Source organism: Methanoregula sp., assembly GCA_026625165.1.
Taxonomy (GTDB): Archaea; Halobacteriota; Methanomicrobia; order Methanomicrobiales; family Methanospirillaceae; genus MVRE01.
The window spans coordinates 1,093,909-1,151,579 of sequence record CP112999.1; the positions used below are offsets into that span (position 1 = coordinate 1,093,909).

General features: G+C 49.3%; 57 protein-coding genes and 1 tRNA gene (2 of these 58 only partly in view). 34 read left to right on the forward strand and 24 right to left on the reverse strand.

Annotation, left to right across the window (positions count from 1 at the left end; translation table 11 throughout):
• From hemB to OS112_05820, 15 genes are all read left to right on the forward strand, one after another.
• Positions 1-445, forward strand: partial view of a porphobilinogen synthase gene (gene hemB, locus OS112_05750; protein WAC06144.1) — the 3' end only. Its footprint begins 539 nt before the window's first position; 445 of the gene's 984 nt are visible here — the last part of the coding sequence; its start codon lies off the left edge, out of view; the stop codon is at positions 443-445.
• Positions 432-1,673, forward strand: a complete 1,242-nt coding sequence (locus OS112_05755) for a glutamate-1-semialdehyde 2,1-aminomutase (protein WAC03981.1) — start codon at positions 432-434, stop codon at positions 1,671-1,673. The genes hemB and OS112_05755 overlap by 14 nt, the downstream gene beginning before the upstream one ends.
• A complete protein-coding gene (gene hemC / locus OS112_05760) occupies positions 1,664-2,548 on the forward strand; it encodes a hydroxymethylbilane synthase (GenBank protein ID WAC03982.1) in 885 nt (294 codons plus the stop codon). The genes OS112_05755 and hemC overlap by 10 nt, the downstream gene beginning before the upstream one ends.
• The gene (gene cobA / locus OS112_05765; protein ID WAC03983.1) at positions 2,545-3,306 is read left to right on the forward strand and encodes a uroporphyrinogen-III C-methyltransferase; all 762 of its coding nucleotides are present in this window, start codon (positions 2,545-2,547) and stop codon (positions 3,304-3,306) included. The genes hemC and cobA overlap by 4 nt, the downstream gene beginning before the upstream one ends.
• 6 nt (positions 3,307-3,312) lie before the next feature.
• The gene (locus OS112_05770) at positions 3,313-3,768 is read left to right on the forward strand and encodes a phosphate-starvation-inducible PsiE family protein (protein ID WAC03984.1); all 456 of its coding nucleotides are present in this window, start codon (positions 3,313-3,315) and stop codon (positions 3,766-3,768) included.
• A gap of 133 nt (positions 3,769-3,901) precedes the next feature.
• Positions 3,902-4,444, forward strand: a complete 543-nt coding sequence (locus tag OS112_05775) for a methyltransferase domain-containing protein (GenBank protein WAC03985.1) — start codon at positions 3,902-3,904, stop codon at positions 4,442-4,444.
• Complete coding sequence (locus OS112_05780; GenBank protein WAC03986.1) at positions 4,438-5,043, forward strand: cobalt-factor II C(20)-methyltransferase; 606 nt, start codon at positions 4,438-4,440, stop codon at positions 5,041-5,043. Before OS112_05775 ends, OS112_05780 begins: the two co-directional genes overlap by 7 nt.
• A 1-nt stretch (position 5,044) precedes the next feature.
• Positions 5,045-5,773 (forward strand): precorrin-4 C(11)-methyltransferase, encoded by a 729-nt coding sequence (gene cobM / locus OS112_05785; protein WAC03987.1) that lies wholly within the window; start codon positions 5,045-5,047, stop codon positions 5,771-5,773.
• Positions 5,770-6,642, forward strand: a complete 873-nt coding sequence (gene cbiG / locus OS112_05790; GenBank protein ID WAC03988.1) for a cobalt-precorrin 5A hydrolase — start codon at positions 5,770-5,772, stop codon at positions 6,640-6,642. Before cobM ends, cbiG begins: the two co-directional genes overlap by 4 nt.
• The gene (gene cobJ, locus OS112_05795) at positions 6,626-7,408 is read left to right on the forward strand and encodes a precorrin-3B C(17)-methyltransferase (GenBank protein WAC03989.1); all 783 of its coding nucleotides are present in this window, start codon (positions 6,626-6,628) and stop codon (positions 7,406-7,408) included. The genes cbiG and cobJ overlap by 17 nt, the downstream gene beginning before the upstream one ends.
• Positions 7,356-8,042: a precorrin-8X methylmutase gene (locus tag OS112_05800; protein ID WAC03990.1), complete on the forward strand. Its 687-nt coding sequence runs from the start codon at positions 7,356-7,358 to the stop codon at positions 8,040-8,042. The genes cobJ and OS112_05800 overlap by 53 nt, the downstream gene beginning before the upstream one ends.
• Positions 8,017-9,021 (forward strand): cobalt-precorrin-5B (C(1))-methyltransferase, encoded by a 1,005-nt coding sequence (locus OS112_05805; GenBank protein ID WAC03991.1) that lies wholly within the window; start codon positions 8,017-8,019, stop codon positions 9,019-9,021. Before OS112_05800 ends, OS112_05805 begins: the two co-directional genes overlap by 26 nt.
• Complete coding sequence (locus OS112_05810; protein WAC03992.1) at positions 9,018-9,599, forward strand: cobalt-precorrin-7 (C(5))-methyltransferase; 582 nt, start codon at positions 9,018-9,020, stop codon at positions 9,597-9,599. Before OS112_05805 ends, OS112_05810 begins: the two co-directional genes overlap by 4 nt.
• A gap of 78 nt (positions 9,600-9,677) precedes the next feature.
• Positions 9,678-9,854, forward strand: coding sequence for a hypothetical protein (locus OS112_05815; GenBank protein ID WAC03993.1), 177 nt, complete (start codon positions 9,678-9,680; stop codon positions 9,852-9,854).
• Positions 9,855-10,114: 260 nt separating this feature from the next.
• Positions 10,115-11,041 carry an ion transporter gene (locus tag OS112_05820; protein WAC03994.1) on the forward strand — a complete coding sequence of 309 codons (927 nt, stop codon included), beginning with the start codon at positions 10,115-10,117 and terminating at the stop codon, positions 11,039-11,041.
• A gap of 136 nt (positions 11,042-11,177) precedes the next feature.
• Here OS112_05820 and OS112_05825 read toward each other — a convergent pair whose 3' ends face one another.
• Positions 11,178-11,705: a hypothetical protein gene (locus OS112_05825; GenBank protein ID WAC03995.1), complete on the reverse strand. Its 528-nt coding sequence runs from the start codon at positions 11,703-11,705 to the stop codon at positions 11,178-11,180.
• A 147-nt stretch (positions 11,706-11,852) separates the two neighbouring features.
• Here OS112_05825 and OS112_05830 point away from each other — a divergent pair, with 147 nt between their 5' ends.
• The 3 genes from OS112_05830 (at position 11,853) to OS112_05840 (ending at position 15,636) form a co-directional block, all read left to right on the forward strand.
• A complete protein-coding gene (locus OS112_05830) occupies positions 11,853-12,020 on the forward strand; it encodes a hypothetical protein (GenBank protein ID WAC03996.1) in 168 nt (55 codons plus the stop codon).
• 399 nt (positions 12,021-12,419) lie between these two features.
• Positions 12,420-14,483: a formate dehydrogenase subunit alpha gene (gene fdhF, locus OS112_05835; protein WAC03997.1), complete on the forward strand. Its 2,064-nt coding sequence runs from the start codon at positions 12,420-12,422 to the stop codon at positions 14,481-14,483.
• Between the two features lies 1 nt (position 14,484).
• Positions 14,485-15,636 carry a Coenzyme F420 hydrogenase/dehydrogenase, beta subunit C-terminal domain gene (locus OS112_05840; protein ID WAC03998.1) on the forward strand — a complete coding sequence of 384 codons (1,152 nt, stop codon included), beginning with the start codon at positions 14,485-14,487 and terminating at the stop codon, positions 15,634-15,636.
• A 400-nt stretch (positions 15,637-16,036) separates the two neighbouring features.
• Here the strand turns inward: OS112_05840 and OS112_05845 are convergent, their stop codons facing one another.
• The 7 genes from OS112_05845 to OS112_05875 all read right to left on the reverse strand — a co-directional run bounded on the left by OS112_05845 (position 16,037) and on the right by OS112_05875 (position 25,497).
• Entirely contained in the window at positions 16,037-16,294 is a 258-nt protein-coding gene (locus OS112_05845) for a hypothetical protein (GenBank protein ID WAC03999.1), read from the reverse strand.
• Between the two features lie 272 nt (positions 16,295-16,566).
• Positions 16,567-18,372, reverse strand: coding sequence for a DNA mismatch repair endonuclease MutL (mutL, locus tag OS112_05850; protein WAC04000.1), 1,806 nt, complete (start codon positions 18,370-18,372; stop codon positions 16,567-16,569).
• Positions 18,372-21,044 (reverse strand): DNA mismatch repair protein MutS, encoded by a 2,673-nt coding sequence (mutS, locus tag OS112_05855; protein ID WAC04001.1) that lies wholly within the window; start codon positions 21,042-21,044, stop codon positions 18,372-18,374. The genes mutL and mutS overlap by 1 nt, the downstream gene beginning before the upstream one ends.
• Before the next feature lie 201 nt (positions 21,045-21,245).
• Positions 21,246-21,974: a M50 family metallopeptidase gene (locus OS112_05860; GenBank protein ID WAC04002.1), complete on the reverse strand. Its 729-nt coding sequence runs from the start codon at positions 21,972-21,974 to the stop codon at positions 21,246-21,248.
• Between the two features lie 219 nt (positions 21,975-22,193).
• Positions 22,194-22,670 (reverse strand): pyridoxamine 5'-phosphate oxidase family protein, encoded by a 477-nt coding sequence (locus OS112_05865; GenBank protein WAC04003.1) that lies wholly within the window; start codon positions 22,668-22,670, stop codon positions 22,194-22,196.
• Between the two features lie 72 nt (positions 22,671-22,742).
• On the reverse strand, positions 22,743-24,116 hold the full coding sequence (locus OS112_05870) for an MBL fold metallo-hydrolase (GenBank protein ID WAC04004.1): 1,374 nt from the start codon (positions 24,114-24,116) through the stop codon (positions 22,743-22,745).
• A gap of 61 nt (positions 24,117-24,177) precedes the next feature.
• Complete coding sequence (locus tag OS112_05875) at positions 24,178-25,497, reverse strand: 2'-5' RNA ligase family protein (protein ID WAC04005.1); 1,320 nt, start codon at positions 25,495-25,497, stop codon at positions 24,178-24,180.
• Positions 25,498-25,824: 327 nt separating this feature from the next.
• On the opposite strand from OS112_05875, the gene OS112_05880 reads away from it, so the two are divergent.
• Positions 25,825-26,367 carry an arginine decarboxylase, pyruvoyl-dependent gene (locus OS112_05880; protein WAC06145.1) on the forward strand — a complete coding sequence of 181 codons (543 nt, stop codon included), beginning with the start codon at positions 25,825-25,827 and terminating at the stop codon, positions 26,365-26,367.
• Positions 26,368-26,410: 43 nt separating this feature from the next.
• On the opposite strand, the gene OS112_05885 is transcribed toward OS112_05880, so the two are convergent.
• The 7 genes from OS112_05885 to OS112_05915 all read right to left on the reverse strand — a co-directional run bounded on the left by OS112_05885 (position 26,411) and on the right by OS112_05915 (position 35,006).
• Positions 26,411-27,169: an AAA family ATPase gene (locus tag OS112_05885; GenBank protein WAC06146.1), complete on the reverse strand. Its 759-nt coding sequence runs from the start codon at positions 27,167-27,169 to the stop codon at positions 26,411-26,413.
• A gap of 4 nt (positions 27,170-27,173) precedes the next feature.
• Positions 27,174-28,208 (reverse strand): hypothetical protein, encoded by a 1,035-nt coding sequence (locus OS112_05890; protein ID WAC04006.1) that lies wholly within the window; start codon positions 28,206-28,208, stop codon positions 27,174-27,176.
• Between the two features lie 3 nt (positions 28,209-28,211).
• Complete coding sequence (locus OS112_05895) at positions 28,212-30,113, reverse strand: ASKHA domain-containing protein (protein ID WAC04007.1); 1,902 nt, start codon at positions 30,111-30,113, stop codon at positions 28,212-28,214.
• 3 nt (positions 30,114-30,116) lie between these two features.
• On the reverse strand, positions 30,117-31,448 hold the full coding sequence (acsC, locus tag OS112_05900) for an acetyl-CoA decarbonylase/synthase complex subunit gamma (protein WAC04008.1): 1,332 nt from the start codon (positions 31,446-31,448) through the stop codon (positions 30,117-30,119).
• A gap of 1 nt (position 31,449) precedes the next feature.
• Positions 31,450-32,406 (reverse strand): acetyl-CoA decarbonylase/synthase complex subunit delta, encoded by a 957-nt coding sequence (locus tag OS112_05905; GenBank protein WAC04009.1) that lies wholly within the window; start codon positions 32,404-32,406, stop codon positions 31,450-31,452.
• A 9-nt stretch (positions 32,407-32,415) separates the two neighbouring features.
• Positions 32,416-34,446, reverse strand: coding sequence for an acetyl-CoA decarbonylase/synthase complex subunit alpha/beta (gene acsB / locus OS112_05910; GenBank protein WAC04010.1), 2,031 nt, complete (start codon positions 34,444-34,446; stop codon positions 32,416-32,418).
• Positions 34,447-34,571: 125 nt separating this feature from the next.
• Positions 34,572-35,006: a hypothetical protein gene (locus tag OS112_05915; GenBank protein WAC04011.1), complete on the reverse strand. Its 435-nt coding sequence runs from the start codon at positions 35,004-35,006 to the stop codon at positions 34,572-34,574.
• Between the two features lie 28 nt (positions 35,007-35,034).
• On the opposite strand from OS112_05915, the gene OS112_05920 reads away from it, so the two are divergent.
• Entirely contained in the window at positions 35,035-35,508 is a 474-nt protein-coding gene (locus OS112_05920) for a hypothetical protein (GenBank protein WAC04012.1), read from the forward strand.
• Between the two features lie 133 nt (positions 35,509-35,641).
• On the forward strand, positions 35,642-37,132 hold the full coding sequence (locus OS112_05925) for an MBL fold metallo-hydrolase (GenBank protein ID WAC04013.1): 1,491 nt from the start codon (positions 35,642-35,644) through the stop codon (positions 37,130-37,132).
• Positions 37,133-37,319: 187 nt separating this feature from the next.
• Here the strand turns inward: OS112_05925 and OS112_05930 are convergent, their stop codons facing one another.
• Entirely contained in the window at positions 37,320-38,201 is an 882-nt protein-coding gene (locus OS112_05930) for a DNA adenine methylase (protein ID WAC04014.1), read from the reverse strand.
• Positions 38,202-38,293: 92 nt separating this feature from the next.
• On the opposite strand from OS112_05930, the gene hxlB reads away from it, so the two are divergent.
• Genes hxlB through OS112_05945 form a run of 3 tightly spaced genes read left to right on the forward strand, consistent with a single transcriptional unit; the run spans position 38,294 to position 41,055 of the window.
• Entirely contained in the window at positions 38,294-38,893 is a 600-nt protein-coding gene (hxlB, locus tag OS112_05935) for a 6-phospho-3-hexuloisomerase (protein WAC04015.1), read from the forward strand.
• A gap of 13 nt (positions 38,894-38,906) precedes the next feature.
• A complete protein-coding gene (locus OS112_05940) occupies positions 38,907-40,013 on the forward strand; it encodes a pyridoxal phosphate-dependent aminotransferase (GenBank protein ID WAC04016.1) in 1,107 nt (368 codons plus the stop codon).
• Between the two features lies 1 nt (position 40,014).
• Positions 40,015-41,055 carry a M42 family metallopeptidase gene (locus tag OS112_05945; protein WAC04017.1) on the forward strand — a complete coding sequence of 347 codons (1,041 nt, stop codon included), beginning with the start codon at positions 40,015-40,017 and terminating at the stop codon, positions 41,053-41,055.
• Positions 41,056-41,080: 25 nt separating this feature from the next.
• On the opposite strand, the gene OS112_05950 is transcribed toward OS112_05945, so the two are convergent.
• Positions 41,081-41,152, reverse strand: a tRNA-Arg gene (locus tag OS112_05950).
• Positions 41,153-41,785: 633 nt separating this feature from the next.
• On the opposite strand from OS112_05950, the gene OS112_05955 reads away from it, so the two are divergent.
• The 4 genes from OS112_05955 (at position 41,786) to OS112_05970 (ending at position 45,118) form a co-directional block, all read left to right on the forward strand.
• Complete coding sequence (locus tag OS112_05955; protein WAC04018.1) at positions 41,786-42,121, forward strand: hypothetical protein; 336 nt, start codon at positions 41,786-41,788, stop codon at positions 42,119-42,121.
• A gap of 77 nt (positions 42,122-42,198) precedes the next feature.
• The gene (locus OS112_05960) at positions 42,199-43,611 is read left to right on the forward strand and encodes a phosphoadenosine phosphosulfate reductase family protein (protein ID WAC04019.1); all 1,413 of its coding nucleotides are present in this window, start codon (positions 42,199-42,201) and stop codon (positions 43,609-43,611) included.
• Positions 43,589-44,194, forward strand: a complete 606-nt coding sequence (gene hisH, locus OS112_05965; GenBank protein ID WAC04020.1) for an imidazole glycerol phosphate synthase subunit HisH — start codon at positions 43,589-43,591, stop codon at positions 44,192-44,194. Before OS112_05960 ends, hisH begins: the two co-directional genes overlap by 23 nt.
• 78 nt (positions 44,195-44,272) lie before the next feature.
• The gene (locus tag OS112_05970; GenBank protein ID WAC04021.1) at positions 44,273-45,118 is read left to right on the forward strand and encodes a hypothetical protein; all 846 of its coding nucleotides are present in this window, start codon (positions 44,273-44,275) and stop codon (positions 45,116-45,118) included.
• 21 nt (positions 45,119-45,139) lie between these two features.
• On the opposite strand, the gene OS112_05975 is transcribed toward OS112_05970, so the two are convergent.
• A complete protein-coding gene (locus OS112_05975) occupies positions 45,140-45,739 on the reverse strand; it encodes a helix-turn-helix domain-containing protein (protein ID WAC04022.1) in 600 nt (199 codons plus the stop codon).
• Entirely contained in the window at positions 45,732-48,473 is a 2,742-nt protein-coding gene (alaS, locus tag OS112_05980) for an alanine--tRNA ligase (GenBank protein WAC04023.1), read from the reverse strand. Before alaS ends, OS112_05975 begins: the two co-directional genes overlap by 8 nt.
• Before the next feature lie 64 nt (positions 48,474-48,537).
• Between alaS and OS112_05985 the strand changes: the two genes are divergently transcribed.
• A complete protein-coding gene (locus OS112_05985) occupies positions 48,538-49,797 on the forward strand; it encodes a tyrosine-type recombinase/integrase (GenBank protein ID WAC04024.1) in 1,260 nt (419 codons plus the stop codon).
• Here OS112_05985 and OS112_05990 read toward each other — a convergent pair.
• Positions 49,763-50,416: a hypothetical protein gene (locus OS112_05990; GenBank protein WAC04025.1), complete on the reverse strand. Its 654-nt coding sequence runs from the start codon at positions 50,414-50,416 to the stop codon at positions 49,763-49,765. The genes OS112_05985 and OS112_05990 overlap by 35 nt on opposite strands.
• 416 nt (positions 50,417-50,832) lie before the next feature.
• Between OS112_05990 and OS112_05995 the strand changes: the two genes are divergently transcribed.
• Complete coding sequence (locus tag OS112_05995; GenBank protein ID WAC04026.1) at positions 50,833-52,131, forward strand: hypothetical protein; 1,299 nt, start codon at positions 50,833-50,835, stop codon at positions 52,129-52,131.
• Here the strand turns inward: OS112_05995 and OS112_06000 are convergent.
• The gene (locus OS112_06000; GenBank protein ID WAC04027.1) at positions 52,107-52,229 is read right to left on the reverse strand and encodes a hypothetical protein; all 123 of its coding nucleotides are present in this window, start codon (positions 52,227-52,229) and stop codon (positions 52,107-52,109) included. The genes OS112_05995 and OS112_06000 overlap by 25 nt on opposite strands.
• Before the next feature lie 41 nt (positions 52,230-52,270).
• On the opposite strand from OS112_06000, the gene OS112_06005 reads away from it, so the two are divergent.
• Positions 52,271-53,422: a hypothetical protein gene (locus tag OS112_06005; protein WAC04028.1), complete on the forward strand. Its 1,152-nt coding sequence runs from the start codon at positions 52,271-52,273 to the stop codon at positions 53,420-53,422.
• Positions 53,423-53,771: 349 nt separating this feature from the next.
• Here OS112_06005 and OS112_06010 read toward each other — a convergent pair whose 3' ends face one another.
• Positions 53,772-54,095, reverse strand: coding sequence for an SWIM zinc finger family protein (locus OS112_06010; GenBank protein ID WAC04029.1), 324 nt, complete (start codon positions 54,093-54,095; stop codon positions 53,772-53,774).
• Entirely contained in the window at positions 54,092-54,802 is a 711-nt protein-coding gene (locus OS112_06015; GenBank protein ID WAC06147.1) for a Nif3-like dinuclear metal center hexameric protein, read from the reverse strand. The genes OS112_06010 and OS112_06015 overlap by 4 nt, the downstream gene beginning before the upstream one ends.
• Positions 54,803-54,902: 100 nt before the next feature.
• Between OS112_06015 and OS112_06020 the strand changes: the two genes are divergently transcribed.
• The 3 genes from OS112_06020 to OS112_06030 are packed head-to-tail and all read left to right on the forward strand — an operon-like array spanning position 54,903 to position 57,504.
• The gene (locus OS112_06020) at positions 54,903-56,411 is read left to right on the forward strand and encodes a homocysteine biosynthesis protein (GenBank protein WAC04030.1); all 1,509 of its coding nucleotides are present in this window, start codon (positions 54,903-54,905) and stop codon (positions 56,409-56,411) included.
• Positions 56,408-56,794: a 4Fe-4S binding protein gene (locus tag OS112_06025; GenBank protein WAC04031.1), complete on the forward strand. Its 387-nt coding sequence runs from the start codon at positions 56,408-56,410 to the stop codon at positions 56,792-56,794. The genes OS112_06020 and OS112_06025 overlap by 4 nt, the downstream gene beginning before the upstream one ends.
• Positions 56,791-57,504: a UPF0280 family protein gene (locus OS112_06030; GenBank protein ID WAC04032.1), complete on the forward strand. Its 714-nt coding sequence runs from the start codon at positions 56,791-56,793 to the stop codon at positions 57,502-57,504. Before OS112_06025 ends, OS112_06030 begins: the two co-directional genes overlap by 4 nt.
• Here OS112_06030 and OS112_06035 read toward each other — a convergent pair.
• Positions 57,499-57,671, reverse strand: partial view of a hypothetical protein gene (locus OS112_06035; GenBank protein WAC04033.1) — the 3' portion only. Its footprint extends 241 nt past the window's final position; 173 of the gene's 414 nt are visible here — the last part of the coding sequence; its start codon lies off the right edge, out of view — the gene reads right to left on this strand; its stop codon occupies positions 57,499-57,501. The two genes, OS112_06030 and OS112_06035, sit on opposite strands and share 6 nt — an antisense overlap.

A 57,671-nucleotide genomic window follows, 5' to 3' on the forward strand; every position in this document is an offset into this window, starting at 1 on the left:
GCTCGACGATGACGGGCTTGACGAGGTGCTGATCATGTCTTACTCGACCAAATTTGCATCTGCTTTCTACGGGCCGTTCCGCGAGGCTGCGGATTCGGGTTACTCTTTTGGAGACCGATCGACCTACCAGATTCATCCGGCAAATGCACGCGAGGCGTTCCTCGAATCCCAGCTTGATGTTAAAGAGGGTGCAGATATCCTTATGGTCAAACCTGCAGGGTTTTACCTTGATATCGTTGCCGAAATCGCAACACTCGGGCTTCCTGTTGCCGCATACCAGGTCAGCGGTGAATACGCGATGATCAAAGCGGCAGCCGGGCGGGGCTGGATAAATGAAAAAGAGGCGGTGATGGAAAGCCTCACATGTATCAGGCGTGCCGGGGCTGACTTGATCATCTCCTATTTTGCTCCGGATGTTGCGGGGTGGATGGATGAAAAGCAGTGACCTGTTTGCCCTGGCACAGGCAATAATTCCCGGGGGGGTTTCCAGTCCGGTCCGTGCCATCAAACCATACCCTTTCTATACTGCCCGGGCACAGGGTCCAAACCTTGTTACTGTAGACGGGCAGCAGCTGACAGACTGCTGTTGTGCCTACGGCCCGCTCATTCTCGGTCATGCTCACCCGGCGATCAAAAGGGCGATTGCGGAACAACTGGAAGGTGGCTGGCTCTATGGTACGCCGGTTTCCTCTGAACCGGAGTTTGCCCGCCTTATTACGGGCGACCACCCCGGCATGGACATGGTCCGCTTTGTATCGAGCGGTTCGGAAGCCACCATGGCGGCAATCCGTCTTGCGCGGGGTTTTACAAAGAAAAAGGACATCGTGAAAGTTGAGGGAGGGTTCCATGGCGCACATGACGGGGTGCTCGTAAAAGCCGGATCCGGTGCAACAACGCTCGGCATCCCGGATTCTGCCGGGGTTCTCGCGGATGTAGTCGCCCACACACGACAGGTCCCGTACAATAACCATGAAGCGCTGGAATCGCTGCTTGCAAAAAATGATGATATTGCAGCGATGATTGTCGAGCCGGTGCTGGGAAACATCGGCCTTATCCCTCCCGACAATAATTATCTGCAGGAAATCCGGTCGATCACCCGTGCACATGATGTCCTTTTGATTTTTGATGAAGTGATCACCGGATACAGGCTCGGTATAGGCGGAGCTCAGGTGAAGTACGGGGTCAGACCGGATCTGACTACGCTGGGCAAGATTATTGGCGGCGGGCTTCCAATCGGCGCTTTTTTGGGGAGAAAGGAGATCATGGAACTGACAGCCCCCTCAGGCCCGGTCTACCAGGCAGGTACGTTTTCGGGAAACCCGCTCTCGCTTGCGGCAGGTATTGCCACTGTCCGATGGTTGCATGCCCACAGGAATGCATACGACGAACTCGACAAAAAAACGCGTGCCATTGAGGATGGGTGCTCCGGTAAGACCAACGGCTCGTTCATCCATCTTGGATCAATGTTTACGTATTTTTTCCGGCCGAAACCACCATGCAATTATAAGGAAGTAAAGGAATGCGATACCGCTGCGTTCCAGCAGTTCTGGAACCGGATGCTTGCCTCGGGCATTTTCCTGCCGCCTTCCCAGTTTGAAACCAATTTTTTATCGGTTGTTCATTCCGATGCAGACATTGAAAAGATCATCATGGCGTACCGATCATGTCTTTAAAAATCGGCACACGGGGCAGCAAGCTCGCGCTCGCACAGGCCGATACGGTCTGCAGGAAGCTTACTGCGATGGGGATCGGGGTAGAGCAGGTCGTCATCACCACTCAGGGCGACACAAACCATGGTGTACCGCTGCACGAGATTGGCGGACAGGGTGTATTTGTCCGGGCGCTTGATGATGCAATCCTTGATGGTGAGATTGACTGTGCAGTGCACAGCATGAAGGACATCCCTGCAATCCGTCCATCCGGTCTCGTCACCGCTGCCATCTTAAAACGGGATTCTCCTGCAGATTATATCACATACACCTCTGCACTACCGGTTGTGAGAGTGATTGGCACTTCAAGTACCCGGAGGCGGGCCCAGCTCCTCCGTCATGACCCTGGCATCACTATCAAAGACCTGCGGGGCAATATCGATACCCGGCTCCGAAAACTCAATGCCGGGGAGTACGATGCGATCATACTTGCAGAGGCCGGCCTGGTACGGCTTGGGATCCGGGTACCCGGTGAGCGCCTGCCAATAGAGAAGTTTGTCCCGTCCCCCAACCAGGGCACCATCGCAGTGGTAAGCCGGGCAGACCCTTCGCTTGTTAAGACACTTGCTGCGCTTGACCACCCGCAGTCCCGTACTGATGTAATGATCGAGCGCGCAGTCATGGAGCAGCTTGGTGGCGGATGTTTTACCCCGCTGGGAATTTACAGCTGCGCCGGCCACCTGATTGCTGAAGTGCTTTCCCTTGACGGCAGCCGTACAGAACGGATCGAAACGGATGTTTTGAGCATTCAAAAAGCGTGTGACCAGGGCCGGATACTAAAAAGGCGTGCACAGGATCTCATTGATGATGCGTACGCGAAGCTGAGGATTGTACCATGACCGGCAAAGTCTATCTTGTAGGTTCAGGACCCGGTGCCATAGGGCTCCTTGCACAACGGGCCCGGAACGTGATCGATGGTGCCGATGTAGTGCTCTATGACCAGCTGCCCGGAGAGGAGATCCTCGCCACCCTGCCGGAACATGCAGAGAAGATTGATTGCGGGAAATATGGTGGGAAGCACACGCTCGAACAGGATGAGATCGAGGCGCTGATGATCGACCGCGCACAACGGGGCAAGGTCGTTATCCGGCTTAAAGGAGGCGATCCTTTTATGTTTGGGAGGGGAGGAGAAGAACTGGAAACATTACGGGCTGCCGGCATCGAAGTTGAAATGGTACCGGGAATTTCCAGTGCCCTTGCAGTTCCCGCATCTGTGGGCATCCCGCTCACCCACCGGAGCTATGCATCTCAGGTGACTATCCTTACCGGGCACGAAGACCCGACCAAACCAGAACCGGCGCTTGACTGGAAACTCCTTGCGCAGAGCCGTGGTACAATCGTGATCCTGATGGGGGTTGCAAATCTTAAAAAAATTGCATTCGCCCTGGTGAAGAATGGCAGGAGCAAAAAAACCCCGGTTGCCATTATCGAGCGTGGCCTGCGCACGGATCACCGGGTGACAACCGGCACGCTCGATACAATCGCAACAAAAGCCAAAAAAACCGGAGTCAGACCACCTGCCGTTATTGTGATCGGTGATGTGGTAAAGTTATATGATCCAAACGCGCCGGATTTAATACCGGTTGGTGAGGAATGATAAACAATGCTGGAACTTGTCGATAAATTTGAACGAATCGTTTATGCAGTCCTGATGCTCCTGCTCATGGTCGTGCTCCTGTTCGCCATCGGGGAATTGTGTTATCTTCTTATTTCAAGCCTGACAAACCCTCCTCCCATGCTGCTCGAAAACCACGAGCTAACGAATGTTCTTGGGGTATTCCTGCTGATACTGATTGGAATTGAACTGCTCGATACCATCAAGGCGTATTTTTTGGAGAATGCAATCCATTTCGAGATCGTCATCCTGCTGGCAATTGTCGCCATTGCCCGTAAGGTGATCCTGCTCGACCCCGCTTCAGCACCGAACCCGGAATTTATTGGCATGGAACTCATTGGAATCGGAGTTGTGGTACTCGGCCTTGCCGGAGCATATTTCCTCATTAAGAAAGCCGGGGGAATTGTGGTTGGCGGGCATGTGGAAGGGAAGCCCCCCGTCTGATTTTTTCCCTTTTTTATCCCGGATTGTGTGATCAAAGCCGGTAATCGATACTCCGGTCATACACGAGCGGTAATGAATCCAATTCTCTTCTAAAACAAGTCTTAATACGTTAACACAACTAAAGTTTGGAAAGATGAGCATATCGAAGCTACCGGGCGGTCCGACACAGGATGAAGTGATGGCTGTAACGCTTCTTAAGCTCGGTCTGCGTGATAGGGATCTGATGCTGGATATCGGTTGCGGTACCGGGAAGGTTTCGATCGCCGCTGCAAAAAGGAGCATTCATGTCGTCGCTGTTGACCGGAGGGCTGAAGCGATCCGGTTCGCCCGAAAAGAAGCGATGAAAGAAGGCATGGAAACGATTGAATTTACCTGCATCGGGGCATATGATTTTCTTGCAAACGACAACCGCATATTCGACTGTGCATTTATCGGAGGCTCTCACGGCATTGGTGAATTTTTACCGGTGCTCGCAAAACGGGTCCGTCGCAGTATCGTCATAAACGCGGTAATGGTCTCAACACTGGAGACGGCGGTACGTGCAATGCAGGATCTTGGGATATTTTCCGAAGTCATCCATGTCCAGATCGCACGCTCGCACAATATCGCAGGGAGCATCATGTTCAAACCCATCGATCCGATCTATGTGATTGTCGGAAAAGGTGCGGCATGCTGATCGGACTGGGACTTGGCCCGGGAAACCCGGAACTCCTTACATTGCGGGCAGTCCGCCTCATAAAAGAAGCGGATGCAGTTTTTGTACCCGGCCGGATTGCATATGACCTTATCAGACCTTACCGTGAACCGGTTATGCTCGATTTTCCGATGACTGATGACGAAACCCGTATCACGGTAAGCATTTGTGAAAATGCCGCATTGATTGCTCAGGCGGCAAAGACGGGTTGCGCAGTGTTTGGCATCCTTGGAGACCCCAACTTTTTCTCAACCTTCACCCGGCTCTGTGACGTTATGAAAGAAAAATATCCCGAGGTGGAATGCCGTACTGAACCGGGTATTTCTGCAATCACCGCATTTGCGGCAGCAGCAAATCTTTCCCTCTCCCAGGGGTTCATTGTCTCCGATGGCGGTATTCCTGACACTCGTATTCTTTTAAAAGTACGACGCCCAAAGAAACGTGCTGCAGAACTGCAAAAAGAAGGCTATCGCACATTCGTGCTGGTCGAACGGATGTTTTTCCCTGATATGAAGGTTTACCGTGACGGGGATTTGCCGGAGAGAAGCGACTATCTCAGTGTCATGTATGCGAGGCGGTAAGATGGCGCATCAAAAAGAGCCGGTCGTTTATTTTGTTGGTGCCGGGCCCGGAGATCCCGAATTAATCACAGTCAAAGGTAAGAATCTTCTTGAGCGGGCTGACGTACTGATCTATGCCGGGTCACTGGTGAATCCTAAACTCGTAGATCAGTCAGATGCACCCGTCCGTATTGACAGCTGGGGAATGAAGCTCGAAGAGATCGTCATGGTAATGGAACAGCACGCAAAATCCGGCAAGACCGTTGTCCGGCTCCATTCGGGTGATCCCTCTCTCTTTGGCGCAATTATCGAGCAGATGGCAGAACTGAAACACAGGGGTGTCACCGCAAAGATTGTCCCTGGTGTTTCCTCGCTGTTTGCTGCAGCCGCGGCGCTCCAGATCGAACTGGTGCTCAATGGAATCACTGATGCACTGGTAATTACCCGCCCTGCCGGAAAGACCCTTGAACAAGACCACATTTCGGAGCTTTCGGGATCCGGTGCAACGATGGCAGTATTTCTGGGCACCGATCGTTTTGAGGAAGTCACCAAAAAGTTCACCTGTCCGCCCGATACCCCGGCCGCAGTGGTCTATCATGCATCATGGGATGACCAGAAACTTATCCGGGGAACTGTTGGTGACATCGCACAAAAAGCAAAAGATGCCGGTATCACAAAGACTGCATTGTTGATTATCGGACATGTTGTCGACCCGCAGAATCAGTTCAGGAGGTCGCATCTTTATTCATGACCGGGACTGTTGTCATCGCGTTTCCACGGTCATTTCCGCAGGCACGGCGGATTGCAGAACATCTCAATGCAACTTTGCTTCCGTACGATGCCGAGGTCTTTGCACGGACTTTTGAATCGGCGCAGCGGATCGTCGCGTTGATGGCCGCAGGTATTGTGGTTCGTTCAATCGCTCCTTTACTGGAAGATAAGTGGGTGGATCCCGCAGTAGTTGTGGTGAGCCCGGACCTTTCCTACTCTATCCCCCTTATTGGCGGGCACCATGGGGCCAACGAGCTTGCAAAGGAGCTTGCTGTTCTGGGCATCAGACCGGTCATCACAACAGCTACTGAAAGCACAGGCAGGGAATCGGTTGAGATGATGGCAAAAAGATCTGGTTGCGATATTGTTAACCGTGATTCCACCCGCACGGTCAATGCTGCAATTATTGATGAAAACGTGCCCGTACTTGCTGTCAGGGGGCCGGCAGTAGTGATTGCCGGCACACGCGTTTCAGTTCTTTTCAACAAAGGAACATATACCGTTGGTATAGGGTGCCGGAAGGGAATAAAAAAAGAAGAAGTGCTTGCCGCGATCCGGCAGGCACTGGATACATGCAGGATTTCTCCTCATGAGGTATTTGCATACGCAACAACAGCAAAGAAATATTCTGAAACCGGGCTTACCGAAGCGATCGCATCAATTCCAGCCGGATTGATATTTCTTGATGATGAAATCATTAACGCGCAACCCCTGCGATCGCCATCAAGGGCAGGGAGGATCGGGCTGCCGGGTGTTGCAGAACCCTGTGCCCTTGCCCTCTCAAAACACAAGGAACTTCTCATGGAAAAAACTGTATTCGGGAGGGTGACCATTGCGATTGCCCGATAACCAGAAAGGTTCTCTCGCGATTGTGGGGATAGGGCCCGGGAGCCGTGACCAGATGACTGCACGGGCACTCAAGGTGATTGCTGGAGCGGAGATCATCATTGGCAATGACACGTACCTTGACCAGCTCGAACCCCTTCTGGCAGGAAAAAATGTTATCCGCAGTTCGATGGGAAAGGAGGTCGAGCGTGCCAAAACCGCCATTAAAATGGCACAGAAGCGCCGTGTCGTGATGGTCTCCGGTGGCGATGCCGGGGTGTATGGGATGGCGGGTATCGTTCTTGAGGTTCTTGAACACGAGAAGATTGCAATTCCGGTCGATATCGTGCCGGGTGTGACTGCTGCCACGGCTGCAGCATCACTGGTCGGCTCACCTCTATCCGGGGATTTTGCAGTTATCAGCCTCTCGGATCTTCTGACCCCCTTTGAAGTCATCGAGAAAAGACTTGAAGCTGTTTTCTCAGTTGGGATCCCGGTAGTCCTCTACAATCCCAGAAGCCGCGGCAGACCGCATAACTTTTCTGCAGCTGTTGCCATTGCACGAAAATACCTTGTGGAACATACACCGGTAGCCCTTGTCAGGAATGCATTCCGGGAGGGAGAGGAGATCACCATCACAACGCTTGGTGAAATTGAACCGTACTGTGATGTTGTGGATATGCACACCACGGTCATCATTGGCGGTGCAGAGAGCAGGATCTGGAGGATGGGACAGAATGTCAAAGGAATCATCACGCCACGGGGATACCACCGGAAGTACGTATACTGATCCGGGCGCGGAAACGCGCGAAGCATACGAGATCTCAAAAAAATCACGGATGCTGGCAAGGTCGGTGATCGGTAACAAATCACCAGAAGACCGGATCCGGCAACGGTGCTCGATTGCGGTTGGGGATTTTTCTTTTGCCCCGCTCATGCGGTTCTGCCATAAACCTGTTGAATCTGTTCGCTCTGCGCTCGAAAAAAATGCTTTGATTATCACCGATATCAGGATGGTGCAGGCAGGAATTCAGAAAAAAGGGCATTGTTCCGAAGTGATCTGTGCGCTTGATTACGGAACAGATCTTGCTATTGAACGGGAGATCACCCGGACATCAGCCGGATTTTTCTCTCTGGAGAATCGCATCACTGGTTCAATTATTGTTATCGGTAACGCTCCATCTGCCCTCCTTGCTGTAATCGATATGGTCGGGCGGGGAATACGGCCGGCGGTGATCATAGGTACCCCGGTAGGTTTTGTAAACGCTGCGGAATCAAAAGAATTACTCCGGACACTCCCCGTCCCCTCCATTTCAAATGAGGGGACACGAGGTGGAACACCGGTGGCAGTGGCTGCAATAAACGAGTGCATCACGATATATTCAGAGGGAACAACGCATGCGGGATCCGGTCACCGGGTTTGAATACCCAAAAGAATGGCAGGATAAGTGCCGGTCAAAGAAGAAACTTGGGGATGTAAAAAAGGGACTGGCTGTCCTGACATCTTCAGGAGTGGTCCTGCGCCGCGGATTCACAACCGGGACAACCGCAGCCGCTGCATGTAAAGCTGCTGTTCTCTCGCTTCAATCGGATGTTTCATCAGTTCAAATCACCGTGCCCTGCGGATTGATTGTGGAAGTTCCCGTCACTGCGAAGGGGGGGCGGGCGAGCGCGAAAAAATTTTCCGGGGATTATCCCACAGATGCAACGGCTGGTTGTGAATTTATTGCCCTTGCAAAAAAAAAGGAAATCGGTATCGGACTTGTGCCCGGGAGAGGGATTGGGACGTTTGCCCGCACCACACCCCGTTTCTCTAAGGGTACACCTGCGATAAACCCGCTTCCCCTTACCTGCATCCTCCAGTCAATTCAGGAAGCGCTCGATCAAACCGGGTTTTCGGGTATCACCATTACCTTATCCGTCCCAAAAGGGACAGAAGTAGCAAAAAGGACACTCAACTCCCGCGTTGGTGTAAAAGGAGGGATCTCGATTCTCGGCACCACAGGTCTTGTAGAACCCTGGGACGACCACCTGGCCGAATCCATGATGGACCGGATCTCAAAATCCGGAAATATTGTCCTGACCACCGGTCGGACCGGGCTCCGGTACGCCCGCCTGAGGTACCCGGATCATGATATCGTTTTGGTTGGTTCAAAGATCGGTGATGCGTTATCTGTTGCCCGTGTTCCGGTGATACTGTTCGGACTGCCTGCCCTGATCCTCAAATTCCTCAAACCGGATATTCTCAATGGTACAGGATTTTTAACAGTAGAAGAACTGGGAGCCTCACCCCGTTTCGGCGATATGACAAAGGCTATTCTTTTATCCTGCAGGAAAACCTATCCGGCTGTTCACGTGGTGATTGTGAACAGGGATGGAGAGATTATCGGAGAGACTCCATGAAGATCGTTGGTGTTGGCTGTGGTCCCGGTTTACTCACGGAAGAAGCAATACAGGTTATCCGGTCAGCAACCCTGATCTATGGATCGGACCGGGCAATTGAGATCTGCCGTCCGTTCATACCTCCGGGCTGCATGGTCAAAACCATTGACGACTTTAAAGCGCTGCACACGCTCCCGGATGACGCGGTTGTCCTCTCTACGGGGGACCCTATGCTTGCCGGACTCGGATATCTCAAGGGCGACGTGGTACCGGGGATTTCATCCCTTCAGGTTGCCGCGGCACGGTTGAGGATCCCGCTGGCACGGATCGTTCCTGTTGTAGCCCATGGTACCGGCCACGACAAGGGAATGAACGACACCCTTGACGAAGTGCTATGTAAAAAGATCGTCTTTCTCATCGCTGATCCAAAATTTGATACTTTGGAACTGTACAGAAAGCTCCAGGCACTAAATATTCCGATGAAGGTGGCAGTCTGTGAAAACCTCGGCTATCCGGATGAGAGAATTTTAGTAGATACTCTCGAATCTCCACCGCCGGTTACTTCAGCTATGTATTCGCTTATGATCGGTGACTTTTGATTATACACCTCGTTTTTGGCCGGACAACCAAAAGCCTTTTTCGCCACCGGTTGATATTGTGTACAGGAGACGTTATCTATGGATAAGGCAACTAAAAGCCAGATCAGCCTCGGACTTTTCGCCGTCGGTTTTATCATGATCTTTATTCAGGACTTAAAAAGGCTGGATACGATTAACCTTGGGTTTTCCTGGCCTTTTGCGATCATGTTCTACCTTGGACTCGCCTTCATGGCAATCGGATATTACCTCAAATAGAATGAATCAATCAACTCCCTGATTTTGGGGCAGGGTTTGGTCCCGGTCGGGTTCATTGCCAGTCTTATCTTTTTTATATATAACTTGCGTTGATTTCACCCCCAAACGATGGCATACCTTATGGAATACCCGATACGCAATGGATGCCGGTACAATCAGGATAGACGTTATCCGCATGTTCTCAGCAAGGCAGCATGAGACGATTTCTCCATCCTAATTTAAAAGGGTATATATTATGCGATGACGAGACTGATTCATCGATGAGTGAACATTTAAAAGCCAAGCACGGCAGCAGGTATGACCGGTTACAGGGGCGGGTCTATTTCCTTCTCGAATCACCGGCAAAAGAGAACACAGCCCGAAAGATCGTCATCTATTTTATCGCAGGAATGATCCTGCTTAATGTCGCTGCAGTGATCCTTGAAACAGAAAATAAAATATTCATTGAGTATGCACCATATTTCCATCTTATCGACTTTGTTTGTGTCGTGGTATTTTCAATTGAATATGTTCTCAGGGTCTGGTGCTGTGTCAGGAACCCGGCCTATTCTCTTCCGGTAACTGGCCGTTTGCACTACATGATGTCGCCGCTGGCGCTTATTGACCTGCTTGCGATCACGCCCTTTTACCTCCCGTTTATAATTCCGGTTGAACTCCGGTTGCTGAGGTTATTGCGCCTGTTAAGGATATTCCGGGTTCTCAAGCTTGGCAGGTATTCAAATGCCTTTGATACATTCGCAGCTGTCCTTAAGGAGAAAAAAGAGGAGATTGTCATTGCCGTGATCATGGCATCGCTTGTTCTCGTCCTCTCTTCAAGCGCCATGTATTTTGTTGAGCATGAAGCCCAGCCGGAAAAATTTTCCAGTATTCCAGGCTCGATGTGGTGGGGGGTAGAAACGCTTACAACTGTCGGGTACGGGGATGTATATCCGGTCACAGCAGCCGGAAGAGTGATCAGTGCCATTGTTGCGCTCTCTTCAATCGGCCTGTTTGCCCTCCCTGCAGCCATCCTTGCTTCCGGGTTTGTAGAGAGCATCAAAAAACGGCATGCAAAACACAGCACTACTATAATCATTTGTCCCAGATGCAAGGAGGAGATTGACCTGCACCCTGATATGGTTCCGGGTATCTCCAATAATGATGTGGAAGCAGCGCCGCACAGTCATACCAAAAAAAGGATGGATTGAGCAGATTCGGGTGCAGGGGGCGTACCTTTTTATTTTAGAGCCAGACTTATTCATAAAATTTGCCTGAAAGGTTCTGCATTTTTTCCCCGTTTTTTAAAAATAAAATTAAAAATCGTGATGAGCCGATAAAACCGGTTTATGAAGCACCTTTTTTTGGCTCTCTTTTGTTACTCTCTTCTTTGTCAACCTTGATTTCGCACTGCCGGTCACCCATGCACATCGCCCTCACAAACCGGGATTTATATTTGGGGTTCAGGTTCTTCTGAGTGCTCAGGGTGAAGGCAAGGCAGCGTTTAAACGCACGGTCAGGAGAAGCGCCCATGCTGGCTGCCTCCTCGACAAACGGGCAGTGTTTGACGATGACAACCGATCCATCCTCGCCGACGTCCATCACCTCGTCCTTGTAGTCCGGGCCAAACAGGATTGCCCTCACATTACTCATGCTTTGAGCAAGGTCCTCTGCATTCGCGAGCGGCAGTTTGAGCGAACGGGCGATATCCAACCCGAATTTTGAGAACTCAACCCAGATCTCCTGTTCCAGTTCGTCATACCGGTCCCCGACTACCGGGGAGAAGACAACTTCATACATCGCAGTAAGCCGTGCGGCGCCCCGCGCCGAAATCTTCCATTTCACATCATCGGGAATCGATCTAAGGTCCCGCATCCACCTATTCTCCCTGATCGAGTTTATGGTTGCGGCGTGGATATCAAACCATAGGTAAGGAGCCTTTTGAACCGGGCGATTTTAAAAAAAATACAAGGAGCAACTACAAAGATTTAATAGAGTTTATTTCTATTTACTCATCTGTATATGATCCTTGATCATGAAAAGATCTCGAGAATCAAAACTGCTCCTAAATCCCATAAAAAAGGGATGAGCATCTCGGAGATCGCACGTCAGCTCAAAATGAACCGCAACTCTGTTGCAAAATATCTCGAGATCCTGCTGATATCCGGACAGGTCGGGGCAACGAAGTAGGGCATCTCAAAGATCTATACGCTCTCCCGGCGTGTGCCGGTATCGGCAATGATGGATTTTCTTCAGTAATATCCATCATCGATAAAAGTGGTTGGATCATTCATGCAGATGACCGTTTGATTCAGTTCGTATGTATCCAGCGTGAAACACTGAAAGCAGGTTGACCCGGGTCATTTCAGTCAAAAAACCACAATTCTGGCTGCCATTTGGTATTATAATCCTGCGTTTCGCTCCGTTACCAATGATTCTTTATTTTTTAGCTAATTCCATCACGTTAATTTTGATAGCAAATAAAGTATTCAGTCATTTGAAAACCGCCATTCTGACGGATATTTTCACATTCAAACCATAAAGTTTAACATGGGTTGTTCTGATTTTCCGTTTGTAGGAGGTAAGATTATGGACATGAAATACGTACCAACAACATGCCCGTACTGTGGTTGTGGCTGCGGCTTCAACCTTGTTGTCGTAGACAAGAAGGTTGTCGGCGTCGCACCATGGCAACGTGCTCCTGTCAACGAGGGCAAGCTCTGCCCCAAGGGGAACTACGCGCATGAATTCATCAACAGCCCTGACCGGCTGACAAAGCCGCTGATCAAGAAGGACGGCAAGTTTGTCGAGGCAAGCTGGGACGAGGCATACAAGCTGATCGCCGAGAAGTTCAAGAAGTACCAGGGTGAACAGAGTGCCTGCCTTGCTTCTGCACGTGTCTCCAACGAGGAGAACTACTTAATGCAGAAGTTCGCACGGGCTGTCTTGAAGACTCCCAATATCGACCACTGCGCCCGGCTCTGCCACGCATCGACAGTTGTCGGGCTTGCCGGAACCTTTGGATCCGGTGCAATGACAAACTCGATCGGTGATATCGGCGAGTCCAAGTGCATCTTTGTTCTTGGCAGCAACACGTTTGAGCAGCACCCGCTGATCGGGCGCCAGATCATGCTCGCCAAGAAGCGCGGCGGCAAGCTGATCGTTGCTGACCCCCGGTTCACCCCGACGGCAAAGCAGGCTGACCTGTACATGCCGTTTGACTCGGGCACTGATGTCGCGATCCTCAACGGCCTGATGCAGTACATCATCAAGAACGGCTGGGAGAACAAGGACTTCATCGCAAAGAGGACCAAGGACTATGATAAACTAAAAGAAGTCGTGATGAAGGATACCTACAGCCTTGAGAACGTCTCCAAGATCAGCAAGATTCCGGCAAAGGACCTCGCGACCGCTGCAGAATGGATTGCCAAGGCAGAGTCCAGCAATGTCCTCTACTCGATGGGCATCACCCAGCACACCACCGGTGTGGAGAATGTCAGGTCCGTTGCCAGCCTCCAGATGCTGACCGGCCACCTCGGCAAGCGGGGCGGCGGTGTCTGCGCACTGCGTGGCCAGAACAACGTGCAGGGAGCCTGCGACATGGGAGCGCTCGCAAACGTGTACTCCGGGTACCAGGCAGTCATCGTTCCCGAGATGAAGAAGAAGATGGAGGACGCGTGGGGATGCACGATTGCCGAGGGTAAAGTCGGCCTGACCGTCACCAAGCTGATCAACACGCTCGCTGACGAGCCCGGCAAGGTCAAGTGCGTCTATATCATGGGCGAGAACCCGATGATCTCCGACCCTGACCTCCACCACGTGGAGAAGGGAATGAAGAACGTCGAGTTCATGGTCGTGCAGGACATCTTCATGACCGAGACCGCAGCGCTTGCAAATGTTGTACTCCCGGCAGCCTGCTATGCTGAAAAGGACGGTACCCAGACCAATACCGAACGCCGCGTCCAGAAGTGGAGAAAAGCCCAGAACCCGCCCGGTGAGGCAAAGGCGGACTGGCAGATCTTCTGCGAACTCGCCAAGTACATGGGATACGAGAAACAGTTCCCGTATAAGAGCGCCGAGGAGATATTCACTGAGATCTCAAAGGTAACACCATCCTATGGCGGCATGACCTATGCACGCCTCGAAAAGCCTGAAGCGCTCCACTGGCCCTGCCCGACTGCAGAGCACCCGGGGACACCGATCCTGCACAAGGAGAAGTTCACACACCCGGACGGGCTGGGCATCTTCATCCCCTGTGAGTTCAAGTACCCCGCGGAAGTGCCAGACAAGGACTACCCGCTCATCATGACCACCGGGCGCTGCCTCTGGCAGTGGCACACCGGCACGATGACCCGCAGGTCAGAGAGCCTCGAGCGCGAGGAGCCGACCGGCTGGGTCGAGATCAATCCCGAGGATGCCAAGGCACTCGGTATAAAGGACAAGGAGAAGGTACGCGCCGTCACCCGCCGCGGACAGATCGAGATCGGGGCCCGCGTAACAAAGGACATCAAGAAAGGCGTGGTCTTCATGCCTTTCCACTACGCGGAATGTGCCGCTAACGTGCTCACCAACAACGCTCTCGACCCGTTTGCAGCTATTCCTGAGTTCAAGGCCTGTGCTGTTAGGCTCGAGAAGATCGCGGAGGCGAAGTAACATGGCAAAGAAAGGCGACATGCTCTACGCGTGGACCAATGACGCAGAGATCAAGAAGAAGGCTGAGCTTGGCGGTGCAGTTACCGGGCTCTGGAAACACGCACTTGAATCCAAGATGGTCGATGCCGTATTAGCTGTAAAGAAAGGCGTAGATCTCTATGATGCACAAATGGTTCTCATCACGAACCCTGCAGACCTGAAAAACACGGCCGGGTCGCTCCACTGCGGGACGCTGCTTCTCTCCAAGGTCGTGAAAAAATATCTTGATGGTGCAAAGGGCAAGAAACTCGGTATTACTGTCAAGGGCTGCGATGTTATGGGGCTGATTGAACTTGCGAAACGCAAACAGGTTAACCTTGATAACATCCTCATGATTGGCGTGAACTGCGGCGGTTCGGTCAGCCCGGTCTCCGCCCGGAAGATGATCGCTGAAAAATACGGCGTCGACCCGGACAAGGTGCACAAGGAAGAGATCGACAAGGGCCAGTTCATCATCGAGTACGAGGGAGGGCACAAGGGCATCTCCATTGACGAGCTTGAGGAACAAGGCTTCGGCCGCAGGTCCAACTGCCGCCGGTGCAAGATGAAAGTCCCCCGCCAGGCGGACCTTGCCTGTGGGAACTGGGGTGTCATCGGTGACAAGGCAGGCAAGGCAACCTTTGTCGAGGTCTGCAGCGACAAGGGTGCAAACCTTGTCAACGGGGCAGTGAAAGCAGGCGTCCTCGCAACCGAGGTACCGAACCCGAAGGGGCTCGAGATGCGCGGAAAGGTCGAGGGCGCGATGCTCAAGCTGGGAGACAAATGGAGGAAGAAGGATTTCACAGCACTCGGGGCAAACATGTGGGAGACGATCAACAAAGAGACATCACGGTGCATCAAGTGCTATTCATGTATCGAGAACTGCCCGGTGTGCTTCACTGCAGCCGATGAGCTGAAAAAGGGCTCCCTTATGGTCAGGCCCGGGGAAGTCCCGCCGAACTCGATGTTCCATTTAAGGAGGTTCGCTCACATATCAGACAGCTGCATCAACTGTGGTCAGTGCGAGGAACTCTGTCCGATGGACATTCCGCTCGCGCTCTTCTCACATGCGATCCGTGTCGAAGGTGATGCGACCTTTGAACCGAAGCTGGGTAAGGCAGCATATACCAATTAATTTTTTACTCTCTGTACAAGCAGATGGATCCCAGAATATACAATCAGACAAAGGCACGACTGGAGGGTATCTACACGAACATTGCGTTCCCTGAAGAATGGTAGGAATCAGATTTCCCCCCCGGTTCGGCTAATTGGGGGTACAGGATGGGGCGGGGAATCATCTCTGGAGTAGTTTTACACCGTGTCAAGGTGAGTGTCAGGGCATTATTCGCCTCTAGTCCTGATCCTCATTCCCTGCCTTATGACGCAACGCATGAACACCCTTTTAAGAACTGTTCTATCCTGTTTTTGACATTCATGAAAAATCATTGAAAATGTCTTATGCTCTCATAACCTTGTTACGTGATACTTGGATGTGGTAGTATTGTCCCTGATGTGAGGTACAATCCATCGTGTGTTCACTCCTCTTTCACCCGATGAATAAAAGGGTAAGGGGTCATTCCAGTCCCCATTTTTTCTTGGGTGTTCGGTAGAATCAGCTCGATTATGACGCTCTTGGGGGAATTAATCCTCGCTGGAAAGCGAGGATCGATTGAAGAAACCATATCAATGGTTTCGATTTTTTTGCCGTTCCCGCAGGGATGGGCAAACTGAAGAAGATATCCGTCAGGGCATCTTCGATATGCGACTGCAAGGATGCACTGGAAGATGTCCATCAGGGCATCTTCGATTTACATTCCCCCGCCGCTATGGCAAACCCGGAAATATTCTGTCGAATATTTCCTGGCTATCCTGTCCTGTCTTTTGGATACGACAGACACCCCCCATGATGCGATAGTAGGATACGAGGTTTACTTAAATCTGTAGAATTATCATTGTAATCTTCATCACTTTTTTCTTTACAATTTCAGGAATGGTATTTTAACACAAAATTCGTAGTTGATTTAGTAAAATATTTGGGGCTAAAATAGTACTTTACCCGTAATTTTTATGTCCTCTTAAACATCGCATCCAGTTGTTCACGCGTAAACCTGACCATTGTTGGTCTCCCGTGAGGGCAGGAGAAGGGGTTATGTGCAAGCCGGAGCTGCTGGAGTAGGCGGCGGCACTGTTCGGGCGTGCAGGCAGTACCGGCCTTTATCGCGCTGCGGCAGGCGATGATACGCGTAATGCGCTCACGGCTGCTGACAGACCGGGAGGTATCTTCCCGGCTGAGGTCATCCACAATCTCATTGACCAGATTAGAGTGTTCGAGCGCCCCCAGCACCACCGGTACTGCCCGTACCAGGAACGTATCTTTCCCGAAGTCCTCAATTTCAAACCCTTCTTCTGTAAGCGATGGCAGCAGTTCCCGCAGGACGGCAGAGTCCCGTGCGGAACGGTGAAGGAGGACCGGGGCGATAAGTTCCTGTGACTGCCGGGCCGACTCCCTCTTTGCGCTCACCATCTCATACATGATCCGTTCGTGGGCAGCATGCTGGTCGACAAGGATCAGGTCCCCGGACCGTGTAGCGGCGAGGATATAAATCCCCCCGATCTGACCTATGACATCCATATCGGGGACGATGTTTGCATCCGGAAGGATTCCCGTCGGAAGTTCTGACTGGCGGAGCTGGCGATCCGTGGTGATGATACCAGCATGGGTAGGTTCCAGTGCCGGTTCGCTGACACCGTACGCACGACCCGGTTCAACGTCGTAGGACGCATGAGCATCCCCATGCCCTGTCTGTACCGTGGGGAACGGGTTATCAGGTGCCTGTGCAGCAGGAATAAGGTCAGATCTGAGCAGTGCACCCGAAATTGCCTGACGGACTGCGATGCATATCTCGCGTTCCGGACCCAGCCGCACCTGTTTTTTTGCCGGGTGGACATTCACATCCACAAGGGCAGGATCGATTACAAGGAAGAGAAATACAACCGGAAACCGTTCCTTTGAAAGGAGTGTCCCGTACCCTTCAAGAATTGCTGAATTTATCGGAGATGATGAGACATAACGCCCGTTGATTGAGACGATGATACGCTTTAAGTTTTTCCGGAAGAGGGAAGGGCGGGAGATATACCCGTTGATCAACACCACCGGGTTTTCATGTTCAACCGGAATCAGATATGGAACTATGTCACTGCCAAAGAGGCGTGCGATAGCGTCAAGGAGCCTGGATGATTGTTCTGTAGTTATGATTTCCTTTCCGTTATGGGTCAGGAACACCGAAATTTCAGGATGAGCCAGCGCGAGCCCTTCAATGATACCGGTAATATGGGCCAGCTCTGTACCAAGGGTCTTTAAGAATTTTTTTCTTGCAGGAGTGTTAAAAAAAAGGTCCTGAACAAGGATATTTGTGCCTTCCGGGGTGCCTATCTCTCCGTGTTCCCTGATTTCCCCGGCTTCAACAACCACTTTTGTGCCTGAGATTGCCGGACTCTTGTGTGGTTTTGTGCAAAGGGTTACCCGGGAAACTGCAGCGATGCTTGCCAGTGCTTCGCCACGGAATCCAAGGGTCCTGATACCATCAAGATCTTCAATTGTGGCAATTTTGCTGGTTGCATGAGGAGTAAATGCAAGTACAGCATCATCAGGTGACATACCAATCCCGTTATCAATCACTTGGATTGTGGTGATCGACCCTTTCGATGATGACAGATCGACCCGGATGGTCCGGGCTCCCGCATCTATTGCATTCTCAAACAACTCCTTGACAACAGAGGCAGGGCGTTCGACTACCTCGCCGGCAGCGATCTGATTAACTGTAGCAGGATCCAGGATATGGATAGTCCTGTTACCGGCATCCGTATTCATCAGGGATTGTCTCCGTTCAAAATTCGCTTTTTCAGTTCGTGAAGTGTCGTGAGCGCCTGAAGAGGGGTCATTTCATCGATCCGGATCGCCCCGATCTCATCAATGATTGGATCAGGTTTTAAGAAAGGGGTTTTGCAGGTGTCATCGGCAAGGAGCAACTGGGTATAGCGCTGGACTTTTTGGGAAGGTACAGAGGTCCTACCCATAGTCTCCGTGAGGATTGAATCAGCACGCTCCGTGACTTTTTTGGGAATGCCTGCCAGACGCGCAACATGAATACCATAACTCTTGTCAGTTGCCCCGGGGATAAGTTTGCGCAAAAAGATTACATCACTCTTTGTTTCCCGGACTGCAAAATGGAAGTTCTTTACCTTTTTGAGTCGAAATTCAATATTTACGAGTTCATGGAAATGTGTGGCAAAGAGTGTCTTTGGCCCGGTTCCGACTCTCCCATGCAAAAATTCCACGACTGCCTGTGCGATCGCATACCCATCAACGGTGCTTGTACCCCTGCCAATTTCATCGAGAATGACAAGACTCCGGTCAGTCACGTTGTTGAGGATATTTGCAAGTTCCAGCATCTCCACCATGAATGTGCTCTGCCCGCTTGCAAGATCATCAAACGCGCCAACACGGGTGAAGATACGGTCAAGCACACCAATCCGTGCATGGGCTGCGGGCACAAAGCAGCCCGACTGTGCCATGATGCAGATGAGCGCCACAGCCCGCATATACGTGGATTTCCCTGCCATGTTGGCGCCTGTAATGATCATGATCCGGGTCCCGGTTCCGGATATGTCTGTATCATTTGGTACAAAACCACCAGATACGCTCCGTTCGACTACCGGGTGCCGCCCTTCACGGATCAGGATATGATCCTCCTCGTCGGGCACCGGTCTCGCATAATTATGGGCTTGAGCCACCTCAGCGAGTGCGCAGTACACGTCAAGTTCGGCGATGCCCTGGGAGATCAACTGGAGATCCGGGACTGATGGTCTGAGTTTGTCAAGAAGGGCGCTGTAGAGGTCCCGTTCAAGAGAGAGGACGCGCTCATCCGCATTGGTTATCAGCGCCTCTTTTTCTTTGAGTTCGGGGATTGTGTACCGTTCACCGCCAGCGGTTGTCTGCCGGCGCTCGTAATGTGAGGGGACAAGGGAGATGTTGGACCGGGTCACATCAATATAATACCCGAAAATCCTGTTATACCCGATTTTTAAGGATTTTATACCGGTACGATCGCGCTCTTTTTCCTGCAGTTGGACGATCCAGTCCTTTCCCGAAGCAAGGATGGTCACAAGCTCGTCCAGTTCTGCTGAGTACCCTTCCCTGATGATGCCTCCGTTTTTTGCTGTTGCGGGAGGATCATCAACGATCGCCTTTTTTATGAGGGCGAGAGTATCCGGGAGTTCATGGAGATCGAGGATTGCATCCCTGACAAGAACCGGGAGTCCATCTCCCTGCCCGCTGACAAGACCTTGGATCTCCGGGACCATGCCAAGCGATACTGTCAGTGCCATCAGGTCGCGGGGACCGGCATTCCCATATGCGATCCGTCCGGCAATCCGCCCGATATCAGCCATCCGGTCCATCAGGGCACGCAGGGAAATGCGGATCGTTGGCCTCCTGATAAAAAATTCTACTGCATCAAGCCGGCGGTTAATCTCGTTGGGATCGATTAGCGGGCGTACTATCCTGATATGGAGCAGCCGTGAACCCATCGCTGTTTTTGTACAATCAAGACAGGAAAGCAGATTTGTGCCTTTTGCCATGGTGCGGATGCCCTCGGTGATCTCAAGATTGCGCAACGTTGTCGCATCCAGCATCATGCACTGAGCGGTTGAACGGGTGGACAACCCGCTGATATGGGGAAGCGTGGAGTTCTGGGTCTCCTGTGCATACCGGAGGGCAGCGCCTGCAGCACCCAGTGCTGCGGGGATATCCTCACACCCGTATCCGGCAAGTGAGGATACATGGAAGTGTCCGGCAAGTGTGCTCCTGGCGTTCTGTTCCTCAAATGCATCGTCACGGTAGGGGTTAACAGCCACCGCAAGGTTCCTGATCGCGGCGATGATCTTTTCAGGGAAGCCGGAGGGGACGATACATTCCGCAGGATGATACCTTGCAATTTCGGAGATTAGGTCCTGCAGGGGATTTCCGGCAGCTATACTCTGGACAAAAAACTCCCCGGTTGAGATATCGAGAAATGCAAGCCCCCAGTCCGCTTTGCCTGCGCCCGGGCAGACTGCCATCAGGTAACATGCACCTGTTGACTGGATTATTGAAGGATCGATTACGGTACCTGGCGTGATCACGCGCACGACATCCCGCCTGACTATCCCTTTTGAATTTTTTGCATCTTCCAGCTGGTCGCAGACGGCTACGTTGTAACCTTTCTGCACAAGTTTTGCGATATATCCCTCCGCTGCATGGTACGGGACCCCTGCTAACGGTACGCGGGAGTTGCTTCCTTTCGAGCGTGAAGTGAGCACGATGTCCAGTTCGCGGGAGACCAGTTCGGCATCAGCGAAAAAGGTCTCGTAAAAATCACCGATATGGAAGAAGAGTACTGCATCGGGATAGCGCGCTTTAATAGACATGTACTGGCGCATTCCGGGTGAGAGATTTCCGGCAGTTTCCAACCCTGATATATCCCCTGCCTTCGTTTTTTTCATACCTTATGAAAGGTATCGGTTTTGGGAAGATTAATACCGATCTGATCCGTTTTTGAGCCGACAAATCCGATTGGCATGGGAATTAATCCGACATTTCTTTGTCCCCCATCGGCAGTCATCATTGCTACCTGATTTCCGACGACGACCTGAAAGACAGTTAAATATTTGAGGGAAGGAATCAATTGCAGGATCTTTCTTCAATTAAGTTGTTCGTAAGGCATATATCATGACAAACGGGAGAGCAACAAGCACTGTGATAATTTCAAACATAAGACCTATTGAAAAAGCGGTGATCATGGGAGCAACGAACAAAGAGATAAGTGATATCCCCTGCTCAAATCCGCTATTAACAATAAGAAGGAAGAACACCAGGAGAGCGCCTATCCCGATTGCGGCATTCTTAAAATCCTGGCCGCTGGGAGCAAGGGAGAGGACGATGCTGCCGCACAAATAGAGATATAAAAAAAACCAGCCGTTGGGATGGACAATAAGATTCTGTGAAAATATTGTGATGACGTTTTTGAATATATCTTCACTTCCCGCAACCAGATCTCCTGTCAATGGGATAACCTGGGGAACAAAACAGCCAAAGTAAGTCCCGAAAACCAAGGTCAGTCCGGCAAGGATAAGCGGGAGGAAAAAGAGTGGCGCAGTACTGATGATCACCGTCCCAAGGATCGGGATTTTGGATTCCGAATATGTGACCGATCCCCCTTCTTTTGAGAAATACACGACTTTTCTTATCTCTGCACCTGTCAGCAGGCACCCAATCATATGAGATATTTCATGCAGGACAACTCCGGGCAGACGGATCGCATAATACAGTGTCCGGAACGGGACAACCTGTGCAAAGAGCCGGTCGAGTCCGGCCGATATCAGGATCACCATGACAGCAAGGACGATGAACTGGAAAAACCCTGATATGTCCATGGTGAAAAATCCGTACTAATGATAATTTTTAGATCGCAAAAATAGTGTGTTTTAAATCCGGCTATTCAAGGAAAGAGTCTGTACCTTCCACAGCACGCAATAAATCCGGTACATTGGTACCACATTGGAGAAAAACAGGAAAGTTAAACCGTACAGCACCCAGGAAAGCATTAACCCGCGCACTGGTAAAAATGGGATTATTCAGGGGGACAATCGCCCTTAAAGGTTTTTCAATGCCACAAGGTCTTTGACCCCGACAAGTTTCCAGACAAGTGACCGCTCCTCCTCCGCAATTGCCGCCGGGGCGTCCTCAGGTGAATGCCCGAGTGCTGCAAGGATATTGCAGGAAAGATCGCGCTCGACAATCAGGTCAACGAATTTTTCGCGTATCAGTTTCTTTTCAATTGAGTCATGGACTTCTTCCAGATATCCCTGCAGCGTGACAAACATATAGGAGGAAAGATCTTTTGAATACCGTTCAACTTCTACGGAAACATATGGGCTTTTCCGGAAATATTCCAGTTTTTTCCCATATTTTGTAGAGAGGAAATACAGAAAGGACCCATCGAAAACATAGAGAAATGGTGCAATATACGGGTACTTTTCACCCTGGAATGCGATCCGGCAGATATATCCCTTGTCAATCAGCCGGTCGTACTCTTTTTTTTCCATCCGAGGGATCTTAACAATCTCCATGAATATACACCATCTGATACGAACGGAAGATGATAAACCTTATCAAATATCGTTTGAATACAAGCAAAAAAATTAAGGGGACTTTTCAACAGGAAATCCGGCACGAACCCACGCCTGCATTCCACCCAGGACATTGGAAATGTCGTGGTACCGGTTCCTTGCAAGAATGCTCGCCGCGAGGCTCCCCTTGTATCCGGCATCGCAGCAGATCACAACGTGTTCATTTTTCGGGATTTCTGCCAGCCGTTGCGGCAGCTCCCCGACATATATATGGTGCGCCCCACGAATATGTCCCACAGAATTATAATTTTTTATATCACGGACATCAAGGATATAGGGTGTTTCTTTCTCCAGCCGTCCTTTAAGCTGCTGCACTGAACAAGTGTCAATCACAGCAATCTCCTGTGCCCCCCTGGACCATGCAGGAAAACCTCCCGCAAGGTAACCGGTGATATTGTCATATCCAAGCCTTCCGAAGTGCCGGAAGACCATGTCAAGCCCAACATTGAAATCATCTACAAGAATGATCGGTTTTTCATATGAAAGGAACCATCCGGCAAATGCCGGGATGCCTTCCCTCCAGATCGATAAACTGTCTCTGATATACCCCCCGGAAAAAGAGGTAGGTGACCTGATATCAACTATCTGTGCGCCTGATTTCATCAGATCGTGGACCTGTGAAATTCCCAACGGCCGGGAATGGGAAACATCTCCGGTGGCGTGTCCTTCGCCCAGGTTATACTTTTCCATGTGACGGAAGTACGGGGGAACATATGGGGATTCAGTAACCCGCTGCCGGATAAATGCTTCCCTGCCCATTTTGATCTGCCGGTTGGTCCTCCGCTCATAGCCAACAGTCGTAAATAAATGATCGGTAATCTCCCCCCCACAGACTGAACCGGCACCATGCGCTGGACAGATGATAACTCCGTCCCCAAGTGCGAGGATCTTGTTGTTAATGGAATCAAAAATTTTAGCAGCCATCTCTGCATTCCGGTCTTTTCCAAAAAAATCAGTCCGGGCAATATCTCCGGAAAAGATAGTGTCGCCGGAAAAGATCATGTATGGATCAGGAGACACAGCAAGGTCTCGTAATACAAGCGAGATGCTCTCCTCAGTATGGCCGGGGGTTTCGAGCACCGCAATCTCAAGAGATCCAAACCTGAACCGGTCCCCTTCCTTGACCGGGACGCCATAAGCAAACGGGAGTTGTCTTCCATGATAGATCCCGGCACCGCACCGCGCTGCAAGGTCCCTTGAACCGACAAAATAGTCCTCGTTGCGATGAGTTTCAAAGATATGGGTGATTACGGTTTCTGACTGATCTGCAATATCGAGAAACACTTCATAATCTCGGCGGGGATCGATGACCGCGGCAACACCGCCCGAACCCACGATATACGAATTATGGGCAATCCCCTCAGAAACAATTGTACGAAACAGCATCGATAGATCCCGTATCGGGAATAAACACTGCCGCTGTATAAAGGTTATGAACCCTGTGGTTTTATTCACCGCGCAACAGGATTGACCTGATTGCGGGATTTGATTTGTGATCCTGTATAATAGTGCAGAGACGGGAAAGGCTCACCGGCCGGTACCCGATCACTTCAGCACTTACATTGATCCTTCGTTTTTCAAAATTGACAAACGGGTATTCTGCAAGATTATTATTATGGTGGTGGCCGTGAATCACCCATCCTGAGAAAGACCCCGCTACATCGTCAGGATTATGAATCAATAAAAAGGGGATATCCAGATGCACCAGTGTCCGAAAGAGATATGCATGATTATTTTTCCCATCATGGTTTCCTTCAATCAGTGTTATGTCGCCATTCAGTCGCTCGAGGTATTCTGACGGGCTTTTTGCATATTCGCCGTAACAGAGGTCGCCGATATGGAAAATCCGGTCAACAGGTTTAACCATGCAGTTCCAGTTTTTGATCAGCATCTGGTCCATGTCGTCCACGGCATCGTGGGGAAACGGGCGGGCGCAGTACCTGATGATATTTGAATGGCCAAAGTGGAGGTCACTGATCACAAAAATATCCGGATCCTTGCTATACCTCGGGCGGGTCAGCTCAAGACCGCTTTTTTTCCGGTGCTCCTGGAGCGTCTGCTTCCAGGTTCGGTTACCATACGGGTCGTCCGGGAAAAACCAGCGGTGCTGGATGAGGTCGTATTCAGCAAGGATGTTCCCACCGCGAACCACCGTAATACGCAGACCCTCTTCATCATACAAGGGGGCATTTACAGGCACTTCTGTAAAATCCTCATTTGAGACTCCCTGCCGGATGAGCTGATGTCTGAAAAGCCCGGGTGATTTTTCTGAAGGGGGGAAAACGAGGGACGAAGTATTTTCCAGGTATTCGAATATCTCTGCAGCCCGTTGCCGGTCAAGCCTGTTTGCGATCGTCACATGGAACCATTTCTGGCCAGGATCCTGATCCCAGGTGTTCAGCGTATCTGCAAGATTCCTGACCGATCGTGCAACAGCTTCGGTGAGATCTTCAAGCGGGGGGGTGGGGGTAACCTTATAGGCGATAACTGCACCGTTGAGCCCCTGGTTTGTGTCATATCCATGCACCAGGAACGGAATAGCGCCAAAGGGTTTTGCTGCAGATTCAACCGCCCCTAACAGATCCTGTACAGAAAACCTGTCTTTTAACGTGAAAGGGCCAAAAAGTGTGATATGGGGGTGTTTCTCTGCAAATTCCTCAATGGAAAATTTCCTGATGATCTTCGCTGTGATCCGTTTAACCCTCCATTTTGTCCTTCCCAGCCGGATCTCGATTAAGAACATATTATCCGGAAATGTTATCCCCATGACCACAATCCGGTTTCAGTATTTTTCCCGAACATGGTTAAACCTTCTGACGTGATTTTATTCCTGCACAGGCAGGAGATTTTAATCGCAGGATACAATCACAGATTCGGCATAATTTCCGGACCTGCAAAAAAACCCAGTCATTGTTAGTGTCGGCATGAAATTTTTATCAGGTTGTTTCATCACGGGCGCTGCAACGGATTTACGGATTTGCACACAGACAGTTTTTTTAGATATTCTAATAAAAATAAATAAAATCTGTCGAAATTTGTGTGATATTACAGATTTAACAGAAACTTAATGAAAAAAGAGGATGCAATAAATATCATGTTTGTTCCGACAAGGATCTTCTTCACCAAAGGTGTGGGAATCCACAAGGACCGTCTCGCTTCATTTGAACTTGCGCTGCGAAAAGCGGGAATCGAACGTTGTAATCTGGTCTATGTTTCAAGTATCTTTCCCCCGAAATGCAAACAAATATCAACTGCACAGGGTTTACAGGAACTAAAATCCGGCGGGATTACGTATTGCGTCATGGCCCGGAACGAGACCAATGAACCCAACCGGCTGGTATCCGCGGCAATTGGCCTCGCCCTCCCAAAGGACGTAGCGGAGTACGGGTATCTTTCGGAACACCATGCATTTGGTGAGACCAAGGAAAAGACCGGTGAATACGCAGAAGACCTTGCTGCAACGATGCTTGCAACAACCTTAGGCATCGAGTTCGACATCAATGCCGCATGGTCTGATCGTGAACAGACCTATAAGGCAAGCGGGAAGATCATCAAGACACAGCACACCTGCCAGTCCGCTGAAGGAGACAAGAACGGGCACTGGACAACGGTTATTGCTGTTGCTGTATTTTTATAAATAATTTTTTTTTTAGTCTGATCAGGTTTAAAAATAAAAAAAATTACAATTTCTCCGCCAGTATAATCAACTTATCAGCAAGCTCCTGGACCGCAATTCTTGCCGGGCTGCTTGAGGGAATCTTTGAAACCGGAGTTGCAGCAAGGTCAGCCCTTTCCACTTCAGGATCTTCAGGGATGACTGCGATAAGATTTTTATCCCCATAATCGACCGGTGCTGAAACTGATTTGTAACGGTTGAAGACAACATGTATCCGTCCGGGGGCAAGTCCAAGCGACGTAGCGATATTTTTAATACGGGAGACCGTTCGTAAACCCCGCGCCCCGGGATCGGTGACAATAAGAAGTGCGTCGGGATTCCCGACTGTTCCCCTGCTGATGTGCTCCATTCCTGCCTCAGTATCGATTACAACGAACCGGTACTGGCGCCCGAGCTGCTGCATACATTCCGACAGCAAATCATTTGCAAAACAGTAACACCCGGTACCTTCCGGGCGGCCCATCGCAATGAGGTCAAAACCGTCTGATTCGACAAGTGCCTGGCGGAACCGGTATCTTATATACTCATGACGGGACATCCCATGAGGAATGTTCTTTGTGAATGCTTCCTCCCGCATGCTCCCCAGTGTTTCATGCACCTCGAGTCCCAGCGCTTCGTGGAGGTTTGCATTCGGATCTGCATCGACTGCAAGGACCGGTCGCTTTCCTGACTCAAGCAAAGAACGGATCAAAAGTGAACTGACGGTTGTCTTCCCGGTCCCGCCTTTGCCGGAGACCGCGACCGTGAACGATTGTTGTCCTATGGTTTCACATCCTGCCTCTTTTTATCCGGGATGATATTTCCCCTGCTGCCTGCATGATTGCCAGCGCCCCGCTACGGTCGGCAAACCGGATCCCGCAACTGGGGGTAACAATCGACTGCCGGTCAAACAGGGACACGGGTATACGGGTACAGAGTTCTGCCCGTATCGTCAGATACCTTGCATACAGGGAATCGACAGTCTCATTTGAGAACAACCGGAAATCGGCAGGGACTATGCCCCATGCAATGACCCCCCCGCGCTCCATGTATCCTGCAATAGTATCGCCAAAAAGTAAGAACTCTTTGGCTGTGGCAAATGCATCGATTGAAATGACGGAGGGTTTTAAGTCAATGACAAATTCCCAATCGGTATTGGAACAGCAGTGGATTCCCAGTCCTCCCTGAACCAGTGAAGCAATGTCCTGCCAGCCTGATCGGACAGTTTCCGGATCAATTGGCACGACAGAAGAACCAAGCGATGCGAGATACGGCTCGTTGAGCACGACCAGTGTTTCCTTCACACCGGTCTTTTTTTGCATCTCCACTTCACACCAGCGGGATCGGAGCGCGAGCAGCTTTGCGACCATATCGGCGAGTTGTGCATCATAATAGATCGGGCGTTTACCGGTATCAACCACCTGCATGCCAAATGTAACCGGTCCTGTCACCTGACACTTAAGTATAGGAAAAGAAGACAGATCATGATCCATCATCTCTGTAAAACCCGAACCAAATTCATAGTGCAGCCCATAGGGTTCGAAGTTTGTTTCCAGATAATCGGAATATATTTTTTCCGTTGATTCAAGGGTACCTGCCGTGCTGTCATAGATGAGCCTATTCTCCCGTATCATACGCCCTGGCAGTTGCTCGGAGTCGGTATAAACGATGGTTTCCTTTTGCCCACGTTCAGGCAGGGTCGGGACATATGGGAATTCGGGGAATATGGAAAGGACATCGGCACATGCCTGTTTTGGATCGGTATGGGGCAGAGCCCCGACACCCGTGGCACGGGACTGAGGGGGGGAGATCATCTTTGCCATGAGTTACCCCCGGTGTAACCTGCAGGCATCGAGCATTTTCTGCACCTCAGGAAAGAGCGAAAGATCGGTGTGCGGCAAAAATGCACTGGAGGTATACTCATCCATGAACGCAGGTTCTGCATTCAGCTCGATATAGGCGATCCTTGTGGCAATGTCATCGAGTGTCTTTCGTTTCCGACGGTTTATCAGGGCAATATTTGCTCCTGTAACTGCGCCGTTGCCAATATTTTTGATCTGGGTGATTGGAATTTCAGGGATCAGCCCGATTGTAGTAGCGTTCTTTTTGTTCAGGTAGTTACCAAATGCCCCGGCAAAGTAGATGGTGTTAATGTCCTGCCGCGATATTCCTGCCTCCTTCATCAGCGTCACACATGCGGCATGCACAGATGCCTTGCTCATAATCAAATTCTTTATATCATTTTCATTCAGCACAATATCCTTTCCAATATCAGTTTCTTCCGCCCGAACGACTACAAACTCCGGAAAATGTACCCCTTCCCGGATCCGTAAATTATTAAAACTGGTATTGATCCGCCCGTTACGGTCAATAACACAGGTCGAGAGCAGCTCTGCAAGGAGATCGATCAGTCCCGAACCGGTCAGACCCCTTGGCTTGATCCCGTTAATGGTGCTGTATATCGGGTCAAGCGTTGCAGGATCTATCACGATCATATCGATAGCACCGGGATTTGCCCGCATTCCAAAGAGGACTTCACCCCCTTCAAGTGCCGGTCCGGCAGCACCAGCGCAGGAAAACATCCACTCGCGGTTTCCCAGTACAACTTCGAAGTTTGTACCGATATCAATAAGGAGTGAAATATCTTCTTTTTCAGCCATACCGCAGGCAAGGATGTCGGCAATGATATCTCCTCCAATGAAATCGCTTACTGCGGGAAATGCAAAGAGCCCGCCATTCCTGTTGCAGGCAATTCCGATCCTGTCGGAAGCCACTGAGAGTGCCCGGCGGACAACCGGAACATATGGCTCAGCAATCATATATGCCGGATCAATCCCAAGCAGAATATGCGTCATCACCGTATTTCCTGCCACAACCACCTCATAAATATCCTCACGGTCGATTCCTGCACTGTTTGCGGCGGTGGTGAGTGCCGTATTGATGCTGTCTGCAGCAAGTGACTGAAGTTTTGTAAGGCCGTTCTTCTTTGCAAAATTCACACGGGCAAGGATATCTTCCCCACAACTGATCTGTTTGTTGTAATTAGAGGCAACGGCGTTCATTTTACCGGTAACAAGATCCCAGATGTATACAACAACGGTGGTGGATCCAAGATCTACTGCAGCGCCGTAGAGCCGCTTTGATGTGTCATTTTCCTGAAGATCGACCAGACGGTATCCTCCGGGAACAAGTGCAATGGTGCATGTCACTTTCCAGTCAGAATGACGCAGGACATAAGGTATCTCCCGAAGGACTTCGAGTGGCGCATATATTTTTTCTGCAATGGGGCCGCCGCTTTTCTGGATTCCCCACAGGAGCCGAGAGAGATCCGGAGAGGGGTCAGAAAGCGTCGGGGGCTGGAGTCTGACATAATATTTCCTGACGGAAGGGTACAACTCAATCCCAGTCTCCTGGCCTTCGATGAGTATTTTCTGTTCCTGGATCAGCGTACTGTCCGGGACAATGACCTGGATATCACCCTGAACGGTAGCCTGGCAGGCAAGACAGGCGCCTTCTATGAGTTCCTCTGAAGTAAAAAACTTCGAATTCTTCTGCGGGTCGAATTCGATCCTGCCGGATTGAACATAAACAACGCATTTTCCGCATTTTCCCTGTCCGCCACAGACTACATTGATATTCATGCCGCTGCGCTGGGCGGCATCAAGGATGGTGGTTCCACGGGGCACCTCGATCTTGCGGTAGCCTGGTAGAAAAGTTACGGTGAACATTTATTATTTCCACTCCTCAAGCAGGTATTGACCTATATCTGCCGCATCCCTTGGCCCGACCAGCACTTTCCACCCTGTCATCTCCTCAATCCTGCCGGAAAGCGGTGCTGCATACCCGGGAATAATTAACTTTTTGTGGGAAACTTCGTTTTCCACCCCGAATTTAATTAACGAGTCATGAATAAGGGTTTCGCTTAGTTTGCCTGCGGCAACAGATGTCAGAACCGATAATCCCTCTGTATCGACTATCAGCATAAAGCAGGGAATTCGGGTTGATTCAAGGTAACCCTGCAGGGTAAAAAAGGTCAGCGAAAAGTTCACCGTCATAAGCACAGGCGCATCTTTTCCGGGATTGCCTACACGGTATAATCCGGGGTTCATCTGTATCGGTTTCTGGGGATCGGTATAGATATTCTGGCGCAGTGTAAGTGCCGCCAGTGTCGAAGCCGCCGACAAAGGCAGGGTGACAATGACGGATGCATATTTTACAATTCCAAGGGCAATTGCAGCATCCTGCATATCAACACATGTTGCATCGAGAAATACCGGGTAGCCAAGATCCGGTACCGCTCTCGTTATGGAAAGCTGCCGTAAAGCTGTAGATGCAAAGATAAATTCGCCAAGGGACCGGGGGGATGGGTCCAGTACAATGTCCTGCACACCCTCTGCTGAACATGCTTGAACCAGCTGTTCTACTTGTTCGAGACCGGCGGCTTTTATTGCGAGAGGGCAGCCATGATGTTTTGCAAGGGCACACATATCTTTGAAATTCTCTTTTGTTGCTGCATGTATCATGGGTCGGTAGGTGCCGCAATGGACGAGCGCAGCAGAAAGCGCATCAACATTATCAGACATGAGCACAAGTGGAAGATCAGCAATACTCTCCACCGTGGTAACTGCAACTGATAACTTTTCCTTTGTCCCACTGGTATTTTCAATGGCAATGCCATTACACCGGAGCTCCGAACCGACCCGGGTATATACCTCGTCCCTGACTTTTTTTGTCACTGCTGTGATCTCTTCCGTTGTCTGTGTATCAGTCACTTTGAAGAGAATTCCTGGCGGGTGGTAGAATGTCTTCTCGTGCCGGTAGAGCACGAACTCCTCGCCGACAGGAAACGACCGCTCCCCTATGCCAATCCTGACGAGCCGTATAGGAGGCCGCGTACTGGCGCCGAGCACAGATCTCGCATTATCATCAAGGTACGGACACAGCTCAACATCTGCTTTTCCACCTGCAAGTTTCATGGCAAAGGTAAGGCATGTGGGATCCCCGCACTCCTTACAGTTCTTTTTTGGGAGGAGTTTGTAGATGTCAAGTGCCTTAAGTGCCATATCAGGTCCCCCCCAATTGACCTGCACTGTTTTTCAAACCGGCAAATGCTTTCTTTAGCATGCCAACTGTTTTTGGATGGCGGACACAGATAATCTCCGCCCCGGCAACCGCTGCCGCAAGTCCGGTATAGAACTCCCAGGCAATAGCCATTTCATTCTGATGTGCAGGGTCTGCCTCCCTCACTTCCTTTATAGTCAGTGAATCGATTGCTGAAGAGATCATAGGCATCGACAGGTCCAGGTCTCCTTTGAGTGCTGAGAAACGGATCCGTTCCATCGCAGAGTACGAGTATTCAAACCCGTATCCGAGGGCCCCGGTATACGGGTCAATCATGATATGGTCCCGCTTCACACCGATCTCCCGCAGCAGAATGTTGAGCTGTTTTGCGAGGTTGATATCGATGGGCGATTGTGCAATGACCGAATGGTTGTAGGCAAGAGCCGCAGCAGCAATACTCCGGTACCTTCCTGCTTCTGCAGTTCCAAGCAGCAACCTCTCTCCCTCCCCCACCTCACCACATTTCTGGAATACCTCACTATCGATCCCCGGCTCGTTGCTCCCTTCAATGATTAGGGGGAGTCTGGTTGCAGACAATACCGCTTCGACAGTTTTTCCTACCAGAGAAATATTCGAAAAATTCTTTTGCCTTGTACTGGTAAGATAGAGGCGTACCAGATCAGAACCATATATGGATTCTGCAGTTTTTGCCCATGCGATGGTATCGTCAACAAGATCGCCACAGTATTCCAAAATAATCTGCGGCCAGTAATGCGGGTCGTCGCATATCTCGAGAGCTACGAGCGGGGAGAAAGAGACCGGTGCATGGTCAAGGAATGGCAGGGTAGTTCCCCCGCCGATACAATAGGAAATCTTCCTTGTCCCGCCATCTGCAGGTGTGGCACCGAGGGTTACGCTGCCGATTGCACCCGTCCAGTCAAAACGGATATCAAAGTCCATCGGGTAACCTCACACCAGCTGTTTCATGGTCAGGGCCGGATGCCTGACACGCTCCAAAAAGGCGGTGAGATCTTCTATGGTGGTAGCCTTTGTCTCATCGGCGATCTTTATAAAGAGATCAGGACAGCCCTGCCCGATGAGTTTTTTTTGCAGCCGTTCCTTAAGTTCGTCTTTGAGCTGCAAAGGCATCCATACGAGGCGTCCGATACCGCCATCCCCCTGGAGGAACCTGTCCGAGAGGATAAAATTCTTGGAAATGCCCGCAAATCCCGGGGTCTGGGCTCCGCCCCCGATAGTCCCGGCAAGCGTGGAAAATGTCATTCCTGATGGTGTGACTCCTTTGAATTCCCGGTTCACGACCATAATTCCGTTTGCTTCCGGAAGCATGAGGGCAATGCATTCAAAACACCCGCAACAGGTCATAGGGTACTCCATGACACTGTATAGTGAACAACGGTCGATTTCACCATGACTGGCCTTTTTTACAAACCTGTTGACACCGTCAAACTCCCCGTTCCGGGCATTGAGAAGTACACCTTTTTCGACCGGCTGGTTTGCACCGGCCGGAGAGATTTCGTACGCAATCTTCCCGTCAAGCCAGCTGATAGCCCCGCAGAGAGCCGGTCGTTCAGGGGTGATCACGCACACGTGGTTTGGGGCAAAGGTCTGGCAGAGCGTACAGGAATAATATGTATCTACGTCCTCATCGCGCATTCCCCGAATCCTGGCATCGCGTTCTTCATAAACAGTGTCTGCTTCCTTTTTTGCTGCAAGCACTTTATTCTCATCGGTGATCAGTGTGACTGCAACGGCATCGAGCAGCTGGGGGAAGTCCATCCGGAACTTGCCTGCAAGAAGTTTACCGAGATGCATGATCTTCACTCCCTTTGCAACTGCCTCTTTTGATATCCTCACCCAGATAAGATCGCGCTGGGCGACATGCCATGATCCCTCACCATAATTGACAAAGTTATGGATCCGTCGCTCGAGCACCGGTTCATACTCTTTTTTCATGGATTTACCGGAGACTTCAATGATAATGCCAAGCGGGTTTGCAGATCCTTCCTTCATCTCTTCAATCTCTGGACCAAGAACGGTAACCTGCCCATCTTGTATATCCCCGGGATTCCGCATTTTTAAGAGTTCAAATGCCGGAGACCTGCCACCGCCAAATTCCACATACATCTCCTCTTTTCTTATGCTCTTGCCTTCAAATGCGGGAGAACATCCCATAGGGATCGGGATTGCAGTCACCGTCACCCTGATGCCTTTTGCATCCATACCTCGCTGGACGGCAAGTTCCGGTTGTGCGTCAACCCATCCTTCTAGGGTATATCCTCCAAGTGATATGATAGGAAAACCGAGCACCCTCATTGCGTCAACAAGTGCAACATCTTCATCTGAGAGACCGGGGAAAACGATCACAATCGCCTTTGCACGCTCGGCAGCATATTTCAGGAGCCGCGCAGTATCCCCGGGCGTGACACCGCCAAACATCAAAGCAACCCGCGACACAATATCAACAAAGTGCACTCCGTGCAGATTAGTAGACCCAAGCGGGATGAGCCGGTATTCAAGCCCGAGCTTCACTCCCGCGATGAGGAGTTCAGGAACGACTCCTCCGGCAAGGAATGTGAGCATATATTTTTCCTGCAATTCCCTGCAGATGCCAGAAGCGGTGCCTGCATTCACCGGCTTTCCGATTAAGAGAGCAAGTCCGAGTATACTACCGTCCACAAGCGAATAGCCAAGTTTGCGCAGCACGGTGTCGCCTATGAAACCGGTATAGGGGGATGGTTCTTTCCCTTCACGCCCGGTTTTTTCTGAGAGGAGACATTCAGCGGCAATGATTGGGTTGTATGAAGTCCGTACGTATGCATCAAGTGCGGATGCGCGGTCCCTCACGTCAATTCCTGTGAGTGCAAACGAAACCGGCAGGTGGTATGCGGTCTCATCGGACACTTGGAGAACCGATATCGACTGCATCTGTTTTCTTAATAATTCCTTACCATTCGCTACTGTGTTTTTTACTTCGGTCATTATCACTCACCCTCTGATCTCATCGTTGCCCTGTGCATCACATATAGTTTCGGTACGGGACCCATCCGGCTTTATGCAAGAGAAATATCTTTGGAATTGGAAAAGAACAAAAATATTTATCCTGTTTAAATGATATTCTTTATAACGAGAGGCTGAACAATGAGAATATTTGAGAATAAAACCTGTTTTCTCGCAATCGTCCTGCTCTGTGCTGTGATATGTATTGCTCTTCCTGTGACGGCAGCAGATGGAATTTTGACTATCACGCTTCGTGGATCAGGCGGATATAACCTGGGAGATACCATTATTTTTGACGGGATTAACACGGCTGGAAACACCACTTTGATTAAAATCACCGGACCCGGGTTACCCTCCGAAGGCGTCCCACCATATGATCTTTCGGGCACATCTGGAACAGGTAATATCGTGAGCGTAACTCCTGGAGGCAAATGGACATTCCGTTGGGACTCCCCGAAAAACTCCATGAAATTACAATCCGCAAAATACACCATTATTGCATCTGACAATGCATTCCCGGAAAAGACTTCTTCAACAAGCATATTCCTTAAAAAACCAGAATTTTTTATTATGGTGAAGCCGTCTTCTGCCCGTGCCGGGGATTATGTAGAGATCACAGGAATTGCGGAAAGCGGTGTCGATTATATCAAATTTAATGTGTCTGATGATGCATCCGGTAAAGTGGTTCACACATATCTGGCGCCAGTAAGCGGTACCGGTTCCTTCCAGTATGGATTCCATGTGGACATGAACCCCGGACAGTACAACATTGTTGGTACGAACCCCTCCATGGGAAATAACCTTGCTGCGGTCCTCACCGTAATTGAACCGCAGGCAACCGGAAATCCCGCTGACTCGAACGTCACCGTGCAGCCCACAAGTCTGACTACCCTGGTTCAAACCCAAGCAGATGAGACCACTACGGTCACTACAAACATGGAGGGCACACTATCCAAGACCGGTATCGCACCAGTTACAATCATTCTCGCTCTCTGTGTCTTTGGTGCGGTTATGATCCTACGATCAGATATCAGAAAGAATTGATCACGGTCGATTCTCTCCTTTTTTACATCTTTCATTCCAAAGTATTCAACATAAGATATATCGGAATTCTGGAACATATGATATACCGGCACCTGATATGAAAAAATTGAAAAAAATTTCATTTATTGCTCGTATGCCTGACATACCAGGTGCTCTGCACCGGGCAGCAGCAATATGTCGGAAATATGGTTCAAACATCAACCGTCTCCAGTATGACAGGAGGATCGATCCTGCTACTGTTTTTTTTGAAGTAACTACCGATACAGGATCTTTTAAAAAAATTACTGAAGAACTTGGGCGAATCGGGTATCTCCAGACGTCGATAAAACCGGTCAGTTTTTTAAAATTTTACGCATATCTCCCACATCGTTCCGGATCACTTGACGAATTTCTTGGATATACCACAAACGCGGGTGCCAATATTGCCCTTATTGATTTTGATGATACCGGGCGTCATCCTGAACGGTTAACGGTAAGCCTGAATGTCGAACAGAGTGATGAAGTAGACCAGCTTATGGATAATCTGAAATCCCGCTATCGTCTTGAGATCCTTGATTATGACAATAGCGGCAGGCAGCTGGATGATACAATTTTTTATGTAAAATTTGCTCAGAATATCCGCAACCTTATCGGTGAGGCAGAGGACTCATTCCTGCTCTCATTCCTTGCTGATACCAATCATATCGCGCAGGAACTGACAGGCAGAGGCAATGATCCAAAGAAAGTGTTTGGGAGTGTTCTTGCAACCGGACAGACCCTGCATGCAACTACAGGTGTCTGTTTCTATGCGGATGTGCAGCAATTTTGCATTACCCCTGATGTTAACCTCTTGTGCTTCCAGATGCCGTGCGGCGGTAATATTTTTGTTTTTTCAGCGGCAGACGAACTCGTCATGGTGGATACCGGCTACGGGATTTACTATCCTGATGTAACCCGCATGTTTACTTATTATGGTCTGAATGATGGGCGACCCCTCTCGCGGATAATAGTTACCCACGCTGATGCAGACCACTGTGGCGCCAGCGGTTATTTCAAAGTCCCGGTGTATCTCCACTCTGCAACAATTGAGATTATCCGACAGAACAACCGCGCTTACGGTTCGCGCAGCGAGAGGTCTATCCTCGAGGCATTTTACACCAACATGATCAACGTGTTCTCGAAGTTTACGTCACCTGTCAATATCCATCCTTTTCATCTGCCAGAAAAATCCGTTCGGGGGATATTTCCCATTCTTGAAACCCTGCGAATCGGGGATCTCGATCTTGAGGTTCTTGAAAGTCCTGGTGGACATCTCTGCGGGCAAATCTACCTATATTCAAAAGAGCAGGGTTTGCTGCTTGCTGCTGACTCCATCATCAACTTTGCCAGCCTGACACCTGAGCGTTCTGCATATAACGCGCTTGCAAATTTTCTTGTCACATCAGTGAATGTGGACAGTGAACTTGCACGAACGGAGCGCAAAGAGCTCTTTGACCTTATCTCCGCAACCGATGCCGCGCTCAGGCCACAGAAAAAGCGCTGCATTGTCTGCGGTGGGCACGGTGCTGTCTCTGTTTATAATGAGGGAAAGATGGTGACTTACGGCGAGGTGGAACACTACGGGGCGGTTGTGCCGGAAACCTAATGCAAAGCTGTAATACATGGGGTGCCGGAACTGCGATTACAGCCGGAAAATTTTTGAGATTGAAAATTAATACGGCCGGTTTTTTCTTCATTGTGAAAATTTTTTAACCGGTATTTTTTTACCATGCAAGCGATATCTGGCAAGCTGCCGGCACATAATTATAGATTATGCAGATTATTCGTGAATCTCATACATCATAGTTCGTTACAATAATTTCCCTGGTTCCAATTCGCCGTTCGCCATTACAATTAATAAATCGTTTTGCATCAACAGTTCCAATGGTAAATCCGACAAAAAGATCCTCAATTTCTGAAACTTTTGAATTGCTTAACATCAACTGGACGCCTTTTTTTGAGAGCTTTTTGAAAACAGCTGTAAGACGTTTTTGGTCATCAAACGTAAAACCATTCGAATTGTAATCGGTAAAATTTGCGGTTTTAGATATTGGGTGGTAGGGTGGATCGAAATATATAAAATCGCCTTTTTTTGCTGATTTAACTGCCTGTTCAAAATCAATGTTTAAAATTGTTACATTTTTTAGCATATGACTGAATTTAAAAATAGAATGCTCAGTTGGCAGGCTCCTTTTTTCATAACGGCCGAACGGCACATTGAACTTTCCCTTACTGTTCACTCTCCAGAGCCCGTTGTATCCATGTTTGTTAAGATAAATAAAAAGTGCCGCCCTCCTTACGTTATTTCCCGGGAGCCCGGTTAGCATGTTAAATTCATTTTTCAGATTTCTGAATGCTTCTTCACTATTTTCGAATTCTTTGTGCGACAAAGCATCAATTAATTTTTCTGGATCTTTTTTAACGACGTTATAGAGATTTATCAATTCACTGTTCAGATCGGAAATGACGGCCTTGGAAATTTTCTTTTCGTTTTGGAGGTTGGCCAATAATGCCCCCCCACCAACAAATGGCTCGTAATAGGTGTTCCAGCTATCAGGAAGACGTTTGCCAATCTCACAAAGCAGTTGACGCTTACCACCGGCCCATTTGACAAACGGTCTTAACACAGTAAGAAAATTCCCCCCTCTTTGAATAAAATCTTCCCTATCGATCATTAGTTCCAGATTCCGGGTCAATAAATGAAAGTCATCATTTTTTGCGAAATTCTCATTTACTTATGCGATGATATGCTTTCATAAGGAGGAGTATGGCAGACAACAGGGTTCAGGAAATGATGTTGCTGATGGCATCGAAGATCCGCGCGATCTCAAAGACAATATCTGATGAGCGGGTGGAACAATTCCTTGCTGAACTGCTCCATGCGCAACGGATCTATGTAATAGGAGCGGGAAGGTCAGGGCTTGTGGCTAAAGCGTTTGCAATGCGGCTCATGCACCTGGGTTTACAAGCGTTTGTTGTCGGGGAAACGATCACCCCTGCTCTGAGCAGGAATGATGTGATGGTCGTGTTCTCCGGTTCCGGTAAAACAAAGACCGTGGCAGATCTTGCGGAGACAGCCAAGGAGATCGGGGCGCATATCTGCCTAATTACTTCGAATCCCGATTCACGGATCGGAAAAATTGCCGATTGTATCGTGATCATCGAACACCACCGTGATGAGGTGGATGATGATGCTGTTGAATTCGAGATCCGGCAGATGCTGGGCGAACATAAATCGTTTGCTCCTTTGGGGACGCTCTTTGAAACGGTATCGGTAATATTTGCTGATGCGGTCATCTCCCGTCTCATGGAAATTACAAAGACCGATGAGAACACACTGAAGGGACGGCATACCAATATTGAGTGAAAGAGGGGGAAACATGCAGGAACGATTTGCAGAACGTGTCCGGGGAATCGAAATTTCAGGGATCCGCCGGATCTTTGAGGCGGCAGGCCCGGATTCGATAAACCTGGGACTCGGCCAACCTGATTTCGACACGCCGCAGCACATCAAGGACGCAGCGATTCGGGCAATACAGGAGGGTAAAACCGGTTACACGACCAACAATGGTATCCCGGAACTCCGTGCCGCGATCTGTGATAAATTTAAAAAAGAGAACGGGCTTGCCTACCAGCCGGACCAGTTGATTGTAACCGCTGGCGCAAGTGAAGCACTGCATATTATAATGCAGGCTCTTGTGGATGAGGGTGACCGCATTCTCTGCGGTGATCCGGGGTTTGTGTCATATGCCGCGCTAGCGACTATGGCCGGCGGCCGCCCTGTCAGCGTCCCGCTTGATCCTACGCTGCATGTCGATATAGAAGCCGCAAAAACCCTGATGGATGGTGCCCGGATGTTTGTCCTCAATTCCCCGGGAAACCCGACCGGCGCAGTTGAGAGCAAGGAGTCGATCAAGGCAATCGTCGAGTATGCCAACGATCGCGGGGTAACCGTAGTTTCCGATGAAGTCTATGAGCACTTTATCTACGGGAAAAAACACTGGAGTGCTGCGCAATTCGGTGAGGATGTTATCACAGTCAATGCGACAAGCAAGACGTATGCAATGACGGGTTGGAGGTTAGGCTACCTGGCCGCTCCTCAGAACGTAGTTGGACAATGCCTGAAAGTGCACCAGTATTGCCAGGCATGCGCCACTTCCATCTCCCAGTATGCCGCTGTTGCTGCATATACCGGTGACCAGAGGCTTGTTAGTGTAATGCGCGATGAGTACCGGGCACGCCGGGATCTTCTCTGCAAGGCACTAAATAGGATGGGTTTTGAATTCCCGGAACCTGAAGGTGCGTTCTACACGTTCGTCCCGATGAAACCGGCACTCGCACAAAGAATCATCGAAAGTGGCGTCATTATCGTTCCGGGTTCTGCATTTGGCATGAATGCACCGGAGTATGCACGCCTGAGCTATGCAGCGTCCCGGGAAAACCTGAACCGTGCTATTGATAGGATACGACAGGCAATTGGTGAATGATATGACCAGGGAATTATTAAAAAAACTCTCCAATGCCCACGGGGTTTCCGGCAGTGAGGGAAGCGTTATTTCTGTTATAAAAAAGGAGCTCAAAGGGCACGTTGACGAGATGACTCAGGACTCGATGGGAAACCTCATCGCAGTAAAAAAAGGCAACAAATTCAAAGTTATGATCGCTGCCCACATGGATGAGATCGGGCTGATGGTTAAATTTGTTGATGATAAGGGATTTATCCGGTTCGTGGCTCTTGGCGGTTGGTATGCCCCGACACTGTACAACCAGCGCGTTGTCCTGCATGGCACAAAAGGTAAGTGTTACGGTGTGATAGGGGGGAAACCCCCGCACATGATGGATGAGGACGAACGCAAGAAAGGGGTGAAGGTTGATGAGATGTTCATCGATGTGGGGGCTTGTAAGCGAGAGGACGTTGAAAAGCTTGGCATCGAAGTCGGCACCCCGGTAACCATCGACCGGGAATTTGCCGAACTCGCCAATGACCGGGTGACTGGCAAGGCATTTGACAACCGTGCGGGTGTTGCCCTGCTGATCAAAACCCTGCAGCAGGTTGATTCACCGTTCACCATTTTTGGTGTCTTCACCGTGCAGGAAGAGGTCGGCCTCAAAGGTGCGCGGACGAGCGCATATTCCCTGAATCCAGATTGTGCGATAGCGACCGATGTGACCATCCCCGGCGACCATATTGGTATTGACATGAAAGATGCACCGGTAGAAATGGGAAAAGGCCCGGTCGTTACGATTGTCGATTCCAGCGGGCGCGGGCTCATAGCTCACCGTGGTGTGGTAAAATGGTTAAAAGATGTTGCTGCCCGGCACTCCATTCCGGTCCAGATGGAAGTGGGTAGTGGCGGAACTACCGATGCTACCGCTATCCACCTTACCAAAGGAGGAATTCCAAGCACCACCATCAGCATACCTTCGCGTTATATCCATTCTCCGGTCGAGGTGCTTGATACAAAAGATATCGATGCCGGTATCGAGCTTCTGGTGCAGGCACTCAAGGTTAAGCCAGATCTTTCATGAATTTTTAAATTTTTAAAAAAAATTACGCCCCGGCCGGGACTTGAACCCGGGTCAAAAGATCCGCAATCTTCTAGGATGTCCACTACCCCACCGGGACACGAGACTGAAACTTATGGTTCCCTTATCGACCGTCTTGATAATCTGCAGGACGATTCCGCTGTATCGAGCGTTCGTAACCTGCACATCCCTTCGAAAAGGAAGTGCATAAATTCCATATTAACACTGTGCCAATTGGTAAAGAACATATCGCTAAAAACCGGATCCAATGTGGCCGTAGCTGACGGTGGAGCTGTTGACTGCGGCACTCATGGTCTTTTTAAAAACCGTTAATTGGGCGTAAAAAGCATAAAACAAGTTTAATCATGATATCAGTGAATTATTTAAAAATTTTTACCAAACAAGAAAAATCACAAATAATTACAAAAAAAGATTAATTTTACGTTACTTCTTCTTTGCCTTCTTTGCGGCTGGTTTCTTCGCTGCCTTCTTTGCGGCTGGTTTCTTCGCTGCTGCCATTACAAGTCCACCTCCTGCCACATTTCGTTATTTAACTCATTAATTTAATTATTTAAAATATTTGTGGTAAATTTAAGGCATGAATGCAATTCCGGTTCGTTTTAATTGTGCTAATGTGGGTATGCATCCCAATTTTCTGACATGATTTCTGACTTAGTACATTTCATCCAATCGGGATAAACAATTTAAATTGTATCCGCTAACGGAAGAATATATGAAAAAACCTTTTATTATCGGGGTTATTGGTGGAATTTTCGGACTGGCTGCTGCGCTTTTTATGATTGTCACCTCAACTTCCAATGAATTTACCCTGTCAGGTGTCCAGGCAGCGCTTTTTTCAAGCATGGGACTGATGGGGGCAGCAATAACGTCAAGTGAAACAAAGTTCGCCGGCTGGATGCTCATATCTTCGGCGGTATGGATCCTTATCACCACTCCCCTAGCGGGAACACTCTCGGTCATTTATCTCTATGCACCCGCAATAATCTGTCTGGGCGCCGCAGGTGCACTTGCTCTTCTCGAACAGGAACCTGATAATCAAACCCTGTAAGCTGTTTAATTGTTCGTTTAAAATCAGGAAGATTACTCGCATCAGTTTTTATTTTATCAATACATATAAATGGAGCAATGCGCCCGTCATATCCTGGCAGGATCCTGCTTCGCTGGTGCGATCACTGCCATGTCCCGGTTCTTGAAAAACAATGTTATTGCGAAAAGATGACACGAGCCGTGCCTGTAACACCACCTGGTGACGCACGTCCTGCGTTTGAAGCTGATATCCATCTAATCAATACCATTTACACTGATCATTTCGGGGCCCCTCTTGTTCCATCAGGCCATATTGTTCTTTTGAATAAAGTGCCGGATAAGGACCGGATGGAAGAAATCATTATCGGCGGCGGAATTGCAGGATCGATCCGTTACATCCCCAACGAACACCGGTGGGAGCCGATTCCCCGACCTGAGGCTGGTCTTCTTCTCATCCCAAAAAAACGTTTTGTTATAGTAGATGACGGGGCAGTAATGCCAATCCGTGACATGGGGGCAAGCGTCCTTGCACCAGGGCTTGTCACTATTGATGATGCAGTGGAATGTGGGGATGAAGTACTCATACTCGATAAACACAAAACCTGTATTGGGGCAGGAAGAGCCCGGGCCGATTCAGAATCGGCACGAACGATGAAACATGGCGTCATAATCAGGACCCGGAAAAATATTCTCTCGATAATTATTCCCGGAACCGCAACATGGGAAGATGCCGTCAGGGCAAATACAGCCGTTCTGGAGCGGGCCGAATCGGCAACAGTCGGATTTGTTCAGGATGTCGCTAGATCCACCGGTTTGCACAAGAATGTGTCATATTCGGGGGGAAAGGACAGCCTGGCCACATTCCTTGTTGTCACAAAAGCACTCGGGAAGACCCCGCTCCTTTTTGCCGATACCGGGATGGAGTTTCCGGAAACCTATGCGAATATCGATACAATTTCACAGCGTTACGATGTTGATGTAGTGAGAACGGATGGGCAGACCAAATTCTGGGAGATATTCAGCCATCGGGGTCCCCCTGCGGTCAATGCCCGGTGGTGCTGTAAAACCTGCAAACTTGATCCCATCCAGCACCTTATCCGTGAAAAGTGGGGAGAGTGCCTTTCATTTATCGGTCAGCGCAAATATGAGTCCATGCAACGAGCCCGGAGCAAACGCATCTGGAAAAATCCCAATGTCCCGGCACAGACCTGTGCTGCACCCATTCAAAACTGGACCGCGCTTCATGTGTGGCTTTACCTGATGCGCGAACATGCACCTCACAATATTCTATATGAACGCGGGTTGGACAGGATCGGTTGTTTCATGTGCCCGTCCAGCGATATGGCATTGATCCGGATGATTGAATCAAAATACCCTTCCTTATGGAGCAGTTGGCAGGAGCGCCTATGCCAGTGGCAGGAATCCCAGGGGCTTCAAAAGGATTGGGTTTTTGAAGGGAGATGGCGATTACAAGGAGGGAATCCAGTACTTGAAGAAGATAGTGATTGTTGACTATGGCCTCGGCAACATGCGCAGTGTCATCCGTGGACTGGAAAATGCTGGTGCAAAAGCAGTTATCACATCAGATCCTTTTGAGATCGCGAGTGCAGAAGCAATTGTACTGCCCGGAGTTGGAGCTTTCCATGAGGGGATGGACCAGCTGGGTTCGCTTAAGGAAACGGTTGTTGCCGCGGTGCGGGACATTCCCCTGCTTGGGATCTGTCTGGGCATGCAGATGCTCATGGATACGAGCGAGGAACATGGGGCGCACAGAGGACTTGGGTTGATCCCCGGGCATGTAAAAAAATTTCCATCAGTCCCGGGTATGAAAGTGCCTCATATGGGTTGGAACTCCATCTGCATCGAGAAACCGGACAATCCGCTTTTTGAGGGATTTGCATCAGAAGAATACGTGTATTTCGTTCATTCATATTACGCTGATACAACACCTGATTTTACGCTCACGTCCACAACATATATCTGCCCGTTTGCATCGTCAATATGCAAACACAATGCTTATGGGGTCCAGTTCCATCCGGAAAAAAGTGGTGAGATTGGATTAAAAATGCTTAAAAATTTTATAAATCTGATATAATTATCTTTTAAATCCGGATTGGATTTGTTTTCATGTATTTTAAGAAACTTTTAATTCCTGCGATTCGATGATAATGGCATGAAGAAGCTCGCGGTTCTTTTCATTGGAATTTGTCTGTTAATCATCGGAACTGCATCCGCATACGGATTATATATTAACTGTTCTGATAAGATTCAGGTAGGACAACCCCTTAAAGTATCCCTTGACAGCAACTTTCCTGCAGGGACAAGTTTCGACCTTGTCTTATACGAATCACAGTACACTGCCACGGAAATCAGCCGGCAGACCATAACAATTCAGGAGGATAAACAGACGCAGTACAAACTATTTGATACAACAGGATTGCGGGGCGGGAATTATAAGGTCGAGATCCAGTTCCATGGGCCCGATTCGTCACGCCTGAGTTCTGACTCAGTGATTGTCAAAATTTTAAAAATAGCCGACCGTTCCGGTGAGATTACCATAACCGCACCGATTACCCAGAATGTGGATGAAGCCCTGCGCATTGAGGGATCCATCCGCAAAGCCGGGAATAATGGTGTAGAGATTGAGGTACGGGGCCCTTCAGGCCCTGTTTTCGGCCCCCAGTGGATTGAGACCAAAAATGACCTGAAATCCGGGGATGGGCAGTTCGTAAGGACAATCCCTGTAGGAACGCGCGGCGATTACCTGGTCAATTTTCAGGATATAAACGGATTCATCGGTACAATCACATTCCACGTTGTCAGTACTTCTCCAACAACAGGTCTGGCAACAGTGAGTACACCTCTCACAACCAAATCGACCACAAGACCACCGGTAACTACGGTCGCGACGACCACAACAACACCAACAAAATCCCCGCTTTCACCATTACTCTCTCTGATCGCTATATCCCTGATAAGCGGGATCGTGATAACATCTCTCACGAATAAAAACAGATGACATCAAATAAAAAATTTTAACCTATTTTCTTTTCCGCCAGACATATACTTCATAGCAGAATAGTGCCGCTATAACAACAGCCCCACCGAGAAAAAATGCTCCGGGGGTGTTGAGTGCAAAAGGCTGGGAAGCGACAATCATATCAGAAGCTCCCTTTGCATAGGCAACTCCTACCGCCGGCGAAGGGGCACCGGATATAGTATTCATTCCTTCCGCTAACCTGCCGGTAGTACCTATGCCAGACTCAAGGATGATAACCACCAGCGATCCAAATGCCACAATCGCAAAAAGGGAAGTATATTTCAGGAGCAGCGACCGGATATTTGTCTGCCGTGGTGCAACGATAAGGAGCTGGTTGGTGAGCATGTATACCTTCACTTCGCGACCTTTTACACTATATTTTGTTGCGGCAACAGAGATGAGCCCGGCATCAAGGAGATTCTCGATATGATATTTGGCAGTGTTCATCGGAATGGAGAGGTGTTCTGAAATCTCGGTGGAGGTCTTCTGTCCGTCACCTATGTACTTCAGGATATCGCCTGCGGTCCTGCTTGCCATCGCCTTTGCAATCCTGGTAGCCTGCTCAGCGCCTGGTTCCAGGAGAACAACCTGATCAGCCATGGAGTGCTGCAATGATCCGTTCGCGCCCGACTTTCAATGCAAGGTCAAGCTGTGCGATATTTGGCCCGCCACCCTGCGCAACCGAGGGCTTTCCCCCGCCTTTTCCACCAAGGAGCTCGCATACCTGCCCGATGATCTCGCCTGCATTTACACGGTTGTCTCCTGAAGCTAGGACGACACGTGCAGTCTCACCGCTTCCGGCAAGCAGCGCCACCCCACCCTTTTCCGATACAGTGCCCGCTATTATTGCAAGTTCGCGCGCCGGGAGATCCAGGCGTTTGACCACAACTGATATTCCACCTATTGTCTCGGCGACCATGTCCTGAATTTCAAGCTCTACCAGCTGATTGCTCAACCTCTCGATCTCTTTTTTCTGGTCTTTCCATTCATTAAAAAACCGGGATACTGTCGCAGGGAGGTTCTCCTGCTGAACGGAGAGGATGTCAGATGAGGAACTGACAATCTGTTCAAGGGTCTGCATATAAAAGAGTGCCGCGATGCCTGCAGCAAACTCAATCCGTTCAATGCCGTCCTGTATGTGCTCTACGCGGATGATCTTTATCATACCGACTTCGCCGGTATTCCGGCAATGTGTACCGGCGCACGCTTCAATATCCCCTGCTACCTTTACCACCCGTATTTCCCGGCCGGGGGGTACTCCTCCCTGGTACAGGATAAAGCCATATTTCTGTTCAGCCCGTGTCCGGTCTTCAATGGTAATTTCAACCGGCTGGCTGGTCATGATCATCCGGTTGGCGGCAATCTCTATGCGCCTGAGTTCATCAGCTGTGATGTGTTTAAAGTGCCTGATATCAATCCGAGAACTTTCGTGACCCTTCTGTGCTCCTGCCTGATGGATGTGTGCACCAAGCACTTCTTTTGCCGCATGGAGCAGGATGTGTGTTGCGGAGTGGTGACGCATCAGCGACCAGCGCCGCTCCTCATCCACCAGACCTTTGACCCGGTCTCCGCGTTTTAAAATTCCGCCGCTGATATGGTGCAGTACAACCTCACCAATCTTTGTGACGCCGTCTACACGAACCATGCTTTCTGCAGACACCAGCGTTCCGGTATCCGAGGGCTGGCCACCCCCCTCAGGGTAAAAAAGCGTCTGGTCCATCACGGCATACCCATCAAAAAAGTCAAGGACCACTCCTTCGAATTCAATTTCAGTTGGTTGCTCGTAATAGAGCTTTTTCGTTGCCGGTAATCCCTGTACTCGTTCGGTATACTTTGCCGATATGTCTTCTGTGACTTCAATTGCGGATTCCGAATGCATATCGGCGATTTGTGAATAGAAGTTATCCGGGAGATCAATAACTGCCCCTTCCTTTGTTGCAATATCCCGGATCATCTCAGGGGGAATACCATGAGAATCATAGAGAGTGATGATCTCGCTCGTCGGAACCCGCTGGCTCTTTGCCTTGTATGTCTTTGCAATTTTCTGTACGATCCGTGTCCCGCGTTCAAGGGTCAACCCGTATTTTTCCACTTCGCGGTCGACAATCTCACGGACAACTCCGGTATCCTGTTCAAAAGATTTGCCCCCGACAATATTCATCTGTTGTTCAATCATGTCGGCAAGCGGGTCTTTGATCTTAAGTTCGTTCATCATCCGCAGAGTCCTTCGGATGACAAGCCGCGCAAGGTAACCCTCTCTCACATTTGAAGGAACGATACAGTCACCGAGCATGTATGCAAGGCATCGGGTGTGGTCAACAACAGCATATATCTTCTCTATCGGTGTGATCATCCGGTCAAGTTTATCGAGCGGTACGTCAATTTGTGCAGCAACTTTCTTTCTGAGTGAGTAGAGGTTGGAACCGGAAATATCCATAAGTCCGGCAAACTTTGCGTTAAGTGCAAGGATTTTGGTGAAATCCTTGTTATCGAGAAGATGGGAAAGCCCTGCCGAACTCATGACCCGGCTGACCATTTCCGGAAACACGGCATCGTAGATTGTTGGCGACCCTTTCGATGCCCAGACAAACCGTTCGAGACCATATCCCGTATCGACAACTCTTGTTTTCATCGGATAATATATCTGGCCGTTCAGGTCGATTCCGGGTTGGCCGGTCTTCTGTTTCCCAAGGCTCATAAAGACCAGAGTGGCAACTTCAAGGCCGCCGATGAGTACTTCGAGACTCGGACCCGCGTTACCTCCACCGATCCAAGGGTGCTCCTTGTACGTCACGCGGTGCAGGTCGGCCCCGATAGATTCAAGGAACTGATCACAGAGTTCCACAGTCCGATCCTTCCAGTATATCTCATCGCTCTGGGTGTTGAAGGCATGGTGAGCCATCATTTCAAACATAGTGAGATGCCGCCCCGACCTCCCGACCGAATCCAGGTCGTTTAACCGGATGCAGGGCTGGGATATTGTGAGTGGATTTGCAGGAGGAGGGACGATCCCGGCCGTGACAAACGGCTGAAAATCTGCAATGGATGCAATGGTGAGGTAGATATCATCGCGCCACCGTGCAACTACCGGGTATCGTGCGAGGCGGGTATGCCCGTTTTTTTCAAAAAATGAAAGGTACGCTTCCCGCATTCCATCAAGCGTATTGCTTTTAAAAACAGGGTTGCTGATAAAATTATAGGGCTCGCAGGGTGCATCCCCGCAAATTTCCCTGCCGGGATCCCGGGTCCAGAACGCGGAACCACAGCTCTTGCAGACTTTCCGGATCAACCCATGTGTTTTAAAATAATCGAGCTGGTATTCTTCTTCAAGCATTATCCACACATCCCAGTGGTATAAACAGGCAAAATTTTAAAGTATGTTAAGCTGATCTTCCTATATGGCACGAATGGAACAGTTCTTAAAACAATATTCCAGGTCCTCAACCAGATCGAGTTATTACTCAAGTGTGGTGGCTTTCCTATCATTCATCTATGGTTTTAATCGTGAAGGCAAAAGAATTACCGATGATGAGAAAAAGACCATAGAGAATTTATCTGAACGCTATTTTGTTGAGGACCGGGATTATGAACAGGACCTGATCAATTTCTCAAACTATTGTGATGTGAAGAAAGCACCCACAACAAAGAGCTCTTACATAGCTGCGGTCCGGGAGTTCTATATTTTTAATGGTGTTGAACTGACGAAAAAACAGGAGAGGAATTTAAAGAATAAAATTTCCCGGGGCGGTCCAGTATCCGAAGAAGAAGATCTCACGAAAGAGAAAATCAGAATGATCCTCAATGCCTCGGATCTAAAATTAAAAACTCTCATCATGTTTATGATCACTTCGGGAGTACGTTTAGGTGAAGCGATAACCCTTACCCTCAATGATGTGAGAATTGATCCGACCGGGGAATATGGGGTTATCTCCCTTAAAGGACAAAGAAAATCCGGGGTCGGGACAAAGAACATACATTCCCGTAAAACGTTCATCAATAAAGAAGCGGTCGAGCTCCTCAATCAGTGGTTACAGGTCCGGGAAAAATATATTGATTATATTATCGGGAGGAGCCGGGGACGGTTTAGAGTTAAGACCGCTAAAAGTGATAACCGTGTGTTTCCTTTCGGGAAAAACAATGCAGAGAATATCATAAAAACCGCTTTGAAAAATGCCGGGGTTTTCAAGAAAGATGAGGACACCGGGAGATCAACTATCCATTTTCATCTATTCAGGAAATATTTTGTTACCAACCTGACCTATGGCGGGGTTTCTGATAAGTATGTGGATTTTTTCACCGGCCATATTGACGCTCTGGACCGGTCATATAACAAACCAACAACAGAGAAACTACTTGAAATTTATATGAAGGGTGAACCGTACCTGCGGATATTTGACGAGAGCGCATTAGAGATCGCAAAAACCCGGGAGGAGATCAAAGATACAAAGGATAAGGTCCGGGATATGCAGATTGAAAATCTCGTTATGAAATCGAAGCTACAGGACTTCGAGCGGGTACAGGCACGATTAAAAGAAGTTGAACAGAAATTGATGGCTATAAATTCCCTTGATAAAATGCAGGGATTACTTACCCCGGAAGATCATACCGCAATAGCCGAAAAAATTATCGCACTTCAGAAGGACCCGGGGAAACGATAACACTTTTTCTTTTCTTACATGCAGAGGTACGACAAGCACCACAACAATATTTTGTTTTTCCGTGTTTGGTGTTTGGTAAGTGTTTGCCACAATTCAGACAGTACCTATGTTTATCAATATCGGTGCCCGGATTAAAACCGATTGTTTTCAAATTTCTTTGACAGGACGGGCAATACTTTTGATGTGATCCATATCGGATAAATTTGTCTTTACAGTGTGGGCATGTCGCAACATCTACCGCACTTCCGGGAAATGTGACTTCAAGCACCCATTCAGAATTTTTTGCATTAAGTATTTGCATTATGATGGGTTTGGGAGAAATCCATAACCCGGGGTTTTCTTCGATGTTTTTTAATTCGTGGTATTTCCGACCTTTTTTAAAAATGTAAAACGGTTTAATCGGGTGCCGGTTCTCAAAATCTCTTACCTGTTTAAGGCAGTCCTGAAATAGATTATATCTCGCCATATCAAGATTTTTGTAATCCTGGATTGTTGGCTCCTCAATAGTATCAAATGAAGCATTGAGTATAATCTTTTTTTGGCGATACTCTCGATACGCTTCTTCTCGAAGTTTCCAAATTTCGCGCTCGTATTCATCAGCATTTTTACAAATATCCATTTATTAGACACCGCTAACGATATTTGATATTTTAATGCAATATTCGTTAGAGGGATATATAACATTTACTTACAGGTAAATATGTTTGAAATACCACGACTCACCTGTGAACGGTGCGGTCACTCTTGGTATATCCGAATACCAGACCCTGTGATATGTCCACGTTGTAAGAATCCTTTGAAGAACAAAAAAGAAACCGGGGCTCAGTCGCCAAACCAGACCCCGGCTATCGCCTCATCTGGAGGGACATAATGAGCTCTTCTTCAGAAGTTTTAACATTATCTTCTGATGTTGTCGAGTCCTTGCCGATCTTCTATCGAGCTATGGCTCAACATCTCGCCGAAACTGGCCGGGCAATAATCAAGGGTCCTTCAGAAAAAGAGCAACCAAAATAAGAGGTTTTTCGGGTGGCTCCGGTGAAACCTCTTGTATCTAACAATTGTGATTTGTTAATTAAATACGTTTCCGTCCCGACTGAAACACTTTCAGAAGAAGTTTCCCCTCTAAACGGTATGGGGTCGGGTGACTCCATCCCGGTTCTGTTGGGTGATAATGAATCTGTTTTCTCAGTACAAAAACCTGCCGGTTCTGTTTCTAAACGGGAGGGTGGTTACATCCATCCCGGTTCTGTTGGGTCCGCTTGTCCTGCATGCCAACCGGAAACCGGCCGTATCTCTGCTATTGTACAACCTATTTCCGCCGTCGTAAAATCCATCTTTTCAACATTTGGCTTTGTATTTGGATGCAATCAAAAACCAAGTTATGATAGTTGCGGGAAAATCCGTGCAAAAATTGTGTGCAGTGTAGATGAAACCCATAGACCTTACTTCAAACATGAACGATGTAACGATCCGGGATGTCCGATCTGCTATACAAAATTCGCACGTCGCATAGCGGATGCGGTTGTCAAAAGAGTGCAGGGTTATATGTCCGTGTTTGGTTTTGATCCAATATCTCATTTGATATTCTGGCCGGATTCCTTAACGGGATATTCAAATTTACAAGAAGCGTTCCGGGATGCCAAATTTATGCTCGGTAAACTCGGTGCAAAAATGGCGGTCGTTTGGTATCATCCGTACCGAATACCTGATGACATAAAAGAACAATTGCGCCGATATAGACGAGAGCATGGTATTTCGAATAAAACGGGGTTCTGGGAGATGGCGCATGATGACGTGTTGAATCTGGGTTCTCTGGAGGCTTATGTCGTTTATGGACCGCACTTCCATGCCATTGTATCAGGGTATCTGAAATCATCAAAAGAATATGCCAAACTCGGGATTGGCGGATACAAAAAAGTTCGGAGATTGGATGCAGTGGAGGATCTTGAGCGCGTCGCATATTACATCAGTACCCACGCATGCAGAGAAGCTACAAAATCAACAGTCCGGTATTTCGGAAAAATATCATATTCAAAACTTGCACGAGATGAAGGTACTGAAATTATCGAAGATGTTATTTGTGAAGTTTGCGGTAAATTACGGATGTCTTATCATTGCAACGATGAGGGCGAAACATCGGGGGTTTTACAGCACCATATCACGAGAAAGGTAACTATCCATAAATATTGGGAACGGGGTAAGGAACCGCAAGGGGTGCGGAAATCCCGCCGTTCTTTGAAATGGGCTACCGGTTGGTTCAACAAACATGGGTATTGCGGTGGTCAAGTACAAGGAAGTAAGGAGAAATATTATGACCAATGGGGTGCGATGTGAACGAGCCCGATACAATCGAGCCGGAGATCCGCTTTGAGCCGGTGCCGGTCGAGTGTCACGGTCCTTTTATCAAACTCCATGATGGTTGGATTGTTCATCTCTGCGATGCCTGTATATTGTTCCCCTGTGAGGAATGGCGATGAGCGCCGGAATGAATCCCCTCTTTGTTGCTAAGCTCAATCCTAATCAAAGAGCATGGATAAAAACGGCTAAGGGTGTAAAGTTCGTTAAGGAATTTCTATGGAAAAAAGGGAATCATTGTTTTGTTTTTGGAACTACCGGGTCCGGGAAAACTCAAAAACTTTATTTGTTGCTTTATTGGTTGAAGCACGGTGAAACCCAGATATGGTTCAGTACCGGAAAAAGTGATGAGATACTCCCGTTATTTTTCATGGGAATGAAGGTCAGGGTAATTGTTCCGAAAGGAACCTCAATCGAAATACAAGAAGAACACGGGGATGGGGTTTATGAACCACTGGATGAACAGCCGGAAATCATAGAAGTATCAAGTCCTATTGAAGCGTGGCATGCAGTAAAAAAACCGTCATGGAATAAGAACCGTAACAAAGTTTTTGATACAATCAGTATCTTCGAGTTCAGGAATACAATACCGGATAATAGTGTTCGTTTACGATGGATGAGTGAACTTTTTGAAACACTTGCTTTCCGTACACGGTTAAAACAGATGCCAAAGATATTTCCCTGTACGATATACCTAGATGAAGCACAATGGGCTATTGCAGGACAGAGAATATCGCGGGATGCAGAACGGGAAAGAGTAACTGAAACCATAATTGAAAACGTGCTTGAGATGAGAAGCGCCGGGTGCCGGTTCGTTCTCTCCGCACAAGATTATACAAACGTCCCGCCGGCTATCCGGCAAAATATGCTTTGTTCTATCATCTGCCGGGGTGCTGACGTTGCGCGGGATGAGAGTAAGGTATTAGCACAACATACCAGAGGGATGCACGGCAGAACATCACCGGCGCACTTCAAGAGGGATGAGGGATACTTTGTGCATGCTGACGGTACAGTTTACCCGGTTGGCCGGCCGTGGATCTTTCCTTTATTCCCGCTTGAATTAGAAGATAGAGAACGAATCAAACACATGAGGGTTAAGTACAGCGGTGAGTATGCCGGTGAACCTGTCATTATTCCTGATGAGGAACTGGATTATACTTCCATGAATCTTGGAATCTATGCAGATCGTGTCATCAAACCAGCTCCAGAGCCACAAATACTAAGTAGACATGGCAGTTTGCCGGTTCCTGATGCACTAATAACAGATTGAACCTGCATGAACAGGAACCGATTGATTTTACTTCTTTTTTAGGAAAAAATTCCAAATATTTTGAATCTTTCGTTTTTTTGTATTATAGAATGGGGAACGCGATTCACCGTGCTAATGTTTAGCATGCTACAATGTAGCACGGTTATCCTTTCATGGCGCGCAGGGTCCTTTTCTCCGTCCTGTAACATTAAAAAAAGTGCTGTTTATACCACATTGTTGTGTCAATAACAAGCATGAAAAACCACGTGTTGTATCAATAATTCAATTCAGAGAGTAATTATTGTATCTTTTCCGCTGATTCCCGGGTTGCCCCGGTAAAATGCCAATGATGAACGAACCCTTAATCCATTCATCTCTGTGTTTTCCACCGGTCCTGATACCAGAGGCCGACTCGATCGAATTTTCCTGTAGAATGCGCAAACCTGACCGCAAGCAGGTGCCAGCACCCCCGTCCACGGTACAGGAAATCCCCACAGGTGCAAAAATCTTCATCAATAATATACTCAGAGGTTGCTCCCTGAACAATAAAAAAATCAAGATATTTTTTCACGCGCCCCTCTTCAAGAGCTGCCAAGGCTTTTATCCCGCGGGTGCCGTACGTGAGCTTGATCTCCTCACGGGTCAGAGGATCGATCTCCTTTTTTCCTGATAGCCGTGTAAACAGGTCAGTCATGTGAGTTGTCTGATTAAGGGTGGATCATCAATATATTCCCACCCCATCCGCATGCCGAGTTCCCGCATTGCCGGCGCTTCAAGTGAGTAATGGGTCGCTTCAATGCAGGGAATTGCCGCACTCCGTGCAACCGCATGCTTCATCTCTGCCGAGAGGAACGCATCAGCGCCCATTACTTGTGCCTCTTCGATTAATTCAGGATCAAACCCACTGCCGGCAACCACACCAAGCTTATGCACAGTTTGACCAATTTCACCCCAGATGCGGATATTCCCCCCAATGCGACGTGATATTTCTTCCGGCGATGAACCGAATGTGCCGATCCTTCCCGCTGACATCGGCATAATCCCGGTAAGGTCGAGCAGGTGACAGAGCGTATCATTGACTCCACCGTCAGCACGATCAAAATTGGTATGCATAACATAGAGGTTCATCTCTGCTGCAAGGAGAGTACGCAGGATCCGTGCGGTACATCCAGTCACCTGCGTCACCGGAGTCCAGAGAGGAGTATGGTGCACAACAAGCATATCTGCAGATGCAGCAACTGCTCTTTTTACTACGGCCGGGGTTACATCAAGGGCGCAACAGACACGGGTGATCTCAGGCCGGCCCTCAATTATAAGTCCGATCCGCCCCTGATCAAATTCTTCGGCAAGCACGGGGGGCGCAAGCTCCTCCATCTCCCCGATAAACGCTCTGATATCCATAGAATTGTATGGGAGAACCGGATTTATGACTGTGACTGCCACAAATATTACTCATAGTAATAAGAAATAATATAAATATGCGTATAACGATATTTTGGGTATGCGCAAGTCAATCGAGCAGATCAACCAGCGGATCCGCGATGGCAATGCCCGGGTTGTAACGGCAGAAGCGATGCCTGATATTGTTGCGGAACTTGGTGAAGATGGTGCATTAAAAGAAGTTGATGTGGTTACTACCGGCACATTTGGCGCGATGTGCTCATCGGGCGCGTTCCTCAACTTTGGTCACGCGGAACCACCCATCCGCATGGAACGGGTCTGGCTCAATGATGTGGAAGCATACGGGGGACTTGCAGCAGTCGATGCCTATATCGGGGCTACACAGCAGTCAACCACACGGGAAGACCAGTACGGGGGCGCCCATGTAATCGAAGATTTGGTCTCTGGGAAAGCAGTCGAATTACGGGCAATATCCCGGGGCACTGACTGTTACCCAAGGCGGACTATTACCACCGAACTTCTTTTGGAGAACTTAAACCAGGCAATCATGTGTAACCCGAGGAACGCGTACCAGCGGTACAATGCAGCGGTCAATACGACGGACCGGACCCTCCACACCTACATGGGCACTCTGCTCCCCTCCTGTGGCAACATCTCGTATTCCGGCGCTGGCCTGCTCAACCCGATCACGAACGACCCGAAACTCCGGTTCATTGGCAGCGGCGTCCCCATATTCCTCTGTGGGGCACCCGGCAGGGTAATCGGCGAAGGTACTCAGCACTCCCCCGCAGGTGGATTCGGCACTCTGATGGTTACAGGGGATTTAAAGATGATGTCACAGAATTTCCTGCGCGCAGCGACCATGTCAGGGTACGGTGTCACGCTCTATGTAGGTCTGGGTGTGCCTATCCCGGTGATTGACAGGGATACAGTACGCGCAACTGCAGTCCGTGATGAGGATATCATGGTCGACCTGATCGATTACGGCATCCCCAGCAGGAACCGCCCTGCATTAAAAAGTGTGAGCTATGCCGAACTGCGCAGCGGGACCGTATACCTAAATGGCGAAGATGTACGAACCTCATCCCTCTCCAGTTTCCGCAGGGCGCGGATAGTGGCATCAACACTTAAGGACTGGATAGAAACGGGAAAAATGGAGCTCTGCATGCCTACCCGGCCAATCGATCCAAAAAAACAGGTGCGTCCTATGCATGAGACTGTAAGGGGGCCCCGAGTGCTCGATATCATGGACAGAAAAGTGGTGAGCATTGGTGAAGATGAAGAGATAAAAACTGCCGCACAAAAACTACTCAAAGGTGAAACAAATCACCTCCCGGTCATCAATGCAAAGGGCAGGCTTGTAGGTATTGTCACGACGTTTGACATTTCAAAAGCGGTGGCAAACCCGCAGAAAGCCAGCCTTGTGCGCGATATAATGAAAAAGAAGGTGGTTACGACCACTCCTGATGAAGCGGTCGATATCGCAGTGCGCAAACTTGAGCAGCATAATATCAGCGCGCTCCCGGTAATTGATACCAAGGCACATGTAGTTGCGATGCTGACGGCAATGGATTTGGGCAAGCTTTTCGGGGGCAGGTGGCTGAAATGAAGCTGCTTGTAAACTTTTCACGCGGAAAGGGAAGGAAGCCAATCATTGCGCAGGTTGTGCGAGATACAGGTGTCCTGATCAATGTCGAGCGCGCGGTGATCGATTCGTCTGAAGGGGAGGCGCTTATCGATGTTCCCGATGATGCCTGCCATCTGGTGCGCGACAGGATGGCGAGCCTCGGTGCAACAGTCAGGATTCTTGAGCACGGGGTGACCTTTAACGAGAGCGAATGTGTGGACTGTGGAGCCTGCATCAGCATCTGCCCCCGCGAGGTCTTTTCATTTGACAAAGACTTCACACTTCACCTTGCGGAGGAACGCTGTATCCTCTGTGGCAAATGTATCGATGCCTGCCCGCATCAGGCCCTTGCCCTGCCGGTATGATTCGGGAGCGGTTCTTCTTCCGGCAGACAATCGCTACAATCCTTGCTGATCATCCGGAGCATATCGCCGCGGCAAAGGAGGGAATCTTCGCGGCACGGCAGGATGTGGAACGATATATCGCACGCGACCCGTTTTTTCAATTAACCCTTGAGCCGTACGCACCTGATTCGGATGATCTGGTGATTGTGCGGATGGCGGAGGCTGCAAAGAAAGCAGATGTCGGACCTATGGCAGGAGTGGCAGGGGCAATTGCGTGGGCGGGAGTCGAAGCGATGGTTGCGAGCGGTGCTGTATTTGGAGTTATTGATAACGGTGGTGACATCGCACTCATCTCCGACCGCCCTGTACGTGTAGGAGTGCATGCAGGCACAGCACCAATATCGGATCATGCAGCGTTTATTGTCCCCCCACAAGAGCGGATAATGGGGATCTGCACCTCATCAGCAACGGTCGGGCCATCTGTCTCATTTGGGATAGCCGATGCCGTTACCATCTTTGCTCATGATGTTGCGCTGGCGGATGCATGGGCAACATCAGTGTGTAACAGGATCAGGGCAGATGACACATCTGTATTCTCCAAGCTTGATCCCTCCGAAGTGATGGGCGCATTTGCAGTCATTGGTGACCATACCGAACAATGGGGTAAACTCCCTCCATTGGTCAGTGCAATAGTGGATGAGCACCTGATCAGTGCCGGTGACCACCTATAGCGTCGATTCAATATAGGTGAGCGCGTCCCGATAGGCATCGGTCCCCAGAAATGTTGCAAGCGCTTTCTCCCCGTCGCTGACTACCATCACGGGCTTGTAAGCGATGACCCCGAAGATGAGCTCTAAAAGCTCGACCTCATCAACGATCACACCCCCTTCAAGGGCAG

Excerpts from the sequence above, each read along its gene's own strand:
- OS112_05755 (WAC03981.1), top strand. The coding sequence starts at position 432 with ATGAAAAGCAGTGACCTGTTTGCCCTGGCACAGGCAATAATTCCCGGG.
- hemC (WAC03982.1), top strand. The coding sequence starts at position 1,664 with ATGTCTTTAAAAATCGGCACACGGGGCAGCAAGCTCGCGCTCGCACAG.
- cobA (WAC03983.1), top strand. The coding sequence starts at position 2,545 with ATGACCGGCAAAGTCTATCTTGTAGGTTCAGGACCCGGTGCCATAGGG.
- OS112_05770 (WAC03984.1), top strand. The coding sequence starts at position 3,313 with ATGCTGGAACTTGTCGATAAATTTGAACGAATCGTTTATGCAGTCCTG.
- OS112_05775 (WAC03985.1), top strand. The coding sequence starts at position 3,902 with ATGAGCATATCGAAGCTACCGGGCGGTCCGACACAGGATGAAGTGATG.
- OS112_05780 (WAC03986.1), top strand. The coding sequence starts at position 4,438 with ATGCTGATCGGACTGGGACTTGGCCCGGGAAACCCGGAACTCCTTACA.
- cobM (WAC03987.1), top strand. The coding sequence starts at position 5,045 with ATGGCGCATCAAAAAGAGCCGGTCGTTTATTTTGTTGGTGCCGGGCCC.
- cbiG (WAC03988.1), top strand. The coding sequence starts at position 5,770 with ATGACCGGGACTGTTGTCATCGCGTTTCCACGGTCATTTCCGCAGGCA.
- OS112_05800 (WAC03990.1), top strand. The coding sequence starts at position 7,356 with ATGTCAAAGGAATCATCACGCCACGGGGATACCACCGGAAGTACGTAT.
- OS112_05805 (WAC03991.1), top strand. The coding sequence starts at position 8,017 with ATGCGGGATCCGGTCACCGGGTTTGAATACCCAAAAGAATGGCAGGAT.
- OS112_05810 (WAC03992.1), top strand. The coding sequence starts at position 9,018 with ATGAAGATCGTTGGTGTTGGCTGTGGTCCCGGTTTACTCACGGAAGAA.
- OS112_05815 (WAC03993.1), top strand. The coding sequence starts at position 9,678 with ATGGATAAGGCAACTAAAAGCCAGATCAGCCTCGGACTTTTCGCCGTC.
- OS112_05820 (WAC03994.1), top strand. The coding sequence starts at position 10,115 with ATGAGTGAACATTTAAAAGCCAAGCACGGCAGCAGGTATGACCGGTTA.
- OS112_05825 (WAC03995.1), bottom strand. The coding sequence starts at position 11,705 with ATGCGGGACCTTAGATCGATTCCCGATGATGTGAAATGGAAGATTTCG.
- OS112_05830 (WAC03996.1), top strand. The coding sequence starts at position 11,853 with ATGATCCTTGATCATGAAAAGATCTCGAGAATCAAAACTGCTCCTAAA.
- fdhF (WAC03997.1), top strand. The coding sequence starts at position 12,420 with ATGGACATGAAATACGTACCAACAACATGCCCGTACTGTGGTTGTGGC.
- OS112_05840 (WAC03998.1), top strand. The coding sequence starts at position 14,485 with ATGGCAAAGAAAGGCGACATGCTCTACGCGTGGACCAATGACGCAGAG.
- OS112_05845 (WAC03999.1), bottom strand. The coding sequence starts at position 16,294 with ATGGACATCTTCCAGTGCATCCTTGCAGTCGCATATCGAAGATGCCCT.
- mutL (WAC04000.1), bottom strand. The coding sequence starts at position 18,372 with ATGAATACGGATGCCGGTAACAGGACTATCCATATCCTGGATCCTGCT.
- mutS (WAC04001.1), bottom strand. The coding sequence starts at position 21,044 with ATGAAAAAAACGAAGGCAGGGGATATATCAGGGTTGGAAACTGCCGGA.
- OS112_05860 (WAC04002.1), bottom strand. The coding sequence starts at position 21,974 with ATGGACATATCAGGGTTTTTCCAGTTCATCGTCCTTGCTGTCATGGTG.
- OS112_05865 (WAC04003.1), bottom strand. The coding sequence starts at position 22,670 with ATGGAGATTGTTAAGATCCCTCGGATGGAAAAAAAAGAGTACGACCGG.
- OS112_05870 (WAC04004.1), bottom strand. The coding sequence starts at position 24,116 with ATGCTGTTTCGTACAATTGTTTCTGAGGGGATTGCCCATAATTCGTAT.
- OS112_05875 (WAC04005.1), bottom strand. The coding sequence starts at position 25,497 with ATGGGGATAACATTTCCGGATAATATGTTCTTAATCGAGATCCGGCTG.
- OS112_05880 (WAC06145.1), top strand. The coding sequence starts at position 25,825 with ATGTTTGTTCCGACAAGGATCTTCTTCACCAAAGGTGTGGGAATCCAC.
- OS112_05890 (WAC04006.1), bottom strand. The coding sequence starts at position 28,208 with ATGGCAAAGATGATCTCCCCCCCTCAGTCCCGTGCCACGGGTGTCGGG.
- OS112_05895 (WAC04007.1), bottom strand. The coding sequence starts at position 30,113 with ATGTTCACCGTAACTTTTCTACCAGGCTACCGCAAGATCGAGGTGCCC.
- acsC (WAC04008.1), bottom strand. The coding sequence starts at position 31,448 with ATGGCACTTAAGGCACTTGACATCTACAAACTCCTCCCAAAAAAGAAC.
- OS112_05905 (WAC04009.1), bottom strand. The coding sequence starts at position 32,406 with ATGGACTTTGATATCCGTTTTGACTGGACGGGTGCAATCGGCAGCGTA.
- acsB (WAC04010.1), bottom strand. The coding sequence starts at position 34,446 with ATGACCGAAGTAAAAAACACAGTAGCGAATGGTAAGGAATTATTAAGA.
- OS112_05915 (WAC04011.1), bottom strand. The coding sequence starts at position 35,006 with ATGCTTGTTGAAGAAGTCTTTTCCGGGAATGCATTGTCAGATGCAATA.
- OS112_05920 (WAC04012.1), top strand. The coding sequence starts at position 35,035 with ATGGTGAAGCCGTCTTCTGCCCGTGCCGGGGATTATGTAGAGATCACA.
- OS112_05925 (WAC04013.1), top strand. The coding sequence starts at position 35,642 with ATGCCTGACATACCAGGTGCTCTGCACCGGGCAGCAGCAATATGTCGG.
- OS112_05930 (WAC04014.1), bottom strand. The coding sequence starts at position 38,201 with ATGATCGATAGGGAAGATTTTATTCAAAGAGGGGGGAATTTTCTTACT.
- hxlB (WAC04015.1), top strand. The coding sequence starts at position 38,294 with ATGGCAGACAACAGGGTTCAGGAAATGATGTTGCTGATGGCATCGAAG.
- OS112_05940 (WAC04016.1), top strand. The coding sequence starts at position 38,907 with ATGCAGGAACGATTTGCAGAACGTGTCCGGGGAATCGAAATTTCAGGG.
- OS112_05945 (WAC04017.1), top strand. The coding sequence starts at position 40,015 with ATGACCAGGGAATTATTAAAAAAACTCTCCAATGCCCACGGGGTTTCC.
- OS112_05955 (WAC04018.1), top strand. The coding sequence starts at position 41,786 with ATGAAAAAACCTTTTATTATCGGGGTTATTGGTGGAATTTTCGGACTG.
- OS112_05960 (WAC04019.1), top strand. The coding sequence starts at position 42,199 with ATGCGCCCGTCATATCCTGGCAGGATCCTGCTTCGCTGGTGCGATCAC.
- OS112_05970 (WAC04021.1), top strand. The coding sequence starts at position 44,273 with ATGAAGAAGCTCGCGGTTCTTTTCATTGGAATTTGTCTGTTAATCATC.
- OS112_05975 (WAC04022.1), bottom strand. The coding sequence starts at position 45,739 with ATGGCTGATCAGGTTGTTCTCCTGGAACCAGGCGCTGAGCAGGCTACC.
- alaS (WAC04023.1), bottom strand. The coding sequence starts at position 48,473 with ATGCTTGAAGAAGAATACCAGCTCGATTATTTTAAAACACATGGGTTG.
- OS112_05985 (WAC04024.1), top strand. The coding sequence starts at position 48,538 with ATGGCACGAATGGAACAGTTCTTAAAACAATATTCCAGGTCCTCAACC.
- OS112_05990 (WAC04025.1), bottom strand. The coding sequence starts at position 50,416 with ATGGATATTTGTAAAAATGCTGATGAATACGAGCGCGAAATTTGGAAA.
- OS112_06000 (WAC04027.1), bottom strand. The coding sequence starts at position 52,229 with ATGAACAATCCAACCATCATGGAGTTTGATAAAAGGACCGTGACACTC.
- OS112_06005 (WAC04028.1), top strand. The coding sequence starts at position 52,271 with ATGAGCGCCGGAATGAATCCCCTCTTTGTTGCTAAGCTCAATCCTAAT.
- OS112_06010 (WAC04029.1), bottom strand. The coding sequence starts at position 54,095 with ATGACTGACCTGTTTACACGGCTATCAGGAAAAAAGGAGATCGATCCT.
- OS112_06015 (WAC06147.1), bottom strand. The coding sequence starts at position 54,802 with ATGGATATCAGAGCGTTTATCGGGGAGATGGAGGAGCTTGCGCCCCCC.
- OS112_06020 (WAC04030.1), top strand. The coding sequence starts at position 54,903 with ATGCGCAAGTCAATCGAGCAGATCAACCAGCGGATCCGCGATGGCAAT.
- OS112_06025 (WAC04031.1), top strand. The coding sequence starts at position 56,408 with ATGAAGCTGCTTGTAAACTTTTCACGCGGAAAGGGAAGGAAGCCAATC.
- OS112_06030 (WAC04032.1), top strand. The coding sequence starts at position 56,791 with ATGATTCGGGAGCGGTTCTTCTTCCGGCAGACAATCGCTACAATCCTT.